Source organism: Micromonospora sp. NPDC049645 (assembly GCF_040675155.1).
Lineage (GTDB): Bacteria > Actinomycetota > Actinomycetes > Mycobacteriales > Micromonosporaceae > Micromonospora.
Genome location: NZ_JBFAOI010000006.1, coordinates 115343 through 173013 on the forward strand (window position 1 = coordinate 115343; position 57671 = coordinate 173013).

A 57671-nucleotide genomic window follows, 5' to 3' on the forward strand; every position below is an offset into this window, starting at 1 on the left:
ATCCTCGCCGGCGACTTCAACGCGACCCTGGACCACAGCCCACTGCGGGCCCTGCTTCGCACCGGTTACGTCGACGCCGCCGATGCCACCGGCCGGGGCCTCACCGGCACCTGGGGTCCCTACGACGGTGATCTCATCCCGCCGGTCACCATCGACCACGTGCTGGTCGACCGACGCATAGCGGTCCGCTCGGTACGGGTGCTGACCCTCCCCAACAGCGACCACCGCCCAGTCCTAGCCACCATCACCCTCCCCACCCCCTAAACCACCCGCCCGCCCCGCCCACCCGTGGCCACCCCTGCCCTGCCCACCCGTGCCCACCCCTGCCCTGCCCTCCCGTGCCCACCCCTGCCCTGCCCTCCCGTGCCCACCCCTGCCGCCGTCGATCATGGAGTTGTGGTGGGCGTTTTAGGCACGGAAGCCCGGTACGTACACCACCACAACTCCATGATCGACGCGGGTGGGGTGGCGGGGTTGGGGTTGGGGTTGGGGTTGGGGATGGGGATGGGGGTTGGGGTCGGGAGGGGTAGGGGTTAGACGCGGGAGGGGGCTAGGCCGTAGGTGAGGGCGTCTACCAGGGCGTGCCAGCTGGCCTCGACCACGTTGGGGTGGACGCCGACCGTCGTCCAGTCCCGGCCGCCGCTGTTGGAGGTCTCCAGCAGGACCCGGGTGACCGCGCCGGTGCCGTGGCTGCCCTCCAGGATGCGCACCTTGTAGTCGGCCAACTCGAAGTCGCGCAGTTGGGGGTAGTGCTGCGCCAGCCCCACCCGCAGCGCCTCGTCGAGCGCGTTGACCGGGCCGTTGCCCTCGGCGGTGGCGATCACCCGCTCACCACGTACCCGGATCTTCACGGTCGCCTCGGAGACCACCGCGCCGTCCTCGCGGTGCTCGACCAGCACGCGGTACGACTCCAGGGTGAACGGTCGGGCCGGGCTGCCCTCCGGCATCTCGGAGCGGACCAGCAACTCGAAGGAGGCATCGGCCGCCTCGAAGGACCAGCCGCCCGCCTCCAGTTCCTTGACCCGCTTGGTGACCCGGGTGAGCGCGTCCGGGCTGCCGGCCAGGTCCAGGCCGAGCTCGCGACTCTTGAGCTCGACGCTGGCCCGACCGGCCATCTCGGTGACCAGGATCCGCATGTCATTGCCCACCACCGACGGGTCCACGTGGTTGTAGAGCAACGGGTCGACCTTGATCGCGCTCGCGTGCAGCCCCGCCTTGTGGGCGAAGGCAGCGGCCCCGGCGTACGCCTGGTGGGTGTCGGGGGCGATGTTGGCGATCTCGGCGATGGAGTGCGAGACCCGCACCATCTGTGCCAGGCAGCCCTCCGGTAGGACGGGCATGCCCAGCTTGAGTTGGAGGTTGGCGACGACCGCGAAGATGTCGGCGTTGCCGGGGCGTTCGCCGTACCCGTTGGCGGTGCCCTGCACGTGGCGCACGCCCGCCTCGACGGCGGCGATCGTGTTGGCCACGGCGCAGGAGGTGTCGTTCTGGGCGTGCATACCGAGCAGGCCGGCGTCGACCCCCAGCCTGTCGGTCAGGTCGAGGATCACGGCGGTCACCTGGGACGGCAGCATGCCGCCGTTGGTGTCGCAGAGCACCATCCGCTCGGCGCCGGCGGCGAGTGCGGTCTGCACCACCGCCGCCCCGTACGCGGGATCGTGTCGGTAGCCGTCGAAGAAGTGTTCGCCGTCGACGAAGACGCGCCGGCCCTCGCGGACGAGGTGGCTGACGGTGTCGTGGATCATCGCCAGGTTCTCCGCACCGGTGGTGCGCAGCGCGCGCTCGACGTGCCGGGTGTCGGCCTTGGCGACCAGCGCCACCGCCGGGGTCTGCGCGTCCAGCAGGGCGCGCACCTGGGGGTCGTCGGCTACCGCGACGCCGGCCTTGCGGGTGGCGCCGAACGCGACGAGCACGGCGTGCCGCAGGTCCAGTTCGGTGCGGGCGCGGCGGAAGAACTCGGTGTCCTTGGGCACCGCGCCCGGCCAGCCGCCCTCGATGAAGCCGACGCCGAACTCGTCGAGCAGCCGGGCCACAGCCAGCTTGTCGATGACCGAGTAGGTGAGCCCCTCGCGCTGGGCGCCGTCGCGCAACGTGGTGTCGTAGACCTGGAACGTCATCAGGATCCTTTCTCGGAGCAACAAAAAGACCTCCCGCGGATGCGGGAGGTCTGCGCGCTCGGCGGAGGGAGAGCCGGCGCGCTAGGTCGCAATAATCAGGACGGTGCTGGTCACGATCGCTACTCTGCCACCCCTCCGGCCCTTTGGTAGAAACAATCCATATAGCGGGACAGTGACGGAGGGTGTTGCCAGCTCGGTTGTGGCGCGCCTCCGCGCGGGACCCGTCGGTCGTGATCGGCTTCACAAGTCGCCGGGCCCCCTACCGGTGCAGATGACCCTGCGGAAGCATTTGGAACGGATCCAAACGCGGCCACCGTGCCGCCCACAAGGAGGACCTGTGCTCACCGTCGGTGACCGCTTCCCTGGGTACGAACTCACCGCCTGCGTATCGCTGGACGTCAACAAGGCGTTCGAGACGATCAATCACAAGTCCCACGAGGGCAAGTGGCGAGTGGTTTTCTTCTGGCCGAAGGACTTCACCTTCATCTGCCCGACGGAGATCGCGGAGTTCGGTCGACTCAACGGCGAGTTCGCCGACCGGGATGCACAGGTCCTCGGGGCGTCCGTGGACAACGAGTTCGTCCACCACGCCTGGCGCAGGGCCCACCGGGACCTTCGGGAGTCGCCGTTCCCGATGCTCGGCGACAGCAATCGCGCGCTGTCCGCCGCCGGGGTCTGACCATGGGTCTGGACGCGATCAAGGCAGCCCTGCTCGAGTACGCCAAGGACATCAGACTCAACCTGGACTCCACCGTCGGCACGTCGACGTTGACCCCGGCGCAGACCTGGGGCACCGCCCTGGCCTGCGCGGTGGTCGCCCGTAACCCGGTGGTGCTGCGGGAGATCGCGGCCGAGGCGCTCGAGCACCTCGGACCGCAGGGTGTCGAGGCGGCCAAGGGCGCCGGGGCGATCATGGCGATGAACAACATCTACTACCGGGCCAAGCACCTCATCGGCGACGAGCAGTACGCCTCGATGCCGGCCCGGTTGCGGATGCAGATCATCGCGAGGCCGGGCGTGGACAAGGGCGACTTCGAGCTGTGGTGCCTCGCCGTGTCGGCCGTCACCGGGTGCGGGGTGTGCCTGGAGTTGCACGAGAAGGCGCTGCGCGGCAGCGGTTTCAGCCGGGAGCAGCTGCACGAGACCCTGCGGATCTCCGCCGTGGTGCACGCCGCGGCGGTCACCCTGGACGCCGAGGCCGCACTGGCCTGAGCACGTACGCCCGGACGGGCCGACGCCGCATCGCGCGGGCGTCGGCCCGTCGCCGTTTCCGGCCCCCGGCGGCCGGGTAGCTCCCTGAGGGGACGCAGCCACCTATGCCGAGACGATCGGTGACAGTCAGGAGTGAACGGCATGGACAGGATCGATCCGCACGCCACCCACGCCGGGCCGGACCCGCTGCGCGGCGGCGACCAGGGCGCCGTGCCCGGCGGTGCGCCGGCCGGCACGTTCGACCCCTGGCGCTACCGGGACCAGGCCGGGGTCGCCGACGCTGACCTGGTCGGCTACAAGGTCGAGGCCACCGACGGCGCGGTCGGCAAGATCGACAGCGCCAGCCACGAGGTCGGTGGCAGCTACCTGGTCGTGGACACCGGGCCGTGGATCTTCGGCAAGAAGGTGATGCTGCCGGCCGGCACCGTCAACCAGGTCGACCACGACCAGCGCACGGTCTCCGTCGACCGGACCCGGGATCAGATCAAGGCCGCCCCGGAGTACGACGAGACCAGCCACAGTGACCCGCGCTACCGGGACCAGTTGGGTGGCTACTACGACGAGACGTACGGCGCGCTTCCGCCCGGTACGGCACGGTGACCGTTCGACCCGGCGGCCGGTGGGACGTGAGCCCACCGGCCGTTACCGTGTGAACGTGGACGCCATCGAGGACAACCGCCAGCTCTCGCTCCCCGCCACCTTCAACTTCCGCGACGTCGGGGGTCACGTCGGTCACGACGGACGATCCGTACGCCGGGGGCGGCTCTACCGTTCCGACTCGCTGCACCGCCTCACCGAGCAGGACCGCGACGCGTTCGCCGCGATCGGCATCCGCACCGTCATCGACCTGCGCCGACCCACCGAGGTGGAGCGGGACGGCCGGGTTCCGGCGTACCAGGGGCTGACCTACCGGCACATCCACCCGGAGCACGACGACTGGGCCGCCACGCCGCACGAGGAGGGCACCGACCTCGCCCGGTACCTCGCGGACCGGTACGCCGACCTGGCGCAGACCGGCACCGCCGGGCTGGCCGAGGCGGTCGGGCTGATCGCCGACTCCGCCAACGCCCCGGTGGTGGTGCACTGCGTCGCCGGCAAGGACCGCACCGGCATCGTCTGCGCGCTGACCCTCGCCGTGTTGGGGGTGGACGACGCGGACATCACCGCGGACTACGCGTTGAGCAGCGAGGCGTCGGCCCGGTACAGCGCCTGGCTGGCCTCCATCAACCCGGGTGGGGTGGACGTGCCGGCGCCGTTCCTGAGCTCACCCGCCGAGGCGATGCAGATCTTCCTCGACGAGCTGCGCGAGGGGCACGGCTCGGTCGAGGCGTACCTGCGCCACGCCGGTGTGACCGACGAACAGCTCGCCGCGCTGCGCGACCACCTGCTCGACGAGCCCACCGAGGTGTAGGGCCGGGCCCGGCGGTGCCGGCCCGTCCGGGTGGACGGGCCGGCCGGCGACGGGGGTCAGATGACCCGCTGCACCCAGCCGTGCGGGTCGGCCGCCTTGCCACGTTGGATGTCGACCAGCTGCTGGCGCAGGGCCATGGTGACCCGGCCGGGCTCGCCACCACCGATCAGGAACTCACCGTCGGGGAACCGCACCCCACCGATCGGGGTGACCACCGCGGCGGTGCCGCAGGCGAACACCTCCCGAAGGCGACCGCTTGCGGCGTCGGCCTGCCAGTCGGCGAAGCTGACCGGTCGCTCCTCGACCTGGTGCCCGGCCGCGCCGGCCAGGGCGAGGATGGCGTCGCGGGTGATGCCCGGCAGGATCGTGCCGGTCAGCGGCGGAGTGACCACGGTGTCGTCGTCGTAGACGAAGAAGACGTTCATGCCGCCCAGCTCGTCGACGAACCGGCGCTCCACCGCGTCCAGGAAGACGACCTGGTCGCAGCCGGCCTCGATGGCCTCGGCCTGGGCCGCCAGCGACGCGGCGTAGTTGCCACCGCACTTGGCCGCGCCGGTGCCGCCGGGCGCGGCGCGGGTGTAGTCCGGGGAGACCCAGACGGTGACCGGCTTGACGCCGCCGGTGAAGTACGCGCCGACCGGCGACGCGATCACCATGTAGAGGTATTCGTTGGCCGGGCGGACGCCGAGGAAGACCTCGCTGGCGAACATGAACGGCCGCAGGTAGAGGCTGCCGTCCTCGCCGGTGGGGATCCACTCCCGGTCGATCTCGATGAGTTTGTGCAGCGAGTCGACGAAGACCTCCGGCGGCAGCACCGGCATCGCCATCCGCTGCGCGGAGGTGGCGAAGCGGGCCGCGTTGGCGTCCGGCCGGAACATCGTCACGCCACCGTCGGCGGTGCGGTAAGCCTTGAGCCCCTCGAAGATCTCCTGCGCGTAGTGCAGCACCGCGCTGGCCGGGTCCATCGGGATCGGACCCCGCGCCTCCACCCGGGCGTCGTACCAGCCCTTGCCGTCGGCGTAACGGACGGTGACCATGTGGTCGGTGAAGACGCGGCCGAACCCGGGGTTGGCCAGCAGGGCGGCCCGATCGGCGGCGGATACCGGCGCGGCATTCGGACGGATCTCGAAGTCGAGCTTGTCACCACCGCTCATCGCGCTGACCTCCCTGCGGGACAACGGCATGCGGGACCGCACACCGACATGGCTGTGCCAGAAACTTACCCCGAACGGTCGTTCAGCGGGTAGCGCCGGTCGGGCGGGACGGACTGACCGGGCAGACCGACGTCGGCCGGTCGCCCACTCGGGCCGCAGCGGTCAGGCTACGGCGTGGGCGGCGAGCCGGTCGCCGACCTCTTCGGTACGCAGCGTCACGCCAGGAACCCGACTGGCCAGCTCGGCGGCGACCGCCGCGTTGACCCGTTCGGCGGACTCGCTGTGCCCGAGCTGCTCCAACAGCAGGGCTGCGGAGAGCACCGCGGCGACCGGGTCGGCGACGCCCTGGCCGGCGATGTCCGGTGCCGAGCCGTGCACCGGCTCGAACATCGAGGGGTACGCCCCCTCGGGGTTGATGCAGCCGCTGGCGGCCAGGCCGATGCCACCGGTGACGGCGGCGGCGATGTCGGTGAGGATGTCGCCGAAGAGGTTGTCGGTGACCACCACGTCGTAACGCTGCGGCTGGGTGACCAGGAACATGGCCGCGGCGTCGACGTGCTGGTACTCGGTGGCGACGTCCGGGTGCTCCGCGGCAACCGCGTCGAACGTGCGCGCCCAGAGCGACCCGGCGTGGGTGAGCACGTTGGTCTTGTGCACGAGGGTGACCTTGCGCCGCTCCCGGCGGTCGGCGCGGGCGAACGCGTCGCGGATCACCCGCTCCACGCCGTGCCGGGTGTTCAGGCTCTCCTCGGTGGCGACCTCGGCCGGGGTGTCCCGGTGCAGGGAACCACCGGCGCCGGCGTAGAGCCCCTCGGTGCCCTCCCGCACCACCACGAGGTCGACCTCGCCCGGCTTCACGTTGCCCAGCGGGCCGGCGACCCCGGGCCAGAGCCGGGAGGGCCGCAGGTTGACGTACTGGTCGAAGGCGAAGCGGAGCTTGAGCAGCAGCCCCCGCTCCAGCACACCCGGCGGCACCGTCGGGTCACCGACCGCGCCGAGCAGGATCGCGTCGTGCCCGGCCAACTCGGCCAGCACCGAGTCGGGCAGGACCTCTCCGGTACGGTGCCAGCGGGCGGCACCCAGGTCGTACTCGGTGGCCTGCACGTCGGGCAGCACCGCGTCGAGGACCTTGCGAGCCTGCGCGACCACCTCGGGCCCGATGCCGTCCCCGGCCACCACCGCGATCCGCGCCACGACCGCACTCCTCTGCTCAAAGGTTCCGACCGGGCAACGGTACGTCGCCGTCCCGCCTCCCGGTACGCGGCGTCCATAATCTGAGACGCAGGAATGCACAGCACCCTCTCAGCTGGGACTCATGGGGCGGTCATCTCCGCTGCCTACCGTGGTGATCGGTGGGTCGCGGGGGCTCGCCGACCAACGCCGGTCGCGACGACGCGGCGCCACGTGCGAGGGGGCAGATGCGATGCGCATCGACGAGCAACCACGGACCCGCTGGCCGGACCCGTCCGCGTTCCGCAACCGCCGACCGGACCTTCGCCTGGGCAGCCGCCGGCACCGGATCGACCCGACCGCCGCCACCGAGGGCCGGATCGCGGTGCAGCACACCGTCCGCACCGCGACCGCCGAGTACACCCTGCTGCTCAACGCCCCCGAGTGGCTCGGTCGCCGGGGCGTGGGCGAGGCGCTGCGGGACAGCGTCGCGGAGCTGCGCGCCATCGACCTCACCTACGGCCCCAACCGACCGGAGAGCTTGGTCTCCCGGCTGCGTCGGGGCGAGATCAGCCCGGAGTCGTACCCGCCGCTCGCCGACCTGGTGGACCGCTGCACGGCCATGCGTGCCGCCACCGATGGATGGTTCGACGCCTGGGCGGTTCCCGGCGGCTTCGACCCGGGCGGCCTGCTCGGCGGTTGGGCGGTGGAGCGCGCCGCCGAGCGGCTGCGCGCCGCCGGCATCCACGACTACGCCGTCCTCACCGGCGCCGACCTCGTCGTCCGGGGCCGGGCACCGCACGGTGGGCCGTGGCGGGTCGCGGTGCACCACCCCACCGCGCCCGAACGCGCGCCGCTGGTGCTGGAGATGACCGCCGGCGCGGTCGGCACCTCCGGGGTGACCGGGCGGCAGGGGCACGTGGTGGACCCGCACACGGGCGAGCCGGCCGGCCACCTCGTCGCCGCCACCGTCGTGGGCCCCAACCTGACGATCGCCGACGCCTACGCCACCGCGCTGTACGCGGCCGGTCCCACCGGCCTGTCGTGGTTCCGCGGCAACTCCGACTATCGCGCGCTCTTCGCACACCGTCGCTGAGCGGAACGTCGCCGCACCGAGCCCGTCTCCCCGCGGTGCTCCGGCCCGATTCGCACCTCGGCCGCGTGAGCCGGTGAACCAGCCGTTCCCGGTGACTGTCGGCCGGTCGGGCCCGCGATCGGCCCCCACGGTCTCGGCAACGACCGTGGGGGCCGGTCAGCGACGAGTGCGCGTGGCTCGCACAATCGAGGGGTGCGGACCGGTCGGGCCGGACGTCGACCGCGCCACCCGAAGACGGGCCGGCGCCTCGAACTCGGCCAGTGACCGCAGTGCGTACGCTAGCGAATCGACGCAACTCGACGCAAGAGTCTCCACACCGGACCGTCGTGAACGGAGACTGCGCGAGTCGATGCTTGACCGGCGGCGAGGCAGTTTCGACATGGTGAACGGCGGATGGCACGCTATCCGCCGTGAGTTTCGATCTGAGCGTGTGGGCCCTGGAGGACGGGGCGACGCCCGAGGACGTACGGACAGCGGTCGACGGTTGCCGGCAGGGGCGACACGTGGACCGTTACCCCGATCCGCGGGTGGTCAGCTTCTACCGGGCGATCACCGCCTCCTATCCGGACCGTCGCCCCGGCCCGAACAGCCCGTGGGCGGTGGCGCCACTGCACGCCGCACACGACCACGTCGAGCTGAACCTGCACCCGACCTGCGCGGACCAGGTGCTGCTGGACATCGAACGGCTGGCTGGTGAGCACGGGCTGATGCTCTTCGACCCGCAGGACGGCTCGGTCTACCCGCCGCCCGCGCGGCTGCACGGCTGACCCGACCAGCGGCACGGACGGGAAAGGACGAGGGGCCCGGCGGATCGCCAGGCCCCCCATGGTGCTTGCCGCGTACTACTCGTCGCGCAGGTCGGCGGCGCTGGCCGCCGTGGCGCCGATCGACTCGGCGGCCGACGTGAGCAGGTCGGCACCGAGCGCCTGGTCGACGGTGAGCGTCATCAGCGTCTCGCCGCCCGCCTCCCGACGGGCCACCTGCATGGCGGCGATGTTGATACCCGACTCGCCGAGCAGGGTACCGACCGTGCCGACCACACCGGGTCGGTCGACGTAGCGCAGGAAGAGCAGGATGCCCTCCGCGCCGATCTCCACGTCGAAGCCGTCCACCTCGGTCAGCTTCAGCACGTCCCGCGCGCCGGAGTGGGTGACCGTGCCCGAGACGCTGACCGTCCGGCCGTCCGGCAGCGCGCCGCGCACCGTGACCAGGGTCGGCTGCTCGGCCGTATCGGCCAGCGTGGCCAGGGTGACCTCGACGCCACGCTCGGCGGCCAGGTGCGGGGCGTTGACGTAGGTGACCTGCTCCTCGACGACCGAGCTGAACAGCCCCTTGGTGGCGGCGAGCTTGAGCACCGACACGTCGTGGCTGACGATCTCGCCACGAACCTCGACCGTGACGCTGGCGGCTACCCCGCCGGCGACGGCGGTGAACGCCCGGCCGAGCTTCTCCGCAAGCGGCAGCAGCGGCCGGACGTCCTCGGCGACCACACCGCCGGCCTGCACGTTGACGGCGTCCGGGACGAACTCGCCCTGCAACGCCAGCTTGACGCTCTTGGCTACGGCGAGACCGGCCTTGTCCTGCGCCTCGTGCGTGGAGGCGCCCAGGTGCGGGGTGGCCACCACGTTGTCGAAGGCGAACAGCGGCGACGAGGTGCACGGCTCCTTGCTGTACACGTCGACGCCGGCGCCGGCGACCCGGCCCTCGGCGATCGCGTCCGCGAGCGCCTGCTCGTCGACCAGCCCACCGCGGGCGGCGTTGACGATGCGCACGCCGGGCTTGACGATCGCCAGTTCCTTCTCGCCGATCAGGCCCACCGTCTCCGGGGTCTTCGGCAGGTGGATGGAGATGAAGTCGCTCTCCCGCAGCAGCTCCTCGAGCCCCACCAGGCGTACGCCGAGCTGTGCCGCACGGGCCGGCTGGATGTACGGGTCGTACGCGATCAGCCGGGTGCCGAACGCGGCGATGCGCGACGCGAAGAGCACCCCGATGCGACCGAGCCCGACTACGCCGACGGTCTTGCCCTGCACCTCGACGCCGGTGTACTTCGACCGCTTCCACTCCCCCGCCTTGAGCGCGGAGCTGGCGCTCGCGGTGTTGCGGGCGACGGCGAGCAGCAGCGCGACGGCCTGCTCGGCGGCGGAGACGATGTTGGAGGTGGGCGCGTTGACGACCATGACGCCCCGTGCGGTGGCGGCCGGCACCTCGACGTTGTCCAACCCGACGCCGGCCCGGGCGACCACCTTGAGTCGCGGCGCGGCGGCGACCGCCTCGGCGTCGATCTGGGTCGCGCTGCGCACGATGACGGCGTCGGCCTCGGAGAGCGCCGAGAGCAGGGCCGGACGGTCGGTGCCGTCGACGTGACGGACGTCGAAGTCGTGGGCGAGCACCTCGATGGCGGCGGGGGCGAGTTCTTCGGCGATCAGTACGACAGGATTCATCGGTCCTCGTAGAGGTCGTGTATGCGATCGGCCCGGGCGGCGGGGGCGCCGCACTGCGCCCTGCGCTGATCCGTGCCGTGGCCGTCAGGTGCCGGCTGCGCACCTACAGGCGATCGTAGGTGCCTCGTTGGTCGGCGTGTTCCGGTCTTCGGGGTGAGTGCCCTCACACGCCCGGTCGGGCGGCGGACATCGGCCGTTCACCTGCGCGACACGGCCGCCTGAGCACGCCGAACACCGGTGGCGGCGGTCACCCGGTCGGCGCGGCGAAGGTCGGGCCGCACGGAAGAGGCCGCCCGACGCATCGACGGGCGGCAGCATGCCCGGCAGCCCCGGGGCGGCGCTGGGGAGAGCGCCGGCCCAGGGGCTGTCGGTGGTTCGTCGTCCAGCCGAGCCGGACGTCTCAGGCGGTCTCGGTGATCGGGCGGTCGACCCAGCTCATCATGCCGCGCAGCTTCTTACCGGTCTCCTCGATCGGGTGCGCCGCACCCTCGGCCTGCCACTTGGTGAAGTTCGGGCGGCCGGCCTCGTCCTCGGCGACCCACTCGCGGGCGAACTCGCCGGACTGGATCTCACCCAGGATCTTGCGCATCTCGTCCTTGACCCGGGAGTCGATGATGCGGTGGCCGCGGGAGAGGTCGCCGTACTCGGCGGTGTCGGAGATGCTGTAGCGCATCTTCGCGATGCCGCCCTCGTACATGAGGTCGACGATCAGCTTCAGCTCGTGCAGGCACTCGAAGTAGGCGACCTCCGGGGCGTAGCCCGCCTCGGTGAGCACCTCGAAACCGGTCTGCACCAGCGCCGAGGCACCGCCGCAGAGCACCGCCTGCTCGCCGAAGAGGTCGGTCTCGGTCTCCTCGGTGAAGGTGGTCTTGATCGCGCCGGCCCGGGTGCCGCCGATGCCCTTGGCGTACGCGAGGGCGAGGGCGAGGGCGTTGCCGCTGGCGTCCTGCTCGACGGCGACGAGACAGGGCACGCCCTTGCCGTCGCTGTACTGGCGGCGGACCAGGTGGCCGGGGCCCTTGGGCGCGACCATCGCCACGTCCACCTCAGCCGGCGGCTTGATCAGGCCGTACCGGATGTTGAAGCCGTGGCCGAAGAAGATCGCCTTGCCCGGGGTGAGGTGCGGGGCGATCGACTCCGCGTAGATCCCACGCTGGGCGGTGTCCGGTGCGAGCACCATGATCACATCGGCCTCGGCGGCGGCCTGCGCGGGCGTGACCACCCGCAGGCCCTGCTCCTCAGCCTTGGGACGGCTCTTCGAGCCCTCCGGCAGACCGATCACCACGTCGACGCCGGAGTCACGCAGCGACAGCGCGTGGGCGTGGCCCTGGCTGCCGTAACCGATCACCGCGACCTTCTTGGCCTGGATCAGGCCGAGGTCGGCATCGTCGTCGTAGTACACCTCAACGCTCATGAGAAACTTCCCTTTCGTACGACGGCCGGGGCGGCCCGTCGTGGTCTGTGCGGATGGATTCGCCGGACGGCCCGCTGGGGGCCGACCGGCGGCGGGTCAGGCGGCCCGCAGCGCCGGACCGGCGGTGATCGAACGCGAGCCGCGCCCGATCGCCACCAGCCCGGACTGGACCATTTCCTTGATGCCGAAGGCCTCGAGGTCACGCAGGAGCGCGTCGAGTTTGTCCGGGGTGCCGGTGGCCTCGATGGTCAGCGTGTCCGGTGCGACGTCGACCACCCGGGCGCGGAACAGGTTGACGGTCTCCAGCACCTGCGACCGCGCGGACCGGTCGGCGCGGACCTTCACCAGCAGCAACTCCCGGGCGACCGAGACCTGCGGATCCAGCTCAACGATCTTGAGAACGTTGACCAGCTTGTTCAGCTGCTTGGTGACCTGCTCCAACGGGGACGACTCCGCGTTGACCACGATGGTGATCCGGGAGACGTCCGGGTTCTCGGTCTCGCCCACGGCGAGGCTGTCGATGTTGAATCCGCGCCGGGAGAACAGGCCGGAGACCCGGGCGAGCACACCGGGCTTGTTCTCCACGAGCACGGACAGGGTGTGCATGGTCATCAGATGTCATCCTCGTCGAAGACCGGGCGGACGCCACGGGCGAACATGATCTCGTCGTTGCTGGTGCCGGCGGCGACCATCGGCCAGACCATCGCGTCCTTGCCGACCACGAAGTCGATCACCACTGGCGAGTCGTTGATCTCCATGGCGGCGGCGATGGTCTTGTCCACGTCAGCCGCGTTCTCACACCGCAGCCCGACGCAGCCCAACGCCTCGGCGAGCTTGACGAAATCGGGGATCCGGTGCTTGTGGGTGCCGAGCTCGGTGTTGGAGTAGCGCTCGTTGTAAAAGAGCGTCTGCCACTGCCGGACCATGCCGAGGTTGCCGTTGTTGATGAGGGCGATCTTGACCGGGATGCCCTCCAGCGCGCAGGTGGCCAACTCCTGGTTGGTCATCTGGAAGCAGCCGTCCCCGTCCACCGCCCAGACCACCGTGTCCGGCTTGCCGACCTTCGCGCCCATCGCCGCGGGCACCGCGTAACCCATGGTGCCGAGGCCGCCGGAGTTCAACCAGGTGTACGGCTTCTCGTAGGAGATGAACTGCGACGCCCACATCTGGTGCTGGCCCACCCCGGCCACGAAGATCGCGTCGGGGCCGACGATCTCGCCCAGCCGCTTGATCACGTACTGCGGGGACAGCGTGCCGTCGGACGGCTCGTCGTAGCCCAGCGGGTAACGGTTACGCAGGTCGTCCAGCTGCGTCCACCAGTCACCGAGGTCGGCGACGCGGCCCGCCGACCGCTCGACGGTGACCGCGGCGATCAGCTCGTCGATGACGTGCTTGGCGTCGCCGACGATCGGCACGTCCACGTGCCGGTTCTTGCCGATCTCGGCGGGGTCGATGTCCGCGTGCACCACGGCCGCGTCCGGGGCGAACGAGTCCAGTTTGCCGGTGACCCGGTCGTCGAACCGCGCGCCCAGCGCGACGATCAGATCCGCCTTCTGTAGGCCGTAGACCGCGGCGACCGTGCCGTGCATGCCGGGCATCCCGAGGTGCTGCTGATGCGAGTCGGGGAACGCCCCGAGCGCCATCAACGTGGTGACGACCGGGATGCCGGTCATCTCGGCCAGCCGGCGCAGCCCGTCGGTGGCACCGGCCTTGAGCACCCCGCCGCCCACGTAGAGCACCGGCCGCCGGGCCGCGGCCATCAGCCGCGCCGCCTCCCGGATCTGCTTGCCGTGCGGGTGCAGGGTGGGCCGGTAGCCGGGCAGGTCCAGGGTGGGCGGCCAGCTGAAGGTGGTCGGCGCCTGGAGCACGTCCTTGGGGATGTCGACAAGCACCGGGCCGGGTCGCCCGCTGCTGGCCAGGTGGAATGCCTCGGCCAGCACCTGCGGGATCTCCTCGGCGTTCTGGACGAGGAAGTTGTGCTTGGTGATCGGCAGGGTGATGCCCTGGATGTCCGCTTCCTGGAAGCCGTCGGTGCCGATCAACGGGCTGGCCACCTGCCCGGTGATCGCCACCATCGCCACCGAGTCCATGTACGCGTCGGCGATCGGGGTGACCAGGTTCGTGGCGCCGGGGCCGGAGGTGGCGATGCAGACGCCGACCTTGCCGGTGGCCTGCGCGTAGCCGGTCGCCGCGTGCCCCGCGCCCTGCTCGTGGCGCACCAGGATGTGCCGGACCGTCGAGTCGTAGAGCGGGTCGTACGCCGGCAGGATCGCGCCGCCCGGAATACCGAAGACGACGTCGACCTCGAGCGCCTCAAGGGACCGCACGAGCGAGCCGGCCCCGGAGACCTGGGCTGCGGCGGTGGGCCGTACCGCCGGGCCGGTCGGGGTGGCCGTGCGTGCGGCGGCCTGGTCGACGTCGACGGTCGGGTCGGCGGCCGCGCGGGCCCGGCGGGCGGTGTGGGCGAGGGTCTCGGGCGTGGGTCTCGTCATGGCGGTTCTGGCCTTCGGCTGGAGTGGCTGGTGGCTAGTCAAGCGATGCGACGCGGGCGGGCCCGCCTCGCCAGGTTCCGATGGCAATAAAAACGGCCCTCGTGCAGATGCACGGGGCCAGCGCACTCTCGGTGAGGGAGAGTGCGCTCAGGTAAGTACTCGCAGCGACCGGTACGACGACATGCGGCTAAGCCTGACGCATCTCACGCGATGAGTCAACTGATCCCACATGTTGGTTAACGGAGTTCGGCGCGTCGGTCGGCGACGCGCCATCGGCAGCCGGGGTGAGCTGCCCAGACCCGCCGGAAACACGCCGTGGCGCGGGCACCGCAGCGGGACGCGCACCCGGCGAGGTGGCCGCCTCCAGCATCGCCTCCAGGTGCTCGGCCGGCACCCCCCAACCGAAGAGCGCGCCCTGGCCGAACCGGCAACCGGCGGCCACCACCGCGGCCAGTTCGGTCGGGGTGGTCACCCCCTCGGCGATCACCTCCAGCCCCAACTGGTGGCCCAGCCGCATGACGATGTCGACCATCGGCGCGAACGCCGGACCGTCCTGGCCGACCGGGCGGACCGGCTCGTGCTCGGCGACCAGACTGTGATCGATCTTGAGGATGTCGATCGGCAGCCGGCGCAACTGCCCCAGCGACGAGTAGCCGGCCCCGAAGTCGTCGAGCGCGATCCGGACACCGGTCAACCGCAGCGCGGTCAGCCGCCGGATCAGCTCGTCCAGGTCGGTGGCGACCGCGTGCTCGGTGACCTCCAACACCAGCCGCTGCGGCGGCACGTGGTGGGCGCGCAGCGCCTCGGCGACCTGGACCACGTACTCCGGGGCGTGCAGCTCGCGCGGGGAGACGTTGACCGACACCCAGACGTCGTGCCCGTCCGCCAGCCACCGGGAGAGCTGGTAGCAGGCCTGATGCAGCACCCAGGCGCCGAGCGGGGCGATCATGCCGCACTCCTCGGCGAGCGGGATGAACTCGTCCGGACGAACGTTGCCCAACTCGGGGTGGTGCCAACGGAGCAACGCCTCGGCGCCGACCGGCCGCACCGACGGCAGCGACGCCACCGGCTGGAACGCCAACCGCAGCTCGTCGCGCTCGATGGCCCCCCGCAGCTCGTGCTCCACCGTCGTACGCCGACGCAGCAGCCTGTCGTACGCGGCGTCGTACCGCTCGATCCGGTTCTTGCCACGCTGCTTGGCGTAGCGCAGCGCCAGGTCGGCGTGACGCAGCAGCAGCTCCACGTCCGGCTCGTCGACCCAGCCGGCCACGCCGATGCTCACCGACAGGAAGACCGGCCCCTCCGGCTGGTCGTAGGGCCGGTTGATCACCCCGAGGAGCCGTTCGGCGACCCGGTCCGCCTCGACCGGCCGGGCCTGCATGAGTACGGCGAACTCGTCGCCGCCCAGCCGGGCGGCCACGTCGCCGGGGCGCAGGTTGCCACGCAGCCGCCGGCCCACCTCGGCCAGCACGGCGTCGCCCACGTCGTGGCCCCGCATGTCGTTGACGTTCTTGAAGCCGTCCAGGTCGAGACCGAGCAGCTGGCAGGGATTTTTGTCCGCCGCGTTGCGGTGCAACGCTCGGAGCAGCCCGCGCCGGTTGGCCAACGACGTCAGCGGATCGGTGTGCGCCAGCTCGCGGAAGTGCGCCTCCCGCTCGGCCAGGCGGCCCGCGTACTCCCGGACGTCGCGGAGGGTGAGGTACTGCCGGGCCACCAGGGCGAAGCCCTCCACGCTGCCGGCCACGATGCCCGCCGCGGTGAACCGGCCGTCCTGGCTGAGGTGGTACATCGCCGAGGCGGCCATCGCCAGCATCGGGGCGATCGCGTACTCGCCGTCGCGACCCACCAGGTCCAGGTCGACCTGCCCCGGACGGTCGGCCCGGTACACCGCGAGCGCGACGGTCAGCAGGCCGACGGCGAGCACCCCCGCACCGGTCAGTGCCATGGTCGGCCCGGCCTGGCAGAGCCCGGCGCTGAGACCGAGGCCGCCGCAGGTCACCGCGCTGATGCCGGCGCCCAGCGCGGCGAGCCGGCGGCGGGGGGCGGCAGCCCGGAAGACGACGATCACGGCGAGCCCGGCACCCAGCGCGGCGCTCACCGTGGCCACCAGAATCGCCGGGCAGGCCATCGGGGTGGCGGCGCCGAGCAACCGGGTGGGCTCGGAGAAGAGCACCCAGCCGACGAACCACAGCGCCGCCGCCATGACCAACCCGTCCAGGGCGAGGCGGGCCGTCCCCGCCGCGGTGGCGGCCACTCCGGGCAGCCGGAGCAGACCGGCGGCGAAGGCCAGCCCGCTCACCGCCGTGCCGATCGCCACCACGGTCGCCCAACCGGTGCGCTGCCCCTGCTCGTGGGCCCAGTGCTGGTGGGCTCCGAGCGTGGCGGCCACCCCGAACAGGAGACTGAGCAAGGCACCCCCGGCGCCCGCCGCGAGCAGCAGGTGCGCCGGCCGACGCGGCCCCGTGCGTCGCCGGGCGACGACGGTCAGCAGTACGGCCGCCACCGCGGCGACGAGCCCGCTGAACGCCGCGACAGCGACGATGCCCGGTGGAAGATGCACGCCTTCAAGAGTGCCGGATGGGCGCACGCCGTGGGGGGCCGAGTGTGCATCTGTTGGGACACGGCGGACACCCGAGTAGGCCGGCGCGGCGGCGGTGTCATGCTGGTGTGTATGCCTGAGCTGCGGTCGAGGACCTCCACACACGGTCGGACGATGGCCGGCGCCCGGGCCCTCTGGCGGGCCACCGGGATGACCGACGACGATTTCGGCAAGCCGATCGTCGCCATCGCCAACAGTTTCACCCAGTTCGTGCCTGGTCACGTACACCTCAAGGACATGGGTGGCCTGGTCGCCGACGCGGTGGCCGAGGCCGGCGGGGTGGGCCGGGAGTTCAACACCATCGCGGTCGACGACGGCATCGCCATGGGCCACGGCGGCATGCTCTACTCGCTGCCCAGCCGTGAGCTGATCGCCGACGCGGTCGAATACATGGTCAACGCGCACTGCGCGGACGCCCTGGTCTGCATCTCCAACTGCGACAAGATCACGCCCGGGATGCTGCTGGCCGCGCTGCGGCTGAACATCCCGACGGTGTTCGTCTCCGGCGGCCCGATGGAGGCCGGCAAGACGATGGCGATCGAGGGCGTCGTGCACAGCAAGATCGACCTGATCGACGCGATGATCGCCTCCTCGAACGAGGCGGTCACCGACGAACAGCTCGGTGAGATCGAACGCTCCGCCTGCCCGACCTGCGGCTCGTGCTCCGGCATGTTCACCGCCAACTCGATGAACTGCCTCACCGAGGCGATCGGGCTCGCGCTGCCCGGCAACGGTTCGACGTTGGCCACCCACGCCGCGCGCCGGTCGCTCTTCGTCGAGGCCGGCCGGACCGTCGTGGAGATCGCCAAGCGGTGGTACGACGGCGACGACGACTCGGTGCTGCCGCGCACGGTCGCCTCCAAGGCCGCCTTCGAGAACGCGGTCGCCCTGGACGTGGCGATGGGCGGCTCCACCAACACGGTGCTGCACCTGCTCGCCGCCGCCCGCGAGGCGGAGCTGGACTTCGGCGTCGCCGACATCGACGCGATCTCCCGGCGCGTGCCCTGCCTGGCCAAGGTCGCACCGAACTCGCCGAACTACCACATGGAGGACGTGCACCGGGCCGGCGGCATCCCGGCGATCCTCGGCGAACTGGACCGGGCCGGGCAGCTCAACCGGGACGTGCACGCCGTGCACTCCCCCTCGCTGGCGCAGTGGCTGACCGACTGGGACGTGCGCGGCGGTTCCGCCACGCCGACGGCGGTCGAGCTGTTCCACGCCGCTCCCGGCGGGGTGCGCACCACCGAGCCGTTCTCCACCACCAACCGATGGTCGTCGCTGGACACCGACGCCGCCGGCGGTTGCATCCGGGACCGCGAGCACGCGTACTCCGCCGACGGCGGACTGGCAATCCTGCACGGCAACCTCGCGCCGGACGGCAGCGTGGTGAAGACCGCCGGCGTGCCGGACGACTGCCTGACCTTCCGCGGCCCGGCGAAGGTCTACGAGTCGCAGGACGACGCGGTGACCGCGATCCTCGCCAAGCAGGTGGTCGCCGGGGACGTGGTGGTGATCCGGTACGAGGGGCCGAAGGGTGGCCCCGGCATGCAGGAGATGCTCTACCCCACCTCGTTCCTCAAGGGACGTGGGCTGGGCCGCTCCTGCGCGCTGCTCACCGACGGCCGGTTCTCCGGCGGCACGTCCGGGCTCTCCATCGGGCACGTCTCCCCCGAGGCGGCCTCCGGTGGGCTGATCGCCCTGGTCCGCGACGGCGACGAGATCGTCATCGACATCCCGAGCCGGTCGATCTCACTCGACGTGCCGGAGGACGAGTTGGCGGCGCGCCGGGTGGCCGAGGAGAAGCGCGACAAGCCGTACCTCCCGACCGACCGGCAACGCCCGGTGTCGGCGGCGCTGCGCGCGTACGCCTCGATGGCCACCTCCGCCAGCGACGGCGCCTACCGCCGCGTCCCGGAGTAACCACCCGGTCCCGCCCACGCCCGGGTGATCAACACGAGATTGGCGATATCGGGGTATCAAGTCCACCAGGACACCGCGATATCGCCAATCTCGGTAGCCGTCCAGCCAGGATGGCGAGGGACCACCGCGTTGGACGAAGTACGACCACCGTCGACCTGCGTGCTCAACCGCCGCTTGTTCCGATACCGCTGCCGCGCCTCTGCACACCCTCTTGGGCAGGTATCTCGGCGACAGGTGTCCCGTGGTGCGGCGTGGTCGGCTGAACGGCGCGGTGGACGCCTTCGGCTTCGGGCACGAACGCGGCCATCGCCGACGGAACGAAGTCGGCCAGGTACCGACGTGTCGCGTCGTCCGTGGCATAGATCAGCACGCCACGAAGCCCGCGCGTTGGTCGACGGGCCAGGTCAGGACGGCGCCCACGGCCCACTGATGAACTGGCCGTTCGGGGCGAACGGACTGACGTTGGGCACGCACCCGCCCAGCCCCATGGTCTGGGTCATCATGACCGGGGCCGGCTTGCCGCGACCGCCGCACTTCATGTGGGCGAAGCCGAGGAAGTGGCCGAACTCGTGATTGATCACGCCAGCGTGGTACTCGTCGATGCTCACCGGATATCCCGGTGAGCCCTGGAGCCAACGTCGCAGATTGATCATGATCGTCTTGCCGTACTTGCAGGAGTAGACGCCCTCGGTGTCGACGCCGCTGGCGCCGCAGAGTCGGTCCACTGTATTTGGTGTCGCGAGCCGGACGTCGACGTCGACCTTCGAGGTGCTGACCCGCTGGAACGACCACGACGCACGGCTCAGGTTCACCGCGGCGTTGGTGACCGGATGTTGTGCCGAGGTGGCCCACCCGTTCGGTGCCGCCAACACCTGCTCGATGCTCGCGGCGAACCGGTTCGGCTTCCAGGCGGGGATGTCACCCCAGGCGATGCCCTTCTCCACCGAGACGCTGTAGCGCACCCGCTTCTTTCCCTTGCCGATCAGGCGACCGTTGCCGGTGGCGGTGGTGAAGGTGCCAGCGGCCCTGGTGGGAATCTGCGCATCGTCCGGGACCCTCGGTGTCGGACTGGGCTTCGGCGCGTCGCTGGTGCTCGGATCTGCACTCCGGGCACTCTGGGCACTCGGGCCGGACAGTGGGACATCAGCCCGCCCGGAAGCCGGTGTCGCCGAGGTGCCACACGCGCCGGTCGTCAACACCACTACCAACGCGATCGGCGCGAGCAGCCGTCCGTTGATCCGCACGTCGGAACCTCCATCACGGGTCGGTGAGGAACGCCGGAAGGCTACGTGACTGCGGGTAAGGAAATTGTGAAGACGATCGGCGGCAGGAGCTGGCCAGAGGGGTTGTTAGGACACGCCACACCGAGATAATCACCCTAAGTAGCTGCCGCAGACGGTTCGAACGAGGTCAGCTCGCCGTCACGACGTGGTCGATCACCAGGTGGGCGGCGCCGGTGATGCCGACGTCCTGGCCGGCGGCGACCCGCTCGATGAGCAGGCTCTGGGTGGCCAGCGGCAGGCACCGCTCGTAGAGGGTGGCCCGCATGCTGGCCAGCAGCGGCTCACAGTCGGCGAGCCGACCGCCGATGGCCACCACCTGCGGGTTGAAGAAGTTGACCACCACGGCCAGGATCTCACCGACCGCGCGGCCGGCCTGCCGCGCGAGCGCGGTGGCCTGCCGGTCACCGTCGTCGATCAGGCGGATCACACCGGTCAGGTCGTCGACCGGTACGCCCTGCTCGCGTAGCGCGGTGACCAGGGCGGCACCGCTGGCCACCGCCTCCAGGCAACCGGAGTTGCCGCAGGTGCACGGTGGCGCGGGGTCGGCCGCCACCCGGCAGTGGCTGATGTCCCCGGCCGACCCCTGTGCGCCCCGGTGCAACCGTCCACTGGAGATCACACCAGAGCCGATCCCGGTGCCGGCCTTGATGTAGACGGCGTGGTCCAGTTCGGGGTGCGCGGTGCGGTGCGCGCCGAGCGCCATGAGGTTGGCGTCGTTGTCCACGATGACCGGCACGTCGACCCGGCCGGCGCAGAACGCGGCGACGTCGAAGCCGTTCCAGCCGGGCATCCGTGAGGGGCTGACGATCCGCCCGGTGGCGTGTTGCACCGGACCGGGGATCCCGATGCCGATGCCGCGCAACGCACGAGCCGTCGCGCCGGCTGGCGGGGCGGCCGGATCGTTGGGCGCCAGCGCGGCGACCTCGGTCAGCAGTGCGCCGAGCACCGCCTCCGGGCCGTCCTCGATGCGGACCGGCAGGGTGCGGGCCTGGACCACCCGCCCGGAGAGGTCCAGGGTGCCGAGGCGGGCGTGATGGGCGCCGAGGTCGATGGCGCCGACCACGGCACCGCCGGTGGGCACGGCAAGTTGGCGGGGTCGTCGCCCGCCCCTTGACCGCCCGGCGCCGGTCTCCTCCAGCAACCCCTGGCTGATCAACGCCTCGACCCGCTGGGAGACCGTCGACGGGGACAGCCCGGAGAGGCGGGACAGGTCGGCACGACTGACGGCCGCTCCGGTAGCCACCCAGCGCAACAGCTCCCGGGGGCCGCCCCGGAGGGCATCGCGTGGCGCGTCGTCAATCGTCACGTCAGCTTCTTAGCACCCGGAGTTTGTTCAAGCAACCGGTTGACTTAGTTTCCTGGCTACCTTTAGATGACGCTGTTGGTTCGATGTGAAGCCAACTTAGTTTTGTGGTCGAAGGAAGTGAGGCCGCCTGGTGGCACCGGAGACGACGGGTGCGGACCGACCGATGGTGTCGGTACGCGGCCTACACAAGTGGTTCGGCCCGCTGCACGTACTCAAGGACATCGACCTCACGGTGGCCACCGGTGAGGTGGTCGTCGTCGTCGGCCCCTCCGGCTCCGGAAAGTCGACCCTGTGCCGCTGTCTGAACCGGCTGGAGACGGCCGGGCAGGGCAGCATCGAGATCGACGGTGAACCGCTGCCCGCCGAGGGCCGCGCGCTGGCCCGACTGCGCGCCGACGTCGGCATGGTCTTCCAGTCCTTCAACCTCTTCGGGCACAAGACGGTGCTGGACAACGTCACCCTCGGCCCCACCCGGGTCCGCCGGATCCCCCGACCCGAGGCGCGGCAGCAGGCGTTGACGCTGTTGGAGCGGGTCGGTATCGCCGACAAGGCGGACCACCACCCGGCCCAACTCTCCGGCGGGCAGCAGCAGCGGGCCGCGATCGCGCGGGCCCTGGCGATGCAGCCGAAGGTGCTGCTCTTCGACGAGCCGACCTCGGCCCTCGACCCGGAAATGGTCAACGAGGTGCTCGACGTGATGGTCTCCCTCGCCGCCGAGGGCATGACGATGATCGTGGTGACCCACGAGATGGGTTTCGCCCGTCGCGCCGCCGACCGGGTGGTCTTCATGGACGACGGCCGGATCGTCGAATCCGGCGCCCCCGACGACTTCTTCGCAGCTCCGCGCACCGAGCGGGCCCGCGACTTCCTATCCAAGATCCTCCAGCACTAGCCCCCAACGGGAGGGTGTCATGTCAATTTTCAGGATGAGCTTCACCGGGCGGCGCTCGCTCGCCCTCACCGCCACCGCGGTGGCGGTGACCCTCGCCGCGGCCGGCTGCGGTGGCGACAGCGGCGGCAGCGCTCCGGCGCTGCCCGGCAACCCCGGCCTGGGCGGCGACGGCGTGGTCGCCCAGTCGGTGTACGACGCCGCCCCGGTCGCCACCGACGCGGACATCCCGGCCGGTTCTACCATGGACGCGATCCGCAAGCGCGGCTACCTCAACATCGGCGGATCCCTGGACGCGCCGCTGCTCTCCCAGCAGAACCCGGTCAGCGGCACCATCGAGGGATTCGACGCCGACATGGCCAAGTTGCTGGCGAAGTACATCATCGGCAAGCCCGAGGTGAAGACGACGACCATCGGCACCCAGACCCGGGAGGCCATGCTCCAGGCCAAGTCGGTGGACGCGGTCTTCCAGACGTACACGATCACCCCGCAGCGGGCCACCCAGGTCGCCTTCGCCGGGCCGTACCTCACCTCCGGCCTGGCGGTCGGCGTCCGCAAGGACGACACCTCGATCAAGAGCGTCAAGGACCTCGCCGGTAAGACCGTGATCGTCGGGGCGAACACCCCCGCCGTCACCGCGCTGCCCTCCGCCGCGCCCGGCTCGAAGCAGATCGCCTTCGGCACCGACCCGCAGGCGTTGCAGGCGCTGCTGCAGAAGCGCGGCGACGCGTACGTGCAGGACTTCACGCTGCTCGCCTCGGGCGCCAAGGCGAACCCGGGGATGAAGGTGGTCGGCGAGCCCTTCACCACGGAGGCGTACGGCATCGGCCTCAACCGGGAGGACGCGCAGTTCAAGGAGTTCGTCAACAACTGGCTGAAGAAGATCCAGGCGGACGGCACCTGGGCGAAGGTCTGGGAGGGCACCCTCGGCTCGGTGGTCGAGGGTGGGGCGCCCACCCCGCCCGCCCTCGGTTCCGCCGACGGCTCCTGAGCACCCTCCCGTACCGATGGACGCCCTCACCGCCCACCTGAGCGAGTTCGGCCACGGCCTGGTCACGACGGTCGAACTGACCGTCGTGACCACCGTCGGCGCGATGCTGCTCGGCATCGTCGTGGCCACCCTGCGGATCGCCCCCGTCCCGCTGCTGCGCGCCATCGGCACCGGGTACGTCGAGGTGTTCCAGAACCTGCCGCTGCTGGCCCTCCTGGTGCTCTTCGTGTTCGCGCTGCCCACCATCGGCATCACGTTCCCGCTGTTCACCTCCGCCGCGATCGTCATCGCGGTGTACGAGGGGGCGTACCTGGCCGAGGCGATCCGGGCCGGGATCAACACGGTCGGTGTGGGCCAGGCCGAGGCGGCCCGTGCCATCGGGCTCACCTTCGGCCAGTCCCTGCGGCACGTGATCCTGCCGCAGGGACTGCGGGCCGTGATCCAGCCGATCGGCAACATCTGCATCGCGCTGCTGATGAACACCTCGCTGGCCGCCGCCGTCGGCGTGGTCGAGCTGACCCAGGCGGCCAACAACGTGAACCTCGTCGAGGCTCAGCCGATCGCTGTCTTCACCGGCGCGGGCCTCGCCTACATGCTGCTCGCGTTGATCATCGGTCAGGTCACCGGCCTGCTCGAACGAAGGCTGGCGATCGTCCGATGAACAAGACCCAACAGATCCTCTTCGACGAGCCCGGCCCGCGCGCCCGACGGCGGATCCGGATCGCGACCGGGCTGGGCGCCGTTCTCCTCGCCGGGGCACTGGTCCTGGCCGTGCGCCAGTTCGCCAGCCACGGCGAGCTGGCCGCCGCCCGGTGGGAACCGTTCACCACCTGGCCGATCTGGCGGTACCTGCTCAACGGCCTGTGGGCCACGGTGCGCGCCGCCGGCGCGACCGCCGTGCTCAGCGCCGCCCTCGGACTGCTCCTGGCGCTCGGCCGGCTGTCGACGCACCGAGCACTGCGCTGGCTGGCCGGCGCGTACGTGGAGGTCTTCCGGACCGTACCCACCCTGCTGCTGATCTACGTGACGCTGTTCGCCCTGCCGCAGTACGGGCTGAACTTCCCGCTGTTCTGGAAGCTCGTGGTGCCGCTGGTGGTCTCCAACTCGGCGGCGTTCGCGGAGATCTTCCGGTCCGGCATCCTGGCGCTGGACCGTGGGCAGACCGAGGCCGGCCTCGCGGTCGGGCTGCGCCGCGGCCAGGTGATGGCGCTGGTGGTGCTGCCGCAGGCGCTGCTGCAACTCGCCCCGTCCCTGGTCAGCCAGCTGGTCGGGCTGCTCAAGGACACCTCGCTCGGCTTCGTGGTCAGCTACACCGAGCTGCTCTACAGCGGGCAGGTGCTGTCGTCGTACACCCACCTGCTGATCCAGACGTTCCTGGTGGTGGCGCTGATCTATTTGGTGGTCAACGCCTCGCTGTCGAAGTTCGCCCGGGTCCTCCAGGCCCGCAACGGCCGCTTCGGCGGTCGGCGCGGACGGCGCACCGCCGATCTGCCCCCGCCGCTTCTCGAAGGGAACACCCCGCGGTGACCATCTTCCGCTACGCCGAACTGGCCCGGGTCGTCCGCAACGGCTTCGTCGAGAGCCGCCATCACGGCAGCGTCGTGGTACTCGCCCCGGACGGCACGGTCGCCCTCGCCGCCGGCGTACCCGACGAGCCGGTGCTCCCCCGTTCCACCCTCAAACCGGTGCAGGCACTGGCCTGCCGGATCGCGGCGGGCGACGCGTTGACCGGCCCGGCGCTGGCCCTCGCCGCCGGCAGCCACACCGGCGACGACCGGCACGTCGAAATGGTCCGGGCGATGCTGACCGGGGCCGGCCTGACCGAGGACACGCTCGGCTGCCCGGTCGACTGGCCCGAGGACGAAGCGACCCGGGACCGGCTGATCCGCGCCGGCGGGCAGCGCGACCGGATCCGGATGAACTGCTCCGGCAAGCACGCCGCGATGCTCGTCGCCTGCGTCGCCCGGTCCTGGAGCACGCACGACTACCTCGACCCGGAGCACCCGCTGCAACGGGAAACCGCCGCCGCCGTCGCCCGGCTGGCCGGCACGCCGATCGCGCACCACGCGGTCGACGGCTGCGGCGCGCCACTGTTCGGCCTGTCGCTGACCGGCCTGGCCCGAACGTTCCAGGCGTTGGTCAGCGCGCCCGCCGGCAGCGACGAGGCACTGGTCGCGCAGGCCATGCGCGAATACCCGGAGTACGTCGGCGGCTGGCACGGGCACCCGAACACCGACCTGATGCGGGCACTGCCCGGCGTCCTCGCCAAGGGCGGGGCCGAGGGTGTGCTCGCGGTGGCCACACCGGACGGTCACGCGGTGGCCGTGAAGGCGATCGACGGTTCACCCCGAGCCACCACCGCCATCGCCCTCGCCGCCCTCGACGCCGTGGGCGTACCGGTGGGTGGGGCCGACGCGCTGCGCCAGGTGCCGGTGCTCGGCGGCGGCCGACCGGTGGGTGCCGTCACGGCCGTCATCGACTGGACCGCGGCATCGCCTCGCACCTGAGCGGCAATCTCTCGCACGCAAGCGGCATCGTCTCGCACGGAAAAGGAAGAGTCATGAACACATTCGAGATCTGCATCGACAGCGTCGAGGGGGCGGTGGCCGCCGAGGAGGCCGGCGCCGACCGGGTGGAGTTGTGCTCGGCGCTCTTCGACGGCGGGCTGACCCCCAGCCTGGGCACCATCGAGACGACAATCCGCGCCGTCGACCGGATCCGGGTACACGTCATCGTCCGGCCCCGGGCCGGCGACTTCATCTACTCGCCGTACGAGATCGAGGCGATGGAGCGGGACGTCCGGGCCGCGGTGGCGGCTGGCGCGCACGGCATCGTGATCGGCGCGTTGACCGCCGAGGGTGACGTGGACGTGCCGACCACCCGCCGGCTGATCGCCGCCGCCGGCGACGCCAGCATCACCTTCCACCGGGCGTTCGACATGACCCGCGACCCGTACTCGGCGCTGGAGCAGCTGATCGAGCTGGGCGTGCACCGGGTGCTCACCTCCGGTCAGGAGGTCAGCGTGCTGGAGGGCGCCCCGCTCATCGCCGACCTGGTACGCCGGGCCGCCGGCCGGATCGTCATCATGCCGGGCGGTGGCATCACCCCCCGCAACATCGCCCGGATCGTCGAGGCGACCGGCGCCGCCGAATACCACTTCGCCGCCCTGGTCAGCTCGGACAGCCCGGCCGTGCACCGCAACCCGGCGCCGCTGATGGGCGGCAGCCTGAACCGACCCGAGTACGAGCGGTCGGGCACGTCCGGCGCGCTGGTCGGCCAGGTGCTCGCCGCCGCCCGCGCCTGACGCACCGCCCCGGGCGTGCTGATCGTGCTCGATCCGTGAAGTAGTGGCCTCCCACGGTGGTGAGGCCACTACTTCCATGTTCGAGCACGATCATGGAAGCACGCGCCCTCGTGACCACCGCTCGCGCGGGGTCGGGCCCACCACTCGGGGCTACGGCGGCTAGCCGGTGGCGAGGTTGATGGCGACGCCGATCGGGATGGACGCCGCGAGACCCGCGACCAACCACCACAGCTGCTCCCGCCTGGCTTTCTGCTGTGCCGACTGGAGGCCGCCCTGGATCTGGGTCAGGGTGCTCGCCATCATCATCAGGTCATTCTCCCCACCGGAGTGCCCGCTCCTGAGGGAACGCCGCAGGACGGAGCGGCGAAGCCGGCTCGTGGTCGACAACGTCAGGTGATGCCGGCGAACCCGACGCGACGCGAACACCAACGGCTCGGGGTCGCCGAGGGGGTAACCGTCGTCGTCCGATTCCTCCGAGGGCTCGACGGCGGGGCCGACACCGACCTGACGCGGGTCCGAGAAGCGCCGCCCAAGGCGGAATGCCCACCACCAGACGCCACCGCCGCCGCCGAGCAGGACGAGGTTCGCGACGATCGCGCCGATCGCCCACCGATCCGGGACGAAAAAGCCGACGGCACCGACGGGGACGGCCGCCAGGATGAACGCCTTCGCCGCGGCCGTGCCGCTGATCCCCCGCATACCTGTCATTGAACCCGTCCCGACCGGTAGCGGGGGTCTCTGCTATCCGGAAGGCGACAGATCTCGTCTCCGGAGCCCGCTGTCTGCTGAGACCGGTGTGCGACCTGCGAAAGGCCGGCGGCGCTAGCTCGACGCCACGTCGTTGACGCAGCGCAGGACCGGGCGGGCGGTGAGGGCCGCGACGTCCAACAGCCGGTCCGCGTGCACGGTGAAGGTCGTCGACTCGCCGGGCAGCAGGGTCACCAGGGCCGTGTCCACGATGGCGGAGGCATCGAGCCGGTCCGGGAAGAGGGTCAGGTCGCGCAGCACGGTGCGGGCCGTGACCCGGACCTGCTGCCCACCGTCAACCGGCTCGACCGTCGCGTCCCAGGCCGCCGTCGGCCAGTCCACCTCCCGGTCCTCGGCGAAGAACCACAGCGCGCGCTCCGCACTGCCGCCGGCCTCCGCGACCAGCAACTCGCGGCGGACCTCGTCCACCCGTGCCAGGTCCGCCGGCAGTGCCAGCACCACCGAGGAGTACGCCGGGACGTCGAGGTCGACCGAGGTCTTCGCCCTCGGCTCCCCGGTGAGCGTGAACCGGGTCACCGAGGCCGCCGCCCGCCAGGGTGCGCCACCGTCGTTGACCGCGACCAGGGCCAGGCCACCGTCGCGGGGCTGCACGGTCAACAACCGGTCGGCGTACGCGTGGCGCAGCGCGTACCACAGGGGTTTGCGGCGACCGTCGCCGTCCACGGCCGACCAGGAGGTGACCGGCCAGCAGTCGTTGAGCTGCCAGACGATGGTGCCGGCACAGACGCCCCGGTGGGAGCGGAAGTGCTCCACCCCGAGCTGGATCGCCCGAGCCTGGTTGAGCTGCGTCAGGTAGTGCCAGTCGTCGAAATCCGCCGGGGCGGGCAGGTGCGCGTCGAGGCCCCGCTGGAGCTTGGCGTCACCGTCGGCCGCCTTCTGGTGGTGCGCCATGCCCGGCGAGTCGTGGGCCAGGGGTTCGTCGCTCAACGCCCGGCGCAGCGTCGCGTACGCCGGTGGGGCCTGGTACCCGAACTCGGCGACGAAGCGCGGCACGTACTCCCGGTATTTGGTGTAGTCGTCGGTGTTCCACACGTCCCAGATGTGGGTGGTGCCGTGCGCCGGATCGTTGGGGTGGATGGCCTCGCTGCCCGACCAGGGGCTGCCCGGCCAGTACGGGCGGGTCGGGTCCAGCTCGCCGACGATCCGGGGCAGCACGTCGAGGTAGTAGCCACGCCCCCAGGTGCGCCCGTCGAGGTCCTGCTGCCAGTCCCAGTCGTGCCAACCCCAGATGTTCTCGTTGTTGCCGGTCCACAGCACCAACGACGGGTACGGCGCGAGCCGGGTCACCTGCTCGGCGGCCTCGGCGGCCACCTCGCTGCCGAACGGTTCCTCCTCCGGGTACGCCGCACAGGCGAAGAGGAAGTCTTGCTGGACGAGGAGTCCGCGCTCGTCGGCGAGGTCGTAGAAGTCGGCCGACTCGTACCGGCCGCCGCCCCAGACGCGCAGCAGGTTGACGTTCGCCGCGACGGCCTGGTCGAACCGCTCGGCCAGCCGGGCCCGGGTGATCCGGGTGGGGAACGCGTCGTCCGGGATCCAGTTGACCCCGCGGACGAAGACGGGAACGTCGTTGACCGACAACGCGAACGGGGTGCCGTGCTCGTCGGGCGTGGTGTCCAGTCGCACCGAACGGAAGCCGATCCGGTGCGACCAGCTGTCCAGGGTGTCGCCGCCCGGCCCGTGCAGGGTCACCTCGATCGGGTGGCGCACCTGGTCGCCGTACCCCCGGGGCCACCACAGCGCGGGCTCGCGGACGGTGAGGGTCAGCACGGCCGTGCGCCGCCCGACCGGGACCACCACCTCGGCGTGGGCGCCGGCGACGGCGGCGCGGACGGTCAGCGGGACGTCCGCGACCCGCTCGACCTCGACGTGCAACTCGACCCGGCCGTCGCGGCCGTCCATTGTGACAAGTGGACGGACGGTGGCCAGCCGGGCGGTGGACCAGGCGTGCAGGCTGATCTCCTGCCAGATGCCGGCGGTGACCAGGGTCGGCCCCCAGTCCCAGCCGAAGTTGCAGGCCATCTTGCGGATGAAGTGGAACGGCTCCGGGTAGGCGTTCGGCCGGTCGCCGAGCCGCTCCTGCTGCGCCTCCGCGTAGCGGTAGGCGGAGTCGAACGTGACCACCAGGTCGTTGTCGCCGTCGCGCAGCAGCGGCCGGACGTCGAACCGGTAACCGCGGTGCATGTTCGCGGTGCGGCCGACCTCGACGCCGTTGAGGGTGAGTGTGGCGACGGTGTCCAGGCCGGCGCAGACCAGGTCGACGCGTTCGTCGTCGCCGGCCCGGTGGACGATCGTGGTCTGGTAGACCCAGTCGGTGCGCCCGATCCAGGCCAGGGCCCGCTCGTTGTCGTCGAGGTAGGGATCGTCGATCAGCCCGGCGTCGAGCAGGTCGGTGTGCACGCAGCCGGGCACGGTCGCCGGCACGGACCGGCCGGCGATCTCCTCGGGCACCTGCGCTCCGGGGGCCGCTCGCACTGTCCAACCGTCGTAGAGTGCCTGTCGGCTCACGATGTCACCGCACCTCTGGATCGAAAGACGTTAACTGAACCGGATAAGCTGAGCCACCGTACGGTTCGGAATCAAGCCTGTCAACGGTCAGCGAGCGAAGGAGCACGCCGGTGAAGCGGCCGACCATCGCCGACGTCGCCCGACGCGCCGGAGTGTCCAAGGGCGCGGTGTCGTACGCGCTGAACGGGCAGCCCGGCGTCTCCGAGGCCACCCGACAGCGCATCCTGGCCATCGCCACGGAGATCGGGTTCAGCCCGAGCAGCGCCGCCCGCGCCCTCTCCGCCGCCACCGCCGGGGCGATCGGCCTCGCGCTGTGCCGACCGGCCCGGACACTCGGCGTCGAGCCGTTCTTCATGGCGCTGATCAGCGGTGTCGAGGCCGAACTCTCCGCCCGCTCGTACGCGCTGACCCTCCAGGTGGTGGCCGACCACGACGCCGAGATCGCGGTCTACCGGCGCTGGTGGGGCGAGCGGCGGGTGGACGGGGTGCTGGTCTGCGACCTGCACACCGAGGACCGGCGCATCCCGGCCCTCGAACAACTGCAACTGCCGGCGGTGGTGATCGGTGGCCCCGGTGGCACCGGCGGACTGGCGAGTCTCTGGTCCGACGACGCCGCAGCGTTGACCGAGACGGTGGAATACCTGGTCGCGCTCGGGCATCGGCGCATCGCCCGGGTCGGCGGCCTGCCCGACCTGCGGCACACCGAGATCCGTACCGACGCCTTCGCGGCGATCTGCCAGCGGCTCGGCCTGGTCGACGCGGTGACGGTCTGGTCCGACTACACCGGCGAGGAGGGCGGCCGGGCAACCCGCAGGTTGCTCAGCTCCTCCCAGCGGCCCACCGCGCTCATCTACGACAACGACGTGATGGCCGTCGCCGGGCTCTCCGTCGCCCAGGAGATGGGGCTGACCGTGCCCGGTGATCTGTCCATCGTGGCCTGGGACGACTCACCGCTGTGCCGCCTGGTGCACCCCCCGCTGACCGCGCTGGGCCGGGACATCCCGGCCTACGGCGCGCACGCCGCCCGGCAGTTGCTCGCCGTCGTCGCCGGACAGCCCACCGGCCGGGTGCAGGACGAGACGCCCCGGCTCACGCCGCGCGGCAGCACCGCACCACCCCGAGCGAGATGAACCGGTTCAGCGGGATGCTGAGGGAAACTCCTCGAAGTACGCCTCGACCCGTTCGGCCGTCGCCGGGCGGGCCAGCGCGAACCCCTGCCCGTACCGGCAACCGCCCCGGCGGGCCCCCTCGACCTGGGTCGACGACTCCAACTCCTCGGCGACGATTTCGACGCCCAACCGCTCGCCGACGTTGACCACCACGTCGATCAGGGGTGGCTGCCCGTCCGGTCGTGCGCCCACCAACTCCGGGCCCACCTTCAGCAGGTCGATCGGCAGCCGGCGCAGCTGGGCCAGCGAGGCGTGCTCGGCCCGGAAATCGTCGAGCGCGGTGCGTACGCCCAGCGACCGGAGCCCGGCCAGCCGAGCCACCACCGTCGGCAGGTCACCGGCGACCCTCGGCTCGCTCACCTCCACCACCAGCCGTTCCGGCGGCACCCCGTACGCGGCCAGCACGGCCGCGAGCCGCTGGACGAAGTCGGGGGTGGTCAGCTCCCGGGTCGTCACGTTGACCGCCATCCACAGCTCCCGGACGCCCACCGACCAGTCGGACAACTGCCGGCAGGCCCGGTCCAGCACCCACCACTCCAACTCGCCGACCAGGTCCAGGTCCTCGGCGACCGGCAACAACTCGGCCGGAAGCACCGTGCCGAGCACCGGGCTACGCCAACGCAGCAGCGCCTCCGCGCCCACCGGTTGCCCGTCGGCCAGGTCGACCACCGGCTGGTAGACGAGATCCAGCTCGCCGCGCGCCACCGCGCCGGGCAACTCGCGCTCCAGGTCGAGCCTGCGCACCAGTTGTTCCTCCAGGAACGCGTCGTACCACTCCACGCGGTCCCGGCCCAGCTGCACGGCCCGTCGTCGGGCCAACTCGGCCTGCCGGAGCACGTCCGCCGGCCCGGCGCCGCTCACCTCGGCCAACCCGATGCTGGTCTGCACCCGCAGCATGGCGCCGGCCAGCCGGTACGGCGGACCGAGCGCGCCCAACAGTCGGGTGCCCAGCGCGTACGCCAGCACCGGGCCGGCGGCGGTGACCACCGCGAAACCGGTACCCGTGCAGCCGGTGACCAGATCGTCGGGGGCGATGACCGCGCGAGCCCGGTGCACCGCCTCGGCCAGCACGTCCTCCCGCGCGGTCGGGCCGAGCCCGTCGGTGCCGTGCAGGTCCACCAGCAGCAACGCGCCGGTCGGCACGGGAACGTCGCCGATCGCGGCGAGGGCGTCCAACAGTGCGGCCCGGTCGCCGGGGGTGCCGCTTCCCACACCGGGTCGCCGACCGAACGCCGACCACCCGGGGTTGTCGTCGGGCGACCAGGTCGAACCGACCCCGATCCCGGTGGCCGCGCCCTCCCGGCCGCCGGGAGAGCCCCGCTCGGGCGTTGCGGGCGGCGGCTCCGGCGTGCCCAGCCAGCGTGCCGGCGCCGCCCGGCGGTGCCGGACCGCGCTGCCGGTCGCCCGGCGATGAGCGGCCCGCCGAGCGGACGGGGACGTGTCCCCGGCACGCAGCAGCTCGCGCAGCACCAGGGGCGGCACCGCCGCGAGGGCCAGCAGCACGCTCGTCCGATCGGGTACGCGGCCGGCCCCCAGGTGCAGACCGGACGCCAGCAGCAGCACCGCCGCGGGAAGCACCGACCGGGGCCAGGCCGCGGCGACCGGCTCCGCCGGCTCCGGGTCGTCCGCGGCGTCCGCCGCACCGACCGCCATCAGCAACATCCCGAACACCAACGGGGGTACGGCAAGCAGGGCCACCCGCCCGCCCGGTGCGGGCGGCAGGGTGGCCAGCAGCACCAGCCCACCCAGGGTGAGCAGGACGCCACCCCGGCAGAGCGCTTCGCCCGAGCGCCGCCGTGGCCCCGCCAACGCGTTCAGCGCGGCCATGCCCAGCACGCCGAGCGTCAACGCGGCGACCAGCCGAACCGGGGCCGACCGGCCGTCGTGGGGCAGCAGCAGCCAACCGGCCAGGGCCAGCCCGACCGCCGGACCGGTCGACTCGACCAGCCAGCGCAGTCGCCGCCCGGCCGCCGGCCGGGTTCGACCGGGCAGACGGCACAGACCGGCCACCGAGAGAGCCGCCACGACCACCGACCCGAGCAGCACGGCGAGGGTGTGCCCGAGGTCGGCCAGGGGCAGCACGACGGCGGTGAGACCGGCCGCCACCACCGCCGCGTCGAGCAGCACGCCCGCCGCCCTCGGGGTCGGGTCGGTGTCGCGCCGGGTGGCCAGTCGAGAGAGTCGCAGCCCGGCGAGCGTGGCGCCGGCGCCGGCGGCCAGCGCGATCACCACCGGGGTCGGGGCCAGATCGGCGGCACCGGCGAGGAGGAGCAGCGCCACCGCCAGGGACGTGGCGGCCTCCGGCGCCGCACGGCGGGGGACGAGGACGCGGAACGGGTACGCGAGGAGCACGGCGGTCGCCTTCGTGAGGGGGCACGGGGGCGGTGCGGCGGTGCGGGACATCGGACGTTGCGGGTCCGCTACCCACGATTGGCAACGATGGACGGCCGGATTGGTTACTTGTCGGTCACTCGGAGGAGACAACGACCCGTGTCACTGTACGGCCTACCAGGGGCTGCTGGCACCGCCCGCCGCCAGCCGGACCGACCGGCAGTGGGATCATCGGAGGGTGAGTAAGCCCGACACGATCCGCTTCCGGTACAACCAAGCCATCCTGGTGGCCGCGATCATCGCCTTCGTCGGCGCCCTGCCGCTGGCCAGCGCCCGGGCCTACCTGTTGCCGGTGCTGATCGTCCCGCTCGCCGTCGCGGTGTGGGCCTGGCGGGCCGGCACCGAGGCCGACGCGCGGGAGCTGCGCCTGCGGGCGCTGGCCGGGCAACGTCGGATCGGCTGGGAGCAGATCCTGGAGCTGACCACCGACCAGCGCGGACGGGCGGTCGCCCGGCTCGACGACGGCCAGCAGGTCACCCTGCCGGCCGTCCGTGGAACAGACCTGCCCCGGCTGGTCGCGGCGACCGGGCAGACGTTGCCCCAGGACGCGGCGGACGCACCGGGTCAGTAGCCGTCGACGACCGTGTTGATCAGCGGCTGCCCGGCGGCGAACCGGCGCACCTGGTCGCCGACCAGCCGGTAGGCCCGCGGCAGCAGGCCGCGCACCGACCCGGCCACGTGCGGGGTGAGCAGCACGTTCGGCATGGCCCAGAGCGGGGAGTCGGCGGGCAGCGGCTCCGGGTCGGTGACGTCCAACGCCGCCGAGATCCGACCGGTGCCCAACTCGGCGACCAGCGCCTCGGTCTGCGCCACCGGCCCCCGGGCGGCGTTGACCAGCAGCGCCCCGTCCGGCATCGCGGCCAGGAACGCCTTGTCGATCAGGCCACGGGTCTGGTCGGTGAGCGGCACCAGCACCACCACCACGTCCGCGTGGGGCAGCAGCCGGGGCAACTCCTCGACGGCGTGCACCCCCTGCTCGGGGCGGGCCGTCCGGGCGACCAGGGTGAAGCTCACGTCGAAGGGGGCGAGCCGGTCGCGCACTGCGGCACCGATCGAACCGGCGCCGACGATGAGCACCCGCTTGCCGGTCAGCTCGTCGGTCGGGGTGTGGTCCGCGTACGCCCAGCGCCGCTCGGCCTGCGCGCGGACGAACGCCGGGAAGGCCCGCAACTGGGTGAGGATCGCGGTGACGACCCACTCGGCGGTGGAGGGGTCGTGCACGCCCCGGGCATCGCAGAGCGTGACGGTCGGCGGTGTCCGGCCGGCCCAGGCGTCCGCCCCGGCGGAGAGCAACTGCACCACCGCGACGTCGGGCAGCTCACCCAGCAGCGCCGTCGCGTCCGAGCCACCCAGGAACGGCGGCACCCAGACGCGGACGTCGGCCGGCTCGGACGGCATCCGGTCGGCGTGCTCGAACACCTCCACGGTCACGCCCGGGGGCAGCTCGCCCAGGAGGTTCAGGCCGGCCTGCTGCGGAATCCATACCTTCACGTCCGCCGACGATAGTCCCCGACGCCGGGGCCGGCGCGGGCGCGGCGGCGAACCGGCGTTCCGGGGGATGGTGACACGGACGGGGGCGGGCGAGACTCAGCACGCGAATGTCCGACGCCGCACCGGACGAGGTATAACGAAGGGTCGGAGGGCCCGGTCCGCCTCCGCCCCGGCAGACAGGTGCTCGATGACCGACGGCTCCCCCGCCTCCGCCCGGCGTGCGATCGCGCCACCTTCGGTGCTCGGCGACCCGGCGCGGTTGCGCGCGCTCGCCGACACCGGGCTGGACGCCGCCCCGGACGAGGCGTTCGACCGGTTCGCCCGGCTGGTCAGCGACCTGTTGGACGTGCCGGTCGCGCTGGTCTCGCTGGTCTCCGCCGACCGGCAGTTCTTTCCGGGCGCGGTCGGCCTGCCGGAGCCCTGGTCGGAACGCCGGCAGACCCCGCTGAGCCACTCGTTCTGTCAGCACGTGGTGGACATCGAGGTGCCGATGGTGCTGCCGGACGCCCGGCTCTATCCCCGGGTGCGCGACAACCTGGCCATCGACGACCTGGGCGTGGTGGCGTACGCGGGGATGCCGCTGACCGACCTCTCCGGCCGGGTGCTCGGCTCGCTCTGCGCCATCGACAGCAAGCCCCGCGCCTGGACGGCGGCGCAGCTGCGGACCCTGGCCGATCTGGCCGCCGCCTGCTCGTCGGAGTTACGGCTGCGGATCGCGCTGGACGGCGCGCAGGAGGCGCGGCGGCGGGCCGTGCAGGCCCACGAACGGTTGGAGTTGCTGGCCGGGGTGAGTGAGACCCTGGCCGGCACGCTGGACGTGGGCACCGCGCTGCGCCGACTCGCCGCCACCATGGTCCCGCTGCTCGCCGACTGGTGCCTGCTCACCCTGATCGGGCCGACCGGGCTGCCCCGCGAGGTGGTCTCGGTGCACCGGGATCCGGCCCGCGCGGCGGACGTCGACCGCTTCGGCGAGCTGCTGCGCACCGGACTGAGCCCCGAGTCGACCATCCGAGCGGTGCTCCGGACCGGCCAGCCCCGGCTCGGCAGCGTGGCGTCCCTGGCCGACGTGACGCGCGGCACCACCTACCCGGAGATGGCCTCCATCGCCAGCCGGCTGGGCATCGCCTCCTACCTGAGCGTGCCGGTGCGGGGCGTCGGCGGCACGGTGCTGGGGGCGATCACCCTCGTCAACGGCGGCCAACGTCAGCAGTTCGACGACCGGGACCTGCTCACCGCGGTCGACATCGGCCGTCGGGCCGGACAGGCCGTCGGCAACAGCTCGATGTACGGCGAGCAGCGGCACGTCGCCGAGGTGCTGCAACACAGCATGCTGCCCCGGCTGCCGGTGCTGGCGGAGCTGGAGTTGACGGCCCGCTACCAGCCGGCGGCCGACCGGGTGGAGGTGGGCGGTGACTGGTACGACGCGTTCGTCCAGCCCGACGGCGACGTGATCGCGGCGATCGGGGACGTGGCCGGGCACGACATCGAGGCCGCGGCGACCATGGGCCAGCTGCGCAACCTGGTACGGGGCAACGCCTTCGGCCGGCCGGACGCGGTCGGGGCGTTGCTGAGCGACCTGGACGGCGCCATCCGTGGTCTGCGGCTGCCGATCGCCGCCACCGCGACGCTGGTGCGGATCTGTCCGCAGCGCGCCGGGGTGCACGAGATGACCTGGTCCAACGCCGGGCATCCGCCGGCCCTGGTGGTCCGGGTGGGCGGGGCGGTCGAGGTCCTGGAGGCGACGCCGGAGCCGCTGCTCGGCCTGGCCCGCCCGTCGCTGCGGAGCAGCCAGTCGACCAGCCTGGCCAGCGGCGACACCCTGCTGCTCTACACCGACGGGCTGATCGAACGGCGGGACCGCTCCATCGACGACGGGTTGGCCGAGCTGGTGGGCCGGTTGGCTGGCACCGACACGATGCCCCTCGACGAGCTGTGCGACCTGCTGCTCGCCTCGATCCGCCACCGTGAGGACGACACCGCGCTGCTGGCCGTACGGGCCCGCTGAGCGCCCACCGAGCCGGGTCCGTCGGCACCCGTTGGATCTCGACGGGCCCGGCCGGGCCGCGCGGCGGGCTACCCTGGGCCGGGTGAGCGCCCGTCCCCCGTACCCTCGCATCCGCCGCCTCCGGGTGGCCCTCGCGGCGTCCTGCGCGGCGCTGCTGTTCACCGCCGGTTGCAGCTTCGGCGAGCCGGAGCCCGACCCGGCCGGCGAGCCGCCCAACCTGCCCACCCCGTCCGCGTCGGCGGGCCCCGGCGGTGCCGGCCAGCAGGCGGTGGCGACCGTGCTCGCCAAGGGTCTGCGGGTGCCCTGGGCCATCGCCTTCCTGCCGGACGGCGGCGCGCTGGTCACCGAACGCGACAACGGCCGGATCTTGCAGGTCGGGCCCGAGTCCGGGCCCGACGGCCTGCGGGTCCGCCCGGTGCAGACCATTCCCGACGTGGCCGCGGCCGGCGAGGGCGGGCTGCTCGGCATCGCCGTCTCCCCGGCCTACGCCCGCGACCGGACGGTGTTCGTCTACTACACGGCCGAGCAGGACAACCGGGTCGCCCGGCTGCGACTCGGCGGGCAGCCCACCCCGATCCTCACCGGCATCCCCAAGGCCAACGTGCACAACGGTGGTGGGCTGGGCTTCGGCCCGGACGGGCAGCTCTACGTCAGCACGGGTGACGCCGGCGAGCGTCCCAACTCCCAGGACGTGAAGAGCCTGGGCGGCAAGATCCTGCGGATCACCCCGGACGGCAAGCCCGCCGCCGGCAACCCGTACCCCAACTCCCCGGTGTGGTCGCTGGGGCACCGCAACGTGCAGGGTTTCGCCTGGGACGCCGCCAAGCGGATGTACGCCGTCGAGTTCGGCCAGAACACCTGGGACGAGATCAACCAGATCAGCAAGGGCGGCAACTACGGCTGGCCGGAGGTCGAGGGGAAAGCCGGCGACAAGCGGTTCACCGACCCGATCACGCAGTGGGGGACGTCGGACGCGTCCTGCTCCGGTCTGGCCGCCGTGGACCGGCTGCTGGTCACCGGCTGCCTGCGCGGCAAGCGCCTCTGGGTGATGGAGCTGACTGATACCGGTACGCTGCTCGGTCAGCCCAGTGAGCTACTCACCAATCGGTACGGCCGGTTACGCGCGGTGGCGGCGGCACCGGACGGGTCACTCTGGGTGAGCACCTCCAACCACGACGGGCGAGGCAACCCTGCGGGCGACGACGACCGGCTGCTGCGGGTGGTCTTCGCGGGCGGTGACGGCGGGCGCAGCTGAGTTCGTCACCATCGGTTCAGGTTTGCCAAGATCTTTAGGTGGGCAGGTCAGACTTTCAGCATGGACGGGCAACGCGACGAGCGGCACGACGACGCCGATGACCGGGACGACCCGGTGACCGGCGGCGATCGGTCGCGCCCGACGGGTTGGCGGGCCGCTGCCGCCGGCCCGCTGCGCCGCGTCGGGCTGATCGTCGCCGTCCTCGCCGTGGCCCTGGGCGGGGCGGTGCTCGGGGTGCTGGCCGGCGGCCAGGTGAGCACCGACATCGGCCCGTTCCGGGCCAACCTCAGCATCTCCCCGGCCCGGGACGGCGGCACCACCGTCGACATCCCGCCGCTGGGCGCGCTGCTGCTCGACAGCCACGACGGGCCGACCCACCTCACCGTCCGGCTGGGCGCGCTCGACCAGGGGCGCACCGAGGCGCTGATCGACGACCCGGCCAGCATCAGCCGGGCCAGCCAGAGTGCCGTGGAGGACGTCCGATCCGGGGTGATGCGCCTCGGCCTGCGTACCCTCGGCGCGTCGGTGCTGGTCACCCTGGTCCTGGCCGGGTTGATCTTCCGCAACGTCCGGCGGACCGCCTGGGCGGGCGGGCTGGCGCTGCTGGTCACCGCCGGCAGCCTCGGCACGGCGGCGGCCACCCTGCGCCCGCAGGCGATCGAGGAGCCACGCTACGAGGGGCTGCTGGTCAACGCGCCGGCCATCGTCGGTGACGCCCGCCGGATCGCCAACGACTACACCAAGTACGCCGAACAGCTGCAACGCCTGGTCGGCAACGTCAGCCAGCTCTACACCACCGTCTCGGCGCTTCCGCTGCTGGAGCCGACCCCGGGCACCACCCGGGTGCTGCACGTCTCCGACATGCACCTCAACCCGACCGGCTGGCAGCTGATCCGGACGGTGGTGGAGCAGTTCGGCATCGACGTGGTCATCGACACCGGGGACATCACCGACTGGGGCAGCGAACCGGAGGCGTCCTTCGTCGCCTCGATCGGCCTGCTGAAGAAGCCGTACGTCTTCATCCGGGGCAACCACGACTCCGGCAAGACCGCCGCCGCGGTGGCCCGTCAGCCGAACGCGATCGTGTTGAACAACACGACGACGACGGTCGCCGGGCTGACCATCGCCGGCATCGGCGACCCACGTTTCACCCCGGACAAGAACACCTCCCCCGCCGGCAGCGGGTTGACCCAGCAAGTGGCCGACCAGGTGATCGGGGCCGGTGACCAGCTCGCCGCGACGGTCCGCAGCTCACCGCGACCGGTCAACATCGCACTCGTGCACGATCCGGCGTCGGCCGGGCCGCTCGCCGGCACCTGCCCGCTGGTGCTGGCCGGGCACACCCACGCCCGGCAGATCTCCAAGCTGCCGCAGGCACCCGGGCAGCAGCCCACCACGCTGATGGTGGAGGGCTCCACCGGCGGCGCCGGGCTGCGCGGCCTGGAGGGCGAGAAGCCCACCCCCCTGTCGATGAGCGTGCTCTACTTCGACCAGCAGAAGATGCTCCAGGCGTACGACACCATCACCGTCGGCGGGACCGGCCAGGCCCAGGTCAACCTCGAACGACGCGTGGTGGAGAACCCGACCGCCGGCGCGACCGCCTCGGTCTCCCCCACCCCGACCGACGGTGCGCCCGTCACCCCCACGCCCACGCCGACCGGCTGAGCCGACGTCGGCGCCCCGACGGGCGCGGACGGGTCAGCGCAGGGCGATGGCGGCCAAGGCGGCGTTGACGATGCTGCCGGGCAGCAGGTCGTGCAGTTCGTACAGCTCCGCGACGCTGCCGGACTGGCCGAACTCGTCCACCCCGAGCGGCACCGCCGGGGCTCCGACCGCCGAACCGAGCCACGCCATCGCGTGCGACGCGGCGTCGTGCACGGTCACCACCGGCACGCGATCGGCGAACGCGGACCGCAACGCGCCCGGCACACTGGGCACCGTGGCCGTCCGTACGCCCTGACGCAGGGTGCGCTGCCAGGCCCGGTAGAGCCGGTCCAGCGACGTCACGTCCACCACGTGCGCGGCGATGCCCTCGTCGGCCAGCTCCGCCGCGGCGGCCAGCACCTCGGGCAGCACCGCGCCGGAGGCGGCCAGCTGCACCACCGGGGCGTCGACCAGATGCGGGTGGGCCTGGTGCGCGTCGACCAGCCGGTACGCCCCGGCGACCACCTGTCGCCGCAGCACCGCGTCGCCGAGCCGCGCCCGAGCCGCCTCGAACGGCGCCTGGTCCAGCGGTCGGGTGCTCAACCGGAAGTAGTACGCGCCGTCCTCGGCCGGTGCGGCGGTCGTCGCCGGGGACGACCCGCCGGCGATCTGCCCGAGCGCGTCGCAGAGCAGCCAGTCGAGGGTGGCCGCGTACGCCGGCTCGACGAAGGTCACCCCGGGCAGCTCCAGACCGACCGACGCGGTGATGGTGGACTGGTGGGCGCCGCCCTCCGGGGCGAGGGTGATGCCGGACGGGGTGCCGGCCACCACGAACCGGGAGCCGGAGTACGTGCCGTACAGGAACGCGTCGAGGCCGCGCAGCACGAACGGGTCGTAGACCGTGCCCACCGGCAGCAGCGGCTGCCCGGACAGGTCCCAGGAGAGCCCGAGCTGACCGAGCAGCAGGAACAGGTTCATCTCCGAGATGCCCAGCTCGATGTGCTGCCCGGCTGGGCTCTCCGTCCAGCGCAGCATCCGGTCCTCGGTCCAGGAACGCTGCTCGGTGGGGGCGAACACCCCGGTCTTGTTGATGAACCCGGCCAGGTTGGTGGAGGTGGCCACATCCGGGGCCGTGGTGACCAGGTAGCGGCCCACCTCCCGGTCCCGCGCCAGGTCCACCAGCACCCGACCGAAGACCTCCTGCGTGGAGATCGGCTTGTTGGCGCGTACTCCCGTGCTCTCCGGAACGGTGACCCCCAACGCGCGCTCGCGCGGCGCGCGCGACAGCGCCTCGCGGCGGGCGCCGGCCCGGATCCCGGCGGGTGACGCCGGGTCGAGGCGGTCCCACTCGGTCTCGGCGGTCAACCCGTGCGCGGCGCGCAGCGTGTCGACCTGCTCGGGGCTGAGCAGCGCGGAGTGGTTGCGCGGATTGCCGGCGATGGGCAGACCCCAACCCTTCACGGTGTACGCGAAGACGACGCTGGGCCGGTCGGTGACCGCGTCGCACTGGGCGTACGCGTCGAGCATCGCCTGAAGGTCGTGCCCGCCCAGGTCGGTGACGAGCGGGCCCAACTGCTCGTCGTCGACGTGGGCGATCAGCTCGTCGATGCCGGCCGGCGCGCCGTCCAGGAACTGCTTGCGCAGCACCGGACCGTCCAGCCCGAACAGCGACTGGTACTGCTCGTTGGGCATCGCGTCGATCCAGTCCCGCAACGCCTCGCCACCCGGCCGGGCGTACGCCTCGGCGAGCCGCCGGCCGTACTTGACCTCCACGACGTGCCAGCCGGCCGCCTCGAACTGACCCCGCCACTGGTTGATCCGGATGCCGGGAACGACCCGGTCCAGCGACTGGCGGTTGAAGTCGACGAGCCACATCACGTTGCCCAGCCCGATGGTCGCCGGGTCGGCCACCGCCTCCCAGATGTTGCCCTCGTCCAGCTCGGCGTCACCGATGAGCGCCACGAACCGGGAGTGCGGGCGGGCCCCGAAGTGCGCGTCGACGTACCGCCGGGTGGCGGCGGCGAACAGCGGCGCCGCCGCGCCCAGGCCGACCGAACCGGTGGAGAAGTCCACCTCGTCCGGGTCCTTGGTGCGCGACGGGTACGACTGGAGGCCGCCCCGGGCCCGCAGTCGGGGCAGGTAGGAGCGGTCCAGGTTGCCGAGCAGGTACTGGATGGCGTGGAACACCGGGGACGCGTGCGGCTTCACCGCGACCCGGTCCTCGGCGTCCAGGTGCGCGAACCAGAGCGCGGTCATCGCCGTGACCAGGGACGCGCTGGACGCCTGGTGGCCGCCGACCTTCACACCGTCGCCGGTGGGACGGTCGTGGTTGGCGGCGTCCACGATCCGGGTGGCGAGCCAGAGCACCCGGCGCTGGATCTCGTCGAGGACATCGAGGTCGTGCTGGGTCACGGTGGCTCCATCCAGGCGTCGCCGTTGACGCCCTCACGAGGGGTGCGGGGTGGCCGCGTAATCGACAGGGGGGCGGAAGGCCGCCGCCGGGTCGCGGCGGCGGCCTGCTCCGAGGATGGGTCAGCCCTGGACGCCGAGGCGTTCCAGGATCAGCTCCCGCAGCGTCTTCGCGTCGGCCTGGCCCCGGGTGGTCTTCATGACCGCGCCGACCAGCGCCCCGACCGCCGCGACCTTGCCACTGCGGATCTTGTCGGCGATGCCGGGGTTCGCGGCGATCGCCTCGTCCACGGCCGCGGTGAGCGCGCCGGTGTCCGACACGACCTCCAGGCCCCGGCTGGTCATGATCTCGGTTGGCGAGCCCTCGCCGTCGACCACGCCCTCCAACACCGTGCGGGCCATCTTGTCGTTGAGCTTGCCGGCGTCGACCAGCCCCTGCAACTCGGCGACCTGGGCGGGAGTGGCGCCGACCTCGGCCAGCTCCACGCCGCTCTCGTTGGCCCGGCGGGACAACTCACCCAGCCACCACTTGCGGGCCGCCGCCGGGGTGGTGCCGGCGGCCACGGTGGCCTCGATCAGCTCGACCGCGCCGGCGTTCAGCACCGACTGCATGTCCAGGTCGGACAGGCCCCACTGCTCCTGGAGCCGACGCCGGTGCACCCGGGGCAGCTCCGGCAGGGCGGCCTTCAGCTCGGCGACCCACGCCGGGTCCGGGGCGATCGGCACCAGGTCCGGCTCCGGGAAGTACCGGTAGTCGGTGGCCGTCTCCTTCGAGCGACCCGGGGTGGTGTCGCCGGTGTCCTCGTGGAAGTGCCGGGTCTCCTGGGTGATCCGACCGCCCGCGTCCAGCACCGACGCCTGCCGCAGCATCTCCGAGCGGACCGCCCGCTCCACCGACCGCAGCGAGTTGACGTTCTTGGTCTCGGTGCGGGTGCCCCACTCCTCGCCCGGCAGGTTGAGGGAGGTGTTCACGTCACAGCGCAGCGAACCCTCCTCCATCCGCACGTCGGAGACGCCGAGGGTACGGATCACGTCCCGCAGCTCGGCGACGTACGCGCGGGCCACCTCGGGGGCGAGCGCGCCGGTGCCCGTGATCGGCTTGGTGACGATCTCGACCAGCGGGATACCGGCCCGGTTGTAGTCGACGAGCGACTCCGTCGCGCCGTGGATGCGGCCGGTGGCCCCACCGACGTGCAACGTCTTGCCGGTGTCCTCCTCGAGGTGCACCCGCTCGATCTCGATCCGTACCGTCTCGCCGCCCACCTCGACGTCCAGGTAACCGTCGACGCAGATCGGCTCGTCGTACTGGCTGATCTGGAAGTTCTTCGGCATGTCCGGGTAGAAGTAGTTCTTCCGGGCGAACCGGCACCACTCGGCGATCGAGCAGTTCAACGCCAGACCGATCCGGATGATCGCCTCGATGGCCGCCTTGTTGGCCACCGGCAACGAGCCGGGCAGGCCCAGGCACACCGGGCACACCCGGGTGTTCGGCTCGCCACCGAAGTCGGTCGGGCAACCACAGAACATCTTGGTGTTCGTGCCCAGCTCGACGTGGGTCTCCAGGCCGATCACCGGTTCGAAGCGCGCAACGACCTCGTCGTACGCGGGCAGTGTCGTGGTCATCGGGGCTCCTGCCTCACAGTGCCGGTGGAGTGAACGTGCCGACGGCCGACTCCAACGCGGCGGCGACCCGGTACATCCGGTCGTCGGCCATCGTCGGGGCCATCACCTGAAGACCGACCGGCAGCCCCTCGGAGAGCCCGCAGGGCACCGAGATGCCCGGCCCGCCGTACAGGTTCGTCGGGATCGTGTACAGGTCGGCCAGGTACATCTGGTACGGGTCGGCGGTCCGCGCGCCCATCGGGAACGCCACCGACGGGGTGGTCGGGGAGATCAGCGCGTCGACCCGCTCGAACGCGGCGGTGAAATCCCGGGTGATCAACGTCCGGACCTTCTGCGCCTGCCCGTAGTACGCGTCGTAGTAACCCGACGACAGCGCGTACGTGCCGATCATGATGCGGCGCTTGACCTCCGGGCCGAAGCCGGCCTCCCGGGTCAACGACATGACCTCTTCGAGGGACCGGTTGCCGTCGTCGCCGACCCGCAGGCCGAACCGGACGCCGTCGAACCGGGCCAGGTTGGAGGAGCACTCGCTCGGGGCGATCAGGTAGTACGCCGGCAGCGCGTACGCGAACGTCGGGCAGGACACCTCGACGATCTCCGCGCCCAGCTTCGCGAGGGCGTCGACCGACTCACGGAACGCGGCCATCACGCCCGGCTCGGCGCCCTCGCCGACGAACTCGCTCACGATGCCGAGCCGTACACCGGTCAGGTCGCCGGTCGCGCCGAGCTTCGCCGCCGCCACCACATCCGGCACCGGCTGCGGGATCGAGGTGGAGTCACGCGGGTCGTGCCCGCCGATCACCTGGTGCAGCAGGGCCGCGTCGAGCACCGTACGGGCACACGGGCCGGGGGTGTCCAGCGACGAGGAGAAGGCCACCAGCCCGTACCGGGAGGTGCCGCCGTAAGTGGGTTTCGCACCCACCGTGCCGGTGACCGCACCGGGCTGGCGGATCGAGCCGCCGGTGTCCGAGCCGATCGCCAGCGGCGCCTCGTACGCGGCCAGCGCGGCGGCGCTGCCACCACCCGAGCCACCGGGGATCCGGCTCAGGTCCCACGGGTTGTGCGTCGGCCCGTACGCCGAGTATTCGGTGGAGGAGCCCATCGCGAACTCGTCCATGTTGGTCTTGCCGAGCATCACCGTGCCGGCCTCCCGCAGCCGCTGCACGATCGTCGCGTCGTACGGCGGACGCCAGCCCTCCAGGATCTTCGATCCCACGGTGGTCGGCACGCCTCGGGTGGCGAGCACGTCCTTGACCGCCACCGGCACACCCGCCAGGGGGCCCAGCACCTCGCCGGCGGCGCGGCGCTCGTCCACCGCGCGGGCCGCGGCGAGCGCGCCGTCGCTGTCGACGTGCAGGAACGCGTGCACCCGGTCGTCGACCGCGGCGATCCGGTCCAGATGCGCCTGGGTCACCTCGACGGCCGAGGTCTCGCCCCCGGCGACCAGGGCCGCGATCTCCGTCGCGGTCATGCTGATCAAATCGCTCTTGCCGGCCAGCTCGCTCATGCCGTCACTCCGCTTCGCTCCACGACGCCATGAGACACCACGGCCCTGCACCGCCGACTCGCTCGCTGACGCTCGCTCATGCCGTCACTCCGCTTCGCTCCACGACGCCATGAGACACCACGGCCCTGCACCGCCGATTCGCTCGCTGACGCTCGCTCATGAGGCCACATCCTCGGTCAGGATCCGCGGTACGCGGAACCGCTGGTCCTCGGCGTCGGGCGCGCCCGACAGCGCTTCCTGCGGGGTCAGGCACGGCGTGACGACGTCCTCGCGGAAGATGTTGGTCAGCGGCACCGAGTGCGAGGTCGGCGGGATGTCCGCGGCGGCGACCTCGCCGACCTGGGCGACCGCCTGGAGGATCACGTCGAGCTGGCCGGCGAACGTGTCCAGCTCCTCCTCGGTGACGGCGAGCCGCGACAGGCGCGCCAGGTGCGCGACCTCCTCGCGGGAGATGGCGGCCATCCGTGCCCCCTTCTGAAATCCTGCTGGTCGGGCGGTGTGCCGGCCGCGCGACGGGTGGAGCGTGACACGCGGTGACCGGAGCGAGTCTATTGTTCCGCTCCGGTGCCGCGTCCTCGACTCCCCCTCCGCCGGCCCTCGTACGGGGGTCAGCGGGTGGGGCGGCGGGCGACGTCCGGCTGGGCTGGCCCGCCGGTCGGGCGAACCGGCCGGTACCGGGCCAGCCAGGTGGCCAACTCCTCGGCCGGCATCGGCCGAGCGTAGAACCAGCCCTGAGCGGCGTCGCAGCCGGCGGCGTGCAGCATCCGCCAGGTGCGTTCGTCCTCGACACCCTCGGCGACCACCCGCAGCCCCAGAGCGCCCGCCAGCTCGATCATCGACCGGACGATCGCCGCGTCGTCGGCGTCGTCGGCCATGCCGAGGACGAACGACCGGTCCACCTTCACCTCGGACAGCGGCAGGCGGCGCAGGTGCTGCAGGGAGGAGTAGCCCGTGCCGAAGTCGTCGAGCGCGATGGCCACCCCGATCCGGTGCAGCCGGGAGATGGTGGCCAGCACCCGGCGCGGGTCGGCCATCAACGCGCCTTCGGTGATCTCGACCTGTAGCCGCTCGGCCGGCACCCCGTAGCGGGCCAGCCGGTCGGCGATCTGGTCGGCGATCTCGCCGGTGTGCAGGTCGCGCACGCTCACGTTCAGCGCCGCCCGCAGGCCGATGCCGGCCGCCGACCACTTGGCGAGCTGATCCACCACGTCGTCGACGACGCGACGGGTGAGCAGTCGCATCACGGCGCTCTGCTCGGCGACCCGGATGAGTTCCTCCGGGTCGACCATGCCCCGTCGGGGGTGCCGCCACCGCAGCAGGGCCTCGACACCGACCACCTCACCCGTCGCGATGGCGATCTGCGGCTGGTAGTACATGGTGATCTCGCCAGCGTCGTCGACCGGCGCACCGTCCGCGTGCGCCCACCCGGTCGACCCGGCCGGGCGTCCCGGGCCGATGTCCCGCCGCGCCCCCGGGCGGCCGTTGCCCACCGCGCTCCCGTTCGGGGACCGCCGGCCCTTCCCGCCGCCGGCGCGCCGCTCGCGGACCGGGACGGGACGGGCACCGGTCACCGTGGCACGGGTGTTGCGGCCCCGGATCGGGTCGGCCCCGGTGGCGATCTGGTTGATCAACTCGTCGGCGTGCGCCAGCTCGGCATCGGTACGCCGACGACGCGCCCACCACCGGCCACCGCCCGGCGGCGCCATGTTGACCGCTGGGTCCGCCGCCGCTTTGGGCTGGCCCGGCGCCGCGGCGGGCAGCGCCGCCCCGTCGCCGCCGCGCACCTCCGCCGACTCGACGAGGGGTACGTCCGCCGCCCGCTCGGCGTCGCCAGGCACACCGTGCCGGCCGTTCCCGTCCGCCTGCGCAGCCGCGCTCTCGCCCTCGCCGTGGCCCTGACCTGCCGGCTCGGCGTCGAACGGCACCTCGACCAGTGGGCTGGCCTCCAGCACGCGCCGCAGGTCGGCGAGGAGGCCCAGCCGTTCCGCGGAGTTGTGGTCGGACTCGGGGGCGTAGACGGCCACTGTGTCGTTGCGGTGCTTGGCGTCGTACATCGCCACGTCGGCGTGGCGCATCAGGGTGGCGAAGTCCTCGCCGTGCTCGGGGAAGAGCGCGATCCCGATCGACCCGCCCACGTCCAACGGCAGCCCGTCCAGTGGCACCGGCTCGGCCAGCGCCTCGACCACCCGGTCGGCCAACTCCCGTGCCTGACCGACGTCCGTCAGCCCGGTCATCACGATGGCGAACTCGTCGCCGCCGAGCCGGGCGATCATCTGCGGCCGGGGCTGCACGTCGGTGAGCCGGGCGCTGACCTCGACCAGCAGCCGGTCACCCACGGCGTGCCCGAGGGCGTCGTTGACGTTCTTGAACCGGTCCAGGTCGATCAGCAGCAGCGCCAGCTGCCCGTTCGCTTCACCGCGGGCGGTCCGGTCGGCATGCACGTGCACCTGCTCGGCCACCTCGGCCAGGAGGGCCTTGCGGTTGGGCAGCCCGGTCAGCGGGTCCGCGGCGGCGAGGTGCTCCTGTTCGTTGGTCAGCCGCGCCATCCGGTAGACGGCGAAGAGCGGCACCAGCACCAGCGGGATCAGCGCGGCGCTGACCTGCGCGGCGGCGACCAGCACCGGGGCGAGCAGCAGCAGCGAACCGGTGGAGAGCAACTCGAAGCCGAGACCCTGGCGCAGGGTCGGCCACCAGCGGTCGCCGAAACGTAGCCGCACCGCCCAGCTGACCAGCCCGTAGTTGACGACGAACCAGGCCAGCGCGGCGCCGCCGACGGCGGCCACGTCGGTCCAGTGCAGCCGCCCGCCGGAGAAGATGGTGCCCGACCCGAGGCTGATCACCCCGTACGCGGCGGCGAGGGCGCACGCGTACTGGCCGACGTTGAACGCCGTGCGCCAGGCGGCGTGCCGCATCCGCCAGCCCGAGACGACCACCCCGACCGCCTGCACCACGACCGCCGGGCCGAGGCCCCAGCCGAGCAGGATGGCGAACGTGAAGCAGGTGGACGGGAACACCGCGGACGTCTGCCGGCGGCCCGGCGGAACGAACGGACGCGCGTCGCAGAACACGGCGAGCGCGGCCATCGTCCAGAACGCCACCGGCAGCTCGGACAGCTCACCGGGGAGCGTCGCCAGTGGAACGGCGGCGGTCAGCGCGGCGACCAGCAGGATGCCGACGACGAAGGCGGCGAACGGCGCGACCCGCCCCGCGGGAAGCGAGTTGCGTGGGTCGGCGACCTCCACCACACCTCCCGACCGACCATCGGCATGCCCGTGCGCACACCGTGACCCAATGAAACGCCCTCGGCACCCAGTTTCCCGGTATGACAGTCACGAATCGGTCGTAGTCGTAATTAAGTTGGTATACGCGGCCAGTCGCCGCGCACCGCCGCCAGCGAGGTCAGCCGCCGAGCTGGGCGACGCCCCGCGCCGCGTCCGGTCCCTCGTCCAGTAGGAGCTGGAACCCGTCCTCGTCGAGCACCGGCACCTTGAGACTGGCGGCCTTGTCGGCCTTGGAACCGGGGTTGTCCCCCACCACCACGAAGCTCGTCTTCTTGGAGACCGACCCGCTGATCTTGCCGCCCCGGCTCTGCACGGCCTCGGCGGCCTGGTCCCGGGAGAAACCGGCGAGCGTGCCAGTCACCACCACGGTCAACCCCTCCAACGGGCGCGGCCCCTCGTCGACCGCCTCCTCGGCCATCCGGACGCCGGCCTCGGCCCACTTGCGAACGACCTCGCGGTGCCAGTCCACCGCGAACCACTCCCGGATGCTGGCCGCGATGGTCGGGCCCACCCCGTCGACCGAGGACAGCTCCTCCTCGGTGGCCGCGTCGATGGCGTCCATCGAGCGGAAGTGCCGGGCCAGCGCCTGGGCGGCGGTCGGGCCGACGTGCCGGATGGAGAGCGCCACCAGCACCCGCCACAGGTCCCGTTCCCGGGCGACGGCGAGATTGTCCAACAACTTGGTGGCGTTGCTGCCCAGGCTGCCGTCCTTGTTGACGAAGAACGGCGATCGGGACAACTGCTCGGCGTCGAGCTGGAAGAGGTCACCCTCATCGCTGATGATCTCCGCGTCGAGCAGGGCGGCGGCGCCCTTGTAACCGAGCACCTCGATGTCGAACGCGCCCCGGCCGGCGAGGTGGAACACCCGCTCCCGCAACTGGGCCGGGCAACTGCGGGTGTTGGGGCAACGGATGTCGACGTCGCCCTCCTTCGAGGGCGCGAGCGGGGTGCCGCAGGCGGGACAACTGGTCGGCATGACGAACGGCCGGGCGTCGGCGGGGCGCAGGTCGACCACCGGGCCCAGCACCTCGGGAATGACGTCGCCGGCCTTGCGCACCACCACCGTGTCGCCGATCAACACGCCCTTGCGCTCCACCTCGCGGGCGTTGTGCAGGGTGGCGAGCGCAACCGTGGACCCGGCCACCAGCACCGGCTCAAGCACGGCGAACGGGGTGACCCGGCCGGTACGCCCCACGTTGACGTCGATGTCGAGCAGCTTGGTGGTGACCTCCTCCGGCGGGTACTTGAAGGCGATCGCCCAGCGTGGGGCTCGGCTGGTCGACCCGAGCCGACCCTGGATGGAGACCGGGTCGACCTTGACCACCACCCCGTCGATCTCGTGCTCGACGTCGTGCCGGTGCTCGGCGTAGTAGGCGATGTATTCAGCCACGCCGGCCAGGTCCGGGACGACACGCCACCGGTCGCTGGTCGGCAACCCCCACGACTTGAGCGCCGCGTACGACTCGGACTGCGCCGTGGGCCGGAACCCACGGCGGGCGCCGATGCCGTGCACCACCAGGCGCAGCGGCCGGGAGGCGGTGACCCGCGGATCCTTCTGCCGGAGGCTGCCGGCGGCAGCGTTGCGGGGGTTGGCGAAGGGCGCCTTGCCCTGCTCCACCAGACCGGCGTTGAGATCGGCGAACCCGGCGACCGGGAAGTAGATCTCGCCCCGCACCTCCAGCAGCGCGGGAATGTCCGGGAATTCGCCGGATGGGGCGAGCTGACCGGGCACGTCCCGGATGCTGCGCACGTTTGCGGTGACGTCCTCGCCGGTGCGGCCGTCACCCCGGGTGGCCGCCCGGACCAACCGGCCGTTCTCGTAGGTCAGGTTGATCGCCAGGCCGTCGACCTTCAGCTCACACAGGTAGGGCACCGGGCCGCCCGCGTCCCGTTCGACGCGCTCGGCCCAGGCCGCCAACTCCTCGTCGGCGAAGGCGTTGTCGAGCGAGAGCATCCGCTCGGCATGGGTGACCGGCGTGAAGTCGGTCGAGAACGTGCCGCCCACCCGCTGGGTCGGCGAATCGGGCGTCCGCAGCGCCGGGAACTCCGCCTCCAGTGCCTCCAACTCGCGCAACTGCCGGTCGAAGTCGGCGTCGGGGATGGTCGGCGTGTCCAACACGTAGTAGCGGTACTGGTGCTCGGTCAGCTCCTGACTGAGCGTGGCATGCCGCTCCCTGACCTGCGGCGGCGGCTCAGCCCCGGCCGCCGCCTCCTGCGCCGGGCTGACCTGCTGACCGATCTGCTCCTCGGACACACCGCCACCTTCGGACACGCCTGCGACCTCCCTGATCACGCTACTCCGGCACGGTATCGGGCCGGTGGGACAATCCGTTGCCCGCCCGCGCCGGGAGCGGCGTCGCCCTCAACCGCGTCGTCGGGCGGCACTGGACGGCGGTGTGGGCGTCGGGCGGCACGGGTCCTGGCGTGCGAGGATCGCTGGACGATGCGGCCGGTGGGCCGCTGGAGGCGGAGGTGAGCATGCCCGAGGCACTGCTCTGGGCTGCGGCGATCCTGCTGGCCGTGGCCGCTGGCTGGGCGTGGAACAGCTGGCGGCACCGGGTGTCGACGCGCCCCTCGGGCACCCGCCCGGATCGCGGCGCCACGACCCGTTCCGGTGGTCGCCGCCCTGCCCCGCCCCGACCGCGTGGCACGGATCGGCCGTCTGCCAGACCTCGATCCGGCGACACCGCCCGGCACGACGGCACCCCGGCGCCCGGTGAGATCTGGTGGGCCGACGTGCCGTACGCCGACGGCAGCGGGTCGAAGGTGCGTCCGTGTCTGGTGCTGCGGGCCGACTCCCGGGGCGCCGACGTCCTGAAGATCACCAGCCAGGACAAGAGCGACCGGGACGACCACGTCCGGATCCCCACCCGGGACTGGGACCCCGGCGCGGAGCACGACAGCTACCTCAGCCTGACCGAGCCGATCCGACTCACCTCGGCCGCCTTCGCCGACCACGCCGGCCGCTGCGACGCCGACCTGTGGCGACAGGTCCGCAGCCTGCGCCACCTCCCGACCTCCTGACCGCCCCGACCTCCTGGTGGCCGGCCGCCGCCCGTGATCGACTCGCGTTCCTGAAAGTCGCGGGGTCCTGAACTTCCGGATGCCCCGGTTTGCAGGAGCCCGAGTTGATCATGCATGTCCGGCCCGCCGGGCCAGCCCGAAGCCGCGCCGGGTCAGCCCGAAGCCGCGCCGGGTCAGTCCCAGGCCGCGCCGAGCGTCGCCAACTGGTCCGCGTACTCGATGCGGTCGGCCCACTCGCGCGGCCAGGCGGTCATGCCGACCGCCGCGCCCACGAACGCACCGGCCAGGGCGGCGATCGAGTCGGAGTCGCCGGCGGTGGTCGCGCCCCGGGTCAGTGCCGCGACCGGATCGTCGGCGTGCCGTACGGCGCAGAGCAGCGCGGTGGCCAGCGCCTCCTCGGCCACCCAACCCTCGCCGGTGGCCTGGCACGGGTCACCGCCGTCGTCCGGCCGCGCCAGGGTGTTGGTCAGCCGGCGCAGCACCGCCAGGCACTCGTCCCAGCCCTGGGCGATGAACTCCTCGGGAGACCGCGAACCGGCGTGCCGCCAGAGGTCTCCCAGCCACCGCTCCCGGTAGACCAACCGCTGGCCCAGTGCCCGCTCGGTGAGCACCGCGGGAAGCTCGGACAGCGGAACACCCCTGCGCAGCGCGAAGACCGCGTACGCGGTGAGCTCGCTGGCGGCCAGCCCGGTCGCGTGGCCGTGGGTCAACCCGGCCTGCAACTGGGCCAACCCGGCGAGCGTGTCCAGATCCACGTCGAGCAACCCGACCGGGGTGACCCGCATGTTGGCCCCGCAGCCCTTCGAGCCGACCACCGTCGCCTCCTGCCAGCGCACCCCACGGCTCAGCTCGGCGCAGGCGCGCAGGCAGGTCATCCCCGGGGCACGGTTGTTGTCCGGGCTGACCGCCCAGGCCAGGAAACGTCGCCGCAGCAGCGGCTCCACCGCCTCCGGCCGGAACGACGGCGCCTCGTGCAACGCCCAACCCACCGCCAGCGCCATCTGGGTGTCGTCGGTGACCAGAGCCGGCGCGCCGGACAGCTCACGTGGACCGGTCGGGCCGTACCGGCGCTCGATCTCGGCGACGGTCAGGAACTCGGTCGGCTTGCCCAGCGCGTCACCGTAGGCGAGGCCGAAGAGCGAGCCGGAGGCGCGCAGCGCGGAGGTGTGGATCACGGCGGCCATCATGCCCGGCCGCCGCAACCCACCGCGGGCTCAGTCCCAACAGAGGCAGAACGGGTGGCCGGCCGGATCGGCGTAGACCCGGAAGCCCTCGCCCTCCCCCGGCAGCCGCCGAGCCCCGAGCGCCAGCACGGCCTTCTCGCCGGCCTCGATGTCGTCCACCGTCACGTCGAGGTGGAACTGCTGGGGCCGCTCCGGGTCCGGCCAGGCCGGCGGCCGAAGGTTGAGCGCCCGCTGGAAGGCGAGCCGCGGCTGGTGACCGGGCGGGCCACCCAGCACCACCCAGTCGTCGTCGGAGTCACCCTCGGCGAGGGGTACGCCGAGCAGCTCGGCGTAGAACGCCGCCAACGCCCGCGGATCCGGGCAGTCGATCACCACTGAACGCAGCTGTCCAATCATGACCGTCATCCTGCCCACCGGCTACGACAGGAAACCTCACACCTCGGCGAGCCGCCGGCCGGCGTCCCGGCACGCGGCGAGCACCGCCCGCGCGTACTCCGGGGTGGCACCGGCGAGGCCGCAGGCCGGGGTGACCACCACCTGCTCGGCGAGCTGCCGACGGGGAAAGCCGAGGCGGTCCCAGACCTGGCGTACCCGGTCGGCGATCTGCGCGGAGGTCGGCGCGCCACCGGCCGACGGCGGCCGGGTCGGCGCGGCCCCGGCCAACAGCCCGAGGCCGGCGTCGATCGCCTCGCCCAGCGGGTCGAGCCTGGTGACGAGGTCCAGGTCGAGGGCGACCGCGACGGCGCCGGTGGAGCGGATCAGCTCCAGCGGCACGTCCGGGGCGCAACAGTGCACCACCGTCGGCACGCCGACCGCCTCCACGATCGTGCGGAGCAGCGCGGCGGCGTCCACCGACTCGACCGCCCGGTACGCGCCCAGCCCGCTCTCGGTCGGTACCCGCCCGGCCAGCACGGTCGGCAGGGACGGTTCGTCCAGTTGCAGCAGGACCGACGCCTGGGGCAGCCGACGGGCGACCGCCGCGACGTGCGCGCGCAGCCCTTCGGCGAGGGAGCCGGTCAGGTCGCGGACCGCACCGGGATCGCGCAACAGTCGGCCACCGATCGGCAACTCCAGGAAGGCGGCCAGCGTGAGCGGCCCGGCGGCCTGCACCTTGATCGGCCCGGCGTACCCCTCGGCCTGCTCGGCGAGCTGGTCCAGGTCGCGTTCCATCAGGTCACGGGCCCGGCGCAGGTCACGCCCGGGGCGGGGGGCGACCCGCCACCGCCCCGCGTACACCTCGACGGGCAGTTCGACGAGCAGCCCGGCGGACCGGCCGATCATGTCCGCGCCGGGGCCACGGGCCGGCAGCTCGGGCAGGTGGGGCAGCTCGGGAAGCTCACCGAGGACCACCCGCTGAGCCTCGCCGATGTCGGTGCCGGGCAGCGAACCAATTCCGGTTGCCGCGCCGGCCGGCCAGGGCCACGCCTGATCTGTCACGGCCGAAGGCTATCCCGCGAGCACCCAGGCCGTGCGGTCAGCCGGTGATGGTCGCGGAGCCGAGGACCACGTCGCCGGCCGGGTCCGGCCGGTAAGCCACCACGGCCTGACCGGCGGCGACGCCGCGCACCGGTCGGCGCAGCTCGGCGTGCAGCCGGTCACCGTCGAGGGCGACGGTCGCCGGCACCACGTCGCCGTGCGCGCGCAACTGCACCTCGCACTCGACGGGTGCGTCCGGGCGGGCGCCGCCGGTCCACACGGGTCGTACGGCGTGCACGTCGGACACCTCCAGCGCCTCGGCCGGGCCGACGGTCACCGTGTTGGTCTTCGGCGTGATGGAGAGCACATAGCGCGGCCGGCCGTCCGGGGCGGGCCGGTCCAGGTGCAGCCCACGACGCTGCCCCACCGTGTACGCGTACGCGCCGCTGTGACTGCCGACGACCGCTCCGGTGCTCGCGTCCACCACGTCGCCGGGCGCCTCACCGAGTCGGCCGGCCAGGAAGCCGCGGGTGTCCCCGTCGGCGATGAAGCAGATGTCGTGCGAGTCCGGCTTGTCGGCAACCGCCAGGCCACGCTCGGCGGCCTCCGCGCGGACCTGCGCCTTGGTGGAGTCGCCGAGCGGGAAGATCGACCGGTCGAGTTGCTCGCGGGTGAGCACGGCGAGCACGTACGACTGGTCCTTGGCCAGGTCGACGCTGCGCCGCAGCAGCCCGTCCGCGCCCAGGCGGGCGTGGTGCCCGGTCACCACCGCGTCGAAGCCCAGGGCCACCGCCCGATCCAGCACCGCCGCAAACTTGATCTTCTCGTTGCAACGCAGGCAGGGGTTCGGGGTGCGACCGGCGGCGTACTCGGCGACGAAGTCGTCGACCACGTCCTCGTGGAAGCGGTCGGCCATGTCCCACACGTAGAACGGAATGCCGATCACGTCGGCCGCCCGCCGGGCGTCCCGGGAATCCTCAAGGGTGCAGCAGCCGCGCGCCCCCGTCCGGTAGGTCTGCGGGTTGCGGGCCAGCGCCAGGTGCACGCCGGTCACCTCATGCCCGGCCTGCACCGCCCGCGCCGCCGCCACGGCCGAGTCAACCCCACCCGACATCGCCGCCAGAACCCTCACCGACGCACTCCCTTCCCCGCGACCAGCCTACCCACCCACCCCGCACGCCCCCGCCAGGGCGCAAAGCAACCGCGACAACCCCACGACGGCGTCGATCCATGAACGGCATCGCCCCACGACGGCGTCGATCCACGGACGGCATCGCCCCACGACGGCGTCGATCATGGAGTTGTGGTGGGCAACAAAAGCCACTGTTCGCCATTTTTCAGGCACCACAACTCCATGATCGACGCCAACGGGGGTGGGGCGCGGGGGTGGGGGCGGGGGTGGGGGCGGGGGTGGGGGTGGGGCTAGCGGGGGGTTCGGAGGGCTGCGGCTCGGCGGGCTCGGTCTACCGCCGCGGGGAGGGCCGCGATGAGAGAGTCGATGTCGGCCTGGGTGCTGGTGTGGCCCAGGGTGAAGCGCAGCGAGGAGCGGGCGCGATCGTCGTCGGCGCCCATCGCGAGCAGGACGTGCGAGGGCTGGGCCACGCCGGCCGAGCAGGCCGAGCCCGTCGAGCAGGCGATTCCCTGCGCGTCGAGCAGCAGCAGCAGCGCGTCGCCCTCGCAGCCGGGGAAGGAGAAGTGCGCGTTGCCGGGCAACCGGTCGATCGGGTCCCCGTTGTAGATCACCTCGGGTACCGCGTGCCGGACCCGCTCGATCAGGTCGTCGCGAAGGGCGGCCACCCGGGCCGCGTACTCCTGCTGGCCCTTCACGGCCGTCTCCACCGCGACCGCGAAGGCGACGATGCCGGCGGTGTCCAGCGTGCCGGAGCGGATGTCGCGTTCCTGGCCGCCACCGTGCAGCAGCGGTGTGGCCGGCACGTCCCGGGCGAGCAGCAGCGCGCCCACGCCGGTCGGGCCGCCCAACTTGTGCCCGGTGACGGTCAGCGCGGCGACCCCGCTGGCCCCGAAGTCGACGGGCACCTGACCGACCGCCTGGATGGCGTCGGTGTGGAACGGCACGCCGTGTTCGGCGGCGACGGCGGCCAGCTCGGCAACCGGTTGGACGGTGCCCACCTCGTTGTTCGCCCACATCGCGGTGACCACGGCCACCCGGTCGGCGTGCGTGGCCAACTCGGCGCGCAGGGACTGCGGGTCGAGCCGACCGAGGGCGTCCACCGGCAGCCAGCCGACCTCGGCGCCCTCGTGCTGGGCGAGCCAGTCGACCGCGTCCAGCACCGCGTGGTGCTCGATGGCGCTGGAGACCACCCGGCGGCGGTCCGGTCCGGTGCCCCGGCGGGCCCAGAAGATGCCCTTGACGGCGAGGTTGTCGCTTTCCGTGCCACCACCCGTGAAGATCACCTCTGAGGGCCGGGCTCCCAGCACGGCGGCCACCCGTTCGCGGGACTCTTCGACCCGGCGGCGGGCACGGCGACCCGCCGCGTGCAGGGAGGACGCGTTGCCGACCTCGCGGGCGGTAGCGACGTACGCCTCCAGAGCCTCGTCGAGCATCGGAGTCGTCGCCGCGTGATCCAGGTAAGCCATCGTCGTTCAGCGTACGGCCGACACGTTGGCGACCGGATGCCGGAGGGGACCGCGCGCATCGGGCCGGGGGTGAGGGTCCCACCCCCGGCCCGGTTCAGGCGGGCACCGCGGTGACGACGATGTTGTCGCGGTACTTGCGCGCCCGGGCGTCGAACGGCCCACCGCAGGTGATCAGGGTCAGTCGCGGCTTGCCGTCGCGGGCGAAGTACCGGTCCAGCGGGATCGTGGTCTTGGCGTACTCCTCCCGGGCGACCACCCGGTAGCGCCGCACCTCGCCGTCGCTGCCGGTCGCGGTCAGCGTGTCGCCCTGACCCAGCTCACGCAGCCGGAAGAACGCCCCCTTGCCCTGTTTGGCGCTGTCCACGTGACCGGCGACGACCACCGAGCCGGTGTCCGCCTCCAGGCCGGGCCCGTAGCGGTACCAGCCGATCTGGTCGACGCTCGGCGGCACCTCGAACTCGTTCGTCCGCTCGTTGATGCCGACCGCGTTGACGGTGGCGGTGACGTCGATCTTCGGAATCAGCAGCCGTACCGGCGGGATGGTCTGGGTGTCGGCGGGCAGTTCGCCGGCGGTCACCGGCACCGACGGGGCGCTGGCGGCG

Annotated in this window: 47 protein-coding genes (2 of these 47 running past the window's edge); 20 read left to right on the forward strand and 27 right to left on the reverse strand. The window is 72.2% G+C overall.

Going from position 1 to position 57671, the window contains the following annotated elements; genetic code table 11:
- A protein-coding gene (locus AB0J33_RS16065) for an endonuclease/exonuclease/phosphatase family protein (protein ID WP_363614619.1) crosses the window boundary here: on the forward strand, nt 1-264 show its final stretch. It extends 675 nt beyond the left edge of the window; the window shows 264 of its 939 coding nt (coding positions 676-939); its start codon lies beyond the left edge, outside the window; its stop codon occupies nt 262-264.
- A gap of 269 nt (nt 265-533) precedes the next feature.
- Here AB0J33_RS16065 and cimA read toward each other — a convergent pair whose 3' ends face one another.
- Entirely contained in the window at nt 534-2117 is a 1584-nt protein-coding gene (cimA, locus tag AB0J33_RS16070; protein ID WP_363614124.1) for a citramalate synthase, read from the reverse strand.
- A 337-nt stretch (nt 2118-2454) separates the two neighbouring features.
- Here cimA and AB0J33_RS16075 point away from each other — a divergent pair, with 337 nt between their 5' ends.
- From AB0J33_RS16075 to AB0J33_RS16090, 4 genes are all read left to right on the forward strand, one after another.
- A complete protein-coding gene (locus AB0J33_RS16075) occupies nt 2455-2796 on the forward strand; it encodes a redoxin domain-containing protein (RefSeq protein WP_363614126.1) in 342 nt (113 codons plus the stop codon).
- A 2-nt stretch (nt 2797-2798) separates the two neighbouring features.
- On the forward strand, nt 2799-3329 hold the full coding sequence (locus AB0J33_RS16080) for a carboxymuconolactone decarboxylase family protein (RefSeq protein ID WP_363614128.1): 531 nt from the start codon (nt 2799-2801) through the stop codon (nt 3327-3329).
- 141 nt (nt 3330-3470) lie between these two features.
- Nucleotides 3471-3929: a PRC-barrel domain containing protein gene (locus tag AB0J33_RS16085; protein WP_363614130.1), complete on the forward strand. Its 459-nt coding sequence runs from the start codon at nt 3471-3473 to the stop codon at nt 3927-3929.
- Between the two features lie 55 nt (nt 3930-3984).
- Nucleotides 3985-4740: a tyrosine-protein phosphatase gene (locus tag AB0J33_RS16090; protein WP_363614132.1), complete on the forward strand. Its 756-nt coding sequence runs from the start codon at nt 3985-3987 to the stop codon at nt 4738-4740.
- 56 nt (nt 4741-4796) lie between these two features.
- Here the strand turns inward: AB0J33_RS16090 and AB0J33_RS16095 are convergent, their stop codons facing one another.
- Both AB0J33_RS16095 and AB0J33_RS16100 read right to left on the reverse strand, forming a co-directional pair.
- Nucleotides 4797-5894: a branched-chain amino acid aminotransferase gene (locus AB0J33_RS16095; protein WP_363614134.1), complete on the reverse strand. Its 1098-nt coding sequence runs from the start codon at nt 5892-5894 to the stop codon at nt 4797-4799.
- 162 nt (nt 5895-6056) lie between these two features.
- Nucleotides 6057-7088 (reverse strand): 3-isopropylmalate dehydrogenase, encoded by a 1032-nt coding sequence (locus tag AB0J33_RS16100; protein WP_363614136.1) that lies wholly within the window; start codon nt 7086-7088, stop codon nt 6057-6059.
- Between the two features lie 229 nt (nt 7089-7317).
- Here AB0J33_RS16100 and AB0J33_RS16105 point away from each other — a divergent pair, with 229 nt between their 5' ends.
- Both AB0J33_RS16105 and AB0J33_RS16110 read left to right on the forward strand, forming a co-directional pair.
- Nucleotides 7318-8160, forward strand: a complete 843-nt coding sequence (locus tag AB0J33_RS16105; protein ID WP_363614138.1) for an FAD:protein FMN transferase — start codon at nt 7318-7320, stop codon at nt 8158-8160.
- A gap of 410 nt (nt 8161-8570) precedes the next feature.
- Nucleotides 8571-8927, forward strand: coding sequence for a hypothetical protein (locus tag AB0J33_RS16110; RefSeq protein WP_363614140.1), 357 nt, complete (start codon nt 8571-8573; stop codon nt 8925-8927).
- A 75-nt stretch (nt 8928-9002) separates the two neighbouring features.
- On the opposite strand, the gene serA is transcribed toward AB0J33_RS16110, so the two are convergent.
- The 5 genes from serA to AB0J33_RS16135 form a co-directional block, all read right to left on the reverse strand.
- Entirely contained in the window at nt 9003-10601 is a 1599-nt protein-coding gene (serA, locus tag AB0J33_RS16115) for a phosphoglycerate dehydrogenase (protein ID WP_363614142.1), read from the reverse strand.
- A gap of 400 nt (nt 10602-11001) precedes the next feature.
- On the reverse strand, nt 11002-12015 hold the full coding sequence (gene ilvC / locus AB0J33_RS16120; protein ID WP_363614144.1) for a ketol-acid reductoisomerase: 1014 nt from the start codon (nt 12013-12015) through the stop codon (nt 11002-11004).
- Between the two features lie 96 nt (nt 12016-12111).
- Nucleotides 12112-12627, reverse strand: coding sequence for an acetolactate synthase small subunit (gene ilvN / locus AB0J33_RS16125; protein ID WP_088946549.1), 516 nt, complete (start codon nt 12625-12627; stop codon nt 12112-12114).
- Nucleotides 12627-14507, reverse strand: coding sequence for an acetolactate synthase large subunit (locus AB0J33_RS16130; protein WP_363614147.1), 1881 nt, complete (start codon nt 14505-14507; stop codon nt 12627-12629). Before AB0J33_RS16130 ends, ilvN begins: the two co-directional genes overlap by 1 nt.
- A 187-nt stretch (nt 14508-14694) precedes the next feature.
- Nucleotides 14695-17067: an EAL domain-containing protein gene (locus tag AB0J33_RS16135; RefSeq protein WP_363614149.1), complete on the reverse strand. Its 2373-nt coding sequence runs from the start codon at nt 17065-17067 to the stop codon at nt 14695-14697.
- A gap of 111 nt (nt 17068-17178) precedes the next feature.
- Here AB0J33_RS16135 and ilvD point away from each other — a divergent pair, with 111 nt between their 5' ends.
- Complete coding sequence (gene ilvD, locus AB0J33_RS16140) at nt 17179-19026, forward strand: dihydroxy-acid dehydratase (RefSeq protein WP_363614151.1); 1848 nt, start codon at nt 17179-17181, stop codon at nt 19024-19026.
- A gap of 163 nt (nt 19027-19189) precedes the next feature.
- Here the strand turns inward: ilvD and AB0J33_RS16145 are convergent, their stop codons facing one another.
- The 3 genes from AB0J33_RS16145 to AB0J33_RS16155 all read right to left on the reverse strand — a co-directional run bounded on the left by AB0J33_RS16145 (nt 19190) and on the right by AB0J33_RS16155 (nt 21615).
- Nucleotides 19190-19396 (reverse strand): hypothetical protein, encoded by a 207-nt coding sequence (locus AB0J33_RS16145; protein ID WP_363614153.1) that lies wholly within the window; start codon nt 19394-19396, stop codon nt 19190-19192.
- A gap of 34 nt (nt 19397-19430) precedes the next feature.
- On the reverse strand, nt 19431-20270 hold the full coding sequence (locus AB0J33_RS16150; RefSeq protein ID WP_363614155.1) for a DUF3152 domain-containing protein: 840 nt from the start codon (nt 20268-20270) through the stop codon (nt 19431-19433).
- Between the two features lie 166 nt (nt 20271-20436).
- Nucleotides 20437-21615, reverse strand: a complete 1179-nt coding sequence (locus AB0J33_RS16155; RefSeq protein WP_363614157.1) for an ROK family transcriptional regulator — start codon at nt 21613-21615, stop codon at nt 20437-20439.
- Between the two features lie 163 nt (nt 21616-21778).
- Between AB0J33_RS16155 and AB0J33_RS16160 the strand changes: the two genes are divergently transcribed.
- Genes AB0J33_RS16160 through AB0J33_RS16185 form a run of 6 tightly spaced genes read left to right on the forward strand, consistent with a single transcriptional unit; the run spans nt 21779 to nt 26799 of the window.
- Nucleotides 21779-22507: an amino acid ABC transporter ATP-binding protein gene (locus tag AB0J33_RS16160; RefSeq protein ID WP_363614621.1), complete on the forward strand. Its 729-nt coding sequence runs from the start codon at nt 21779-21781 to the stop codon at nt 22505-22507.
- A 19-nt stretch (nt 22508-22526) separates the two neighbouring features.
- On the forward strand, nt 22527-23495 hold the full coding sequence (locus tag AB0J33_RS16165; protein ID WP_363614159.1) for a glutamate ABC transporter substrate-binding protein: 969 nt from the start codon (nt 22527-22529) through the stop codon (nt 23493-23495).
- A gap of 16 nt (nt 23496-23511) precedes the next feature.
- Nucleotides 23512-24156: an amino acid ABC transporter permease gene (locus tag AB0J33_RS16170; RefSeq protein ID WP_363614161.1), complete on the forward strand. Its 645-nt coding sequence runs from the start codon at nt 23512-23514 to the stop codon at nt 24154-24156.
- The gene (locus AB0J33_RS16175) at nt 24153-25022 is read left to right on the forward strand and encodes an amino acid ABC transporter permease (RefSeq protein WP_363614163.1); all 870 of its coding nucleotides are present in this window, start codon (nt 24153-24155) and stop codon (nt 25020-25022) included. The genes AB0J33_RS16170 and AB0J33_RS16175 overlap by 4 nt, the downstream gene beginning before the upstream one ends.
- A complete protein-coding gene (locus AB0J33_RS16180; protein WP_363614165.1) occupies nt 25019-26002 on the forward strand; it encodes an asparaginase in 984 nt (327 codons plus the stop codon). Before AB0J33_RS16175 ends, AB0J33_RS16180 begins: the two co-directional genes overlap by 4 nt.
- A gap of 53 nt (nt 26003-26055) precedes the next feature.
- Nucleotides 26056-26799, forward strand: coding sequence for a copper homeostasis protein CutC (locus AB0J33_RS16185; RefSeq protein WP_363614167.1), 744 nt, complete (start codon nt 26056-26058; stop codon nt 26797-26799).
- 159 nt (nt 26800-26958) lie between these two features.
- Here AB0J33_RS16185 and AB0J33_RS16190 read toward each other — a convergent pair whose 3' ends face one another.
- Together AB0J33_RS16190 and AB0J33_RS16195 are read right to left on the reverse strand one after the other, a co-directional pair.
- Entirely contained in the window at nt 26959-27498 is a 540-nt protein-coding gene (locus tag AB0J33_RS16190; RefSeq protein WP_363614169.1) for a hypothetical protein, read from the reverse strand.
- 123 nt (nt 27499-27621) lie between these two features.
- Nucleotides 27622-30072, reverse strand: a complete 2451-nt coding sequence (locus AB0J33_RS16195) for a glycoside hydrolase family 2 protein (protein WP_363614171.1) — start codon at nt 30070-30072, stop codon at nt 27622-27624.
- A 110-nt stretch (nt 30073-30182) separates the two neighbouring features.
- Between AB0J33_RS16195 and AB0J33_RS16200 the strand changes: the two genes are divergently transcribed.
- Nucleotides 30183-31202, forward strand: coding sequence for a LacI family DNA-binding transcriptional regulator (locus tag AB0J33_RS16200; protein WP_363614173.1), 1020 nt, complete (start codon nt 30183-30185; stop codon nt 31200-31202).
- Between the two features lie 6 nt (nt 31203-31208).
- Here AB0J33_RS16200 and AB0J33_RS16205 read toward each other — a convergent pair whose 3' ends face one another.
- Complete coding sequence (locus AB0J33_RS16205) at nt 31209-33593, reverse strand: GGDEF domain-containing phosphodiesterase (RefSeq protein WP_363614175.1); 2385 nt, start codon at nt 33591-33593, stop codon at nt 31209-31211.
- 217 nt (nt 33594-33810) lie between these two features.
- Here AB0J33_RS16205 and AB0J33_RS16210 point away from each other — a divergent pair, with 217 nt between their 5' ends.
- The gene (locus tag AB0J33_RS16210; protein ID WP_363614177.1) at nt 33811-34203 is read left to right on the forward strand and encodes a PH domain-containing protein; all 393 of its coding nucleotides are present in this window, start codon (nt 33811-33813) and stop codon (nt 34201-34203) included.
- Here AB0J33_RS16210 and AB0J33_RS16215 read toward each other — a convergent pair.
- The gene (locus AB0J33_RS16215) at nt 34197-35123 is read right to left on the reverse strand and encodes a 2-hydroxyacid dehydrogenase (protein ID WP_363614179.1); all 927 of its coding nucleotides are present in this window, start codon (nt 35121-35123) and stop codon (nt 34197-34199) included. The genes AB0J33_RS16210 and AB0J33_RS16215 overlap by 7 nt on opposite strands.
- A 187-nt stretch (nt 35124-35310) precedes the next feature.
- Here AB0J33_RS16215 and AB0J33_RS16220 point away from each other — a divergent pair, with 187 nt between their 5' ends.
- The 3 genes from AB0J33_RS16220 (at nt 35311) to AB0J33_RS16230 (ending at nt 40048) form a co-directional block, all read left to right on the forward strand.
- Nucleotides 35311-37128 carry a GAF domain-containing SpoIIE family protein phosphatase gene (locus AB0J33_RS16220; RefSeq protein WP_363614181.1) on the forward strand — a complete coding sequence of 606 codons (1818 nt, stop codon included), beginning with the start codon at nt 35311-35313 and terminating at the stop codon, nt 37126-37128.
- An 82-nt stretch (nt 37129-37210) separates the two neighbouring features.
- Entirely contained in the window at nt 37211-38383 is a 1173-nt protein-coding gene (locus tag AB0J33_RS16225; RefSeq protein WP_363614183.1) for a PQQ-dependent sugar dehydrogenase, read from the forward strand.
- 60 nt (nt 38384-38443) lie between these two features.
- Entirely contained in the window at nt 38444-40048 is a 1605-nt protein-coding gene (locus AB0J33_RS16230; RefSeq protein WP_363614185.1) for a metallophosphoesterase, read from the forward strand.
- Between the two features lie 33 nt (nt 40049-40081).
- Here the strand turns inward: AB0J33_RS16230 and AB0J33_RS16235 are convergent, their stop codons facing one another.
- From AB0J33_RS16235 to ligA, 6 genes are all read right to left on the reverse strand, one after another.
- A complete protein-coding gene (locus tag AB0J33_RS16235; protein ID WP_363614187.1) occupies nt 40082-42439 on the reverse strand; it encodes a pyruvate dehydrogenase in 2358 nt (785 codons plus the stop codon).
- A gap of 120 nt (nt 42440-42559) precedes the next feature.
- Nucleotides 42560-44059: an Asp-tRNA(Asn)/Glu-tRNA(Gln) amidotransferase subunit GatB gene (gene gatB, locus AB0J33_RS16240; RefSeq protein WP_363614189.1), complete on the reverse strand. Its 1500-nt coding sequence runs from the start codon at nt 44057-44059 to the stop codon at nt 42560-42562.
- Nucleotides 44060-44072: 13 nt separating this feature from the next.
- Entirely contained in the window at nt 44073-45566 is a 1494-nt protein-coding gene (gene gatA / locus AB0J33_RS16245; RefSeq protein ID WP_363614191.1) for an Asp-tRNA(Asn)/Glu-tRNA(Gln) amidotransferase subunit GatA, read from the reverse strand.
- 156 nt (nt 45567-45722) lie between these two features.
- A complete protein-coding gene (gene gatC, locus AB0J33_RS16250; protein ID WP_007456314.1) occupies nt 45723-46028 on the reverse strand; it encodes an Asp-tRNA(Asn)/Glu-tRNA(Gln) amidotransferase subunit GatC in 306 nt (101 codons plus the stop codon).
- Between the two features lie 146 nt (nt 46029-46174).
- Nucleotides 46175-48808 (reverse strand): EAL domain-containing protein, encoded by a 2634-nt coding sequence (locus AB0J33_RS16255; protein WP_363614194.1) that lies wholly within the window; start codon nt 48806-48808, stop codon nt 46175-46177.
- Nucleotides 48809-48965: 157 nt separating this feature from the next.
- Entirely contained in the window at nt 48966-51101 is a 2136-nt protein-coding gene (ligA, locus tag AB0J33_RS16260) for an NAD-dependent DNA ligase LigA (protein ID WP_363614196.1), read from the reverse strand.
- A gap of 170 nt (nt 51102-51271) precedes the next feature.
- On the opposite strand from ligA, the gene AB0J33_RS16265 reads away from it, so the two are divergent.
- Nucleotides 51272-51871 carry a type II toxin-antitoxin system PemK/MazF family toxin gene (locus AB0J33_RS16265; protein ID WP_363614198.1) on the forward strand — a complete coding sequence of 200 codons (600 nt, stop codon included), beginning with the start codon at nt 51272-51274 and terminating at the stop codon, nt 51869-51871.
- Between the two features lie 173 nt (nt 51872-52044).
- Here AB0J33_RS16265 and AB0J33_RS16270 read toward each other — a convergent pair whose 3' ends face one another.
- The 6 genes from AB0J33_RS16270 to AB0J33_RS16295 all read right to left on the reverse strand — a co-directional run.
- Nucleotides 52045-53058, reverse strand: a complete 1014-nt coding sequence (locus AB0J33_RS16270) for an ADP-ribosylglycohydrolase family protein (RefSeq protein ID WP_363614200.1) — start codon at nt 53056-53058, stop codon at nt 52045-52047.
- A 27-nt stretch (nt 53059-53085) separates the two neighbouring features.
- Entirely contained in the window at nt 53086-53451 is a 366-nt protein-coding gene (locus AB0J33_RS16275) for a VOC family protein (protein WP_363614202.1), read from the reverse strand.
- A gap of 36 nt (nt 53452-53487) precedes the next feature.
- Nucleotides 53488-54492, reverse strand: a complete 1005-nt coding sequence (locus AB0J33_RS16280) for a methionine synthase (RefSeq protein ID WP_363614204.1) — start codon at nt 54490-54492, stop codon at nt 53488-53490.
- 37 nt (nt 54493-54529) lie between these two features.
- Nucleotides 54530-55603, reverse strand: coding sequence for a tRNA 2-thiouridine(34) synthase MnmA (gene mnmA, locus AB0J33_RS16285; protein WP_363614206.1), 1074 nt, complete (start codon nt 55601-55603; stop codon nt 54530-54532).
- A gap of 290 nt (nt 55604-55893) precedes the next feature.
- Nucleotides 55894-57069: a cysteine desulfurase family protein gene (locus AB0J33_RS16290; RefSeq protein ID WP_363614208.1), complete on the reverse strand. Its 1176-nt coding sequence runs from the start codon at nt 57067-57069 to the stop codon at nt 55894-55896.
- Between the two features lie 94 nt (nt 57070-57163).
- A protein-coding gene (locus AB0J33_RS16295; RefSeq protein WP_363614210.1) for a class F sortase crosses the window boundary here: on the reverse strand, nt 57164-57671 show its 3' portion. The gene runs 146 nt beyond the window's last position; only the last 508 of its 654 coding nucleotides appear in the window; its start codon lies beyond the right edge, outside the window; the stop codon is at nt 57164-57166.

What these genes read in the sequence shown, in the direction of transcription:
- AB0J33_RS16105 (WP_363614138.1), top strand. Translation starts at nt 7,318, where the DNA reads ATGCGCATCGACGAGCAACCACGGACCCGCTGGCCGGACCCGTCCGCG.
- AB0J33_RS16165 (WP_363614159.1), top strand. Translation starts at nt 22,527, where the DNA reads ATGTCAATTTTCAGGATGAGCTTCACCGGGCGGCGCTCGCTCGCCCTC.
- AB0J33_RS16095 (WP_363614134.1), bottom strand. Translation starts at nt 5,894, where the DNA reads ATGAGCGGTGGTGACAAGCTCGACTTCGAGATCCGTCCGAATGCCGCG.
- gatB (WP_363614189.1), bottom strand. Translation starts at nt 44,059, where the DNA reads ATGACCACGACACTGCCCGCGTACGACGAGGTCGTTGCGCGCTTCGAA.
- gatC (WP_007456314.1), bottom strand. Translation starts at nt 46,028, where the DNA reads ATGGCCGCCATCTCCCGCGAGGAGGTCGCGCACCTGGCGCGCCTGTCG.
- serA (WP_363614142.1), bottom strand. Translation starts at nt 10,601, where the DNA reads ATGAATCCTGTCGTACTGATCGCCGAAGAACTCGCCCCCGCCGCCATC.
- AB0J33_RS16160 (WP_363614621.1), top strand. Translation starts at nt 21,779, where the DNA reads ATGGTGTCGGTACGCGGCCTACACAAGTGGTTCGGCCCGCTGCACGTA.
- ilvN (WP_088946549.1), bottom strand. Translation starts at nt 12,627, where the DNA reads ATGACCATGCACACCCTGTCCGTGCTCGTGGAGAACAAGCCCGGTGTG.
- AB0J33_RS16080 (WP_363614128.1), top strand. Translation starts at nt 2,799, where the DNA reads ATGGGTCTGGACGCGATCAAGGCAGCCCTGCTCGAGTACGCCAAGGAC.
- AB0J33_RS16185 (WP_363614167.1), top strand. Translation starts at nt 26,056, where the DNA reads ATGAACACATTCGAGATCTGCATCGACAGCGTCGAGGGGGCGGTGGCC.
- AB0J33_RS16270 (WP_363614200.1), bottom strand. Translation starts at nt 53,058, where the DNA reads ATGATGGCCGCCGTGATCCACACCTCCGCGCTGCGCGCCTCCGGCTCG.
- AB0J33_RS16290 (WP_363614208.1), bottom strand. Translation starts at nt 57,069, where the DNA reads ATGGCTTACCTGGATCACGCGGCGACGACTCCGATGCTCGACGAGGCT.
- AB0J33_RS16085 (WP_363614130.1), top strand. Translation starts at nt 3,471, where the DNA reads ATGGACAGGATCGATCCGCACGCCACCCACGCCGGGCCGGACCCGCTG.
- AB0J33_RS16220 (WP_363614181.1), top strand. Translation starts at nt 35,311, where the DNA reads ATGACCGACGGCTCCCCCGCCTCCGCCCGGCGTGCGATCGCGCCACCT.
- AB0J33_RS16275 (WP_363614202.1), bottom strand. Translation starts at nt 53,451, where the DNA reads ATGATTGGACAGCTGCGTTCAGTGGTGATCGACTGCCCGGATCCGCGG.
- ilvC (WP_363614144.1), bottom strand. Translation starts at nt 12,015, where the DNA reads ATGAGCGTTGAGGTGTACTACGACGACGATGCCGACCTCGGCCTGATC.
- AB0J33_RS16230 (WP_363614185.1), top strand. Translation starts at nt 38,444, where the DNA reads ATGGACGGGCAACGCGACGAGCGGCACGACGACGCCGATGACCGGGAC.
- cimA (WP_363614124.1), bottom strand. Translation starts at nt 2,117, where the DNA reads ATGACGTTCCAGGTCTACGACACCACGTTGCGCGACGGCGCCCAGCGC.
- gatA (WP_363614191.1), bottom strand. Translation starts at nt 45,566, where the DNA reads ATGAGCGAGCTGGCCGGCAAGAGCGATTTGATCAGCATGACCGCGACG.
- AB0J33_RS16175 (WP_363614163.1), top strand. Translation starts at nt 24,153, where the DNA reads ATGAACAAGACCCAACAGATCCTCTTCGACGAGCCCGGCCCGCGCGCC.
- AB0J33_RS16130 (WP_363614147.1), bottom strand. Translation starts at nt 14,507, where the DNA reads ATGACGAGACCCACGCCCGAGACCCTCGCCCACACCGCCCGCCGGGCC.
- AB0J33_RS16190 (WP_363614169.1), bottom strand. Translation starts at nt 27,498, where the DNA reads ATGCGGGGGATCAGCGGCACGGCCGCGGCGAAGGCGTTCATCCTGGCG.
- AB0J33_RS16170 (WP_363614161.1), top strand. Translation starts at nt 23,512, where the DNA reads ATGGACGCCCTCACCGCCCACCTGAGCGAGTTCGGCCACGGCCTGGTC.
- ilvD (WP_363614151.1), top strand. Translation starts at nt 17,179, where the DNA reads ATGCCTGAGCTGCGGTCGAGGACCTCCACACACGGTCGGACGATGGCC.